At 41.8% G+C, this 41,467-nt stretch carries 39 protein-coding genes, 2 tRNA genes, 2 rRNA genes and 1 riboswitch (2 of these 44 running past the window's edge); of the genes, 5 read left to right on the top strand and 38 right to left on the bottom strand.

The features are described from left to right. From CPS94_RS10360 to CPS94_RS10305, 12 genes are all read right to left on the bottom strand, one after another. Positions 1–540, bottom strand: a 23S ribosomal RNA gene (locus CPS94_RS10360); it reaches 2,377 nt to the left of the window's first position. A gap of 155 nt (positions 541–695) precedes the next feature. Then, a tRNA-Ala gene (locus CPS94_RS10355) sits at positions 696–768 on the bottom strand. 15 nt (positions 769–783) lie between these two features. Continuing rightward, positions 784–857, bottom strand: a tRNA-Ile gene (locus CPS94_RS10350). Positions 858–941: 84 nt separating this feature from the next. Further along, positions 942–2,505: ribosomal RNA gene (locus CPS94_RS10345) — 16S ribosomal RNA — on the bottom strand. Together the 16S and 23S rRNA genes with 2 tRNA genes alongside form the textbook arrangement of a ribosomal RNA operon. A 428-nt stretch (positions 2,506–2,933) precedes the next feature. Continuing rightward, on the bottom strand, positions 2,934–3,554 hold the full coding sequence (locus CPS94_RS10340; protein ID WP_112194238.1) for a histidine phosphatase family protein: 621 nt from the start codon (positions 3,552–3,554) through the stop codon (positions 2,934–2,936). A gap of 172 nt (positions 3,555–3,726) precedes the next feature. After that, entirely contained in the window at positions 3,727–5,013 is a 1,287-nt protein-coding gene (gene serS, locus CPS94_RS10335) for a serine--tRNA ligase (RefSeq protein WP_112194236.1), read from the bottom strand. A 300-nt stretch (positions 5,014–5,313) separates the two neighbouring features. After that, positions 5,314–6,798 carry an amino acid permease gene (locus CPS94_RS10330; RefSeq protein WP_112194234.1) on the bottom strand — a complete coding sequence of 495 codons (1,485 nt, stop codon included), beginning with the start codon at positions 6,796–6,798 and terminating at the stop codon, positions 5,314–5,316. A 115-nt stretch (positions 6,799–6,913) separates the two neighbouring features. Further along, a riboswitch (Lysine riboswitch) is annotated at positions 6,914–7,092 on the bottom strand. A 51-nt stretch (positions 7,093–7,143) separates the two neighbouring features. After that, positions 7,144–7,866: an acetolactate decarboxylase gene (gene budA / locus CPS94_RS10325; protein ID WP_112194232.1), complete on the bottom strand. Its 723-nt coding sequence runs from the start codon at positions 7,864–7,866 to the stop codon at positions 7,144–7,146. Between the two features lie 16 nt (positions 7,867–7,882). Continuing rightward, positions 7,883–9,562 (bottom strand): acetolactate synthase AlsS, encoded by a 1,680-nt coding sequence (gene alsS, locus CPS94_RS10320; RefSeq protein ID WP_004050741.1) that lies wholly within the window; start codon positions 9,560–9,562, stop codon positions 7,883–7,885. Positions 9,563–9,719: 157 nt separating this feature from the next. Beyond that, on the bottom strand, positions 9,720–10,250 hold the full coding sequence (locus tag CPS94_RS10315; protein WP_112194228.1) for an Rrf2 family transcriptional regulator: 531 nt from the start codon (positions 10,248–10,250) through the stop codon (positions 9,720–9,722). Between the two features lie 11 nt (positions 10,251–10,261). Further along, entirely contained in the window at positions 10,262–10,765 is a 504-nt protein-coding gene (locus tag CPS94_RS10310) for a GNAT family N-acetyltransferase (protein ID WP_112194226.1), read from the bottom strand. 64 nt (positions 10,766–10,829) lie between these two features. Next, positions 10,830–11,636 (bottom strand): zinc ribbon domain-containing protein, encoded by an 807-nt coding sequence (locus tag CPS94_RS10305; RefSeq protein ID WP_112194224.1) that lies wholly within the window; start codon positions 11,634–11,636, stop codon positions 10,830–10,832. A gap of 219 nt (positions 11,637–11,855) precedes the next feature. Between CPS94_RS10305 and CPS94_RS10300 the strand changes: the two genes are divergently transcribed. From CPS94_RS10300 to CPS94_RS10290, 3 genes are read left to right on the top strand one after another with little or no spacing between them, the layout of a single operon-like run. Further along, positions 11,856–12,701, top strand: coding sequence for a sulfite exporter TauE/SafE family protein (locus tag CPS94_RS10300; protein ID WP_089135533.1), 846 nt, complete (start codon positions 11,856–11,858; stop codon positions 12,699–12,701). Position 12,702: 1 nt separating this feature from the next. Beyond that, positions 12,703–13,074, top strand: coding sequence for a DUF1634 domain-containing protein (locus tag CPS94_RS10295; RefSeq protein ID WP_112194222.1), 372 nt, complete (start codon positions 12,703–12,705; stop codon positions 13,072–13,074). Between the two features lie 22 nt (positions 13,075–13,096). After that, positions 13,097–14,206, top strand: coding sequence for an LCP family protein (locus tag CPS94_RS10290; protein WP_112194220.1), 1,110 nt, complete (start codon positions 13,097–13,099; stop codon positions 14,204–14,206). Between the two features lie 70 nt (positions 14,207–14,276). On the opposite strand, the gene CPS94_RS10285 is transcribed toward CPS94_RS10290, so the two are convergent. From CPS94_RS10285 to CPS94_RS10265, 5 genes are all read right to left on the bottom strand, one after another. Next, positions 14,277–15,458 carry an MDR family MFS transporter gene (locus tag CPS94_RS10285; RefSeq protein WP_112194218.1) on the bottom strand — a complete coding sequence of 394 codons (1,182 nt, stop codon included), beginning with the start codon at positions 15,456–15,458 and terminating at the stop codon, positions 14,277–14,279. Positions 15,459–15,546: 88 nt separating this feature from the next. Next, on the bottom strand, positions 15,547–15,747 hold the full coding sequence (locus CPS94_RS10280) for a cold-shock protein (protein ID WP_004050761.1): 201 nt from the start codon (positions 15,745–15,747) through the stop codon (positions 15,547–15,549). Between the two features lie 172 nt (positions 15,748–15,919). Continuing rightward, complete coding sequence (locus tag CPS94_RS10275; RefSeq protein WP_112194216.1) at positions 15,920–16,567, bottom strand: metal-dependent transcriptional regulator; 648 nt, start codon at positions 16,565–16,567, stop codon at positions 15,920–15,922. Positions 16,568–16,659: 92 nt separating this feature from the next. Continuing rightward, a complete protein-coding gene (locus CPS94_RS10270; protein WP_112194214.1) occupies positions 16,660–17,550 on the bottom strand; it encodes an RluA family pseudouridine synthase in 891 nt (296 codons plus the stop codon). Positions 17,551–17,563: 13 nt separating this feature from the next. Beyond that, positions 17,564–17,743, bottom strand: coding sequence for a hypothetical protein (locus CPS94_RS10265; protein WP_004050766.1), 180 nt, complete (start codon positions 17,741–17,743; stop codon positions 17,564–17,566). Positions 17,744–17,893: 150 nt separating this feature from the next. Here CPS94_RS10265 and CPS94_RS10260 point away from each other — a divergent pair, with 150 nt between their 5' ends. Continuing rightward, the gene (locus CPS94_RS10260; protein WP_112194212.1) at positions 17,894–18,535 is read left to right on the top strand and encodes a phosphatase PAP2 family protein; all 642 of its coding nucleotides are present in this window, start codon (positions 17,894–17,896) and stop codon (positions 18,533–18,535) included. A 30-nt stretch (positions 18,536–18,565) separates the two neighbouring features. Here CPS94_RS10260 and CPS94_RS10255 read toward each other — a convergent pair whose 3' ends face one another. The 15 genes from CPS94_RS10255 to CPS94_RS10185 form a co-directional block, all read right to left on the bottom strand. Beyond that, on the bottom strand, positions 18,566–20,152 hold the full coding sequence (locus CPS94_RS10255) for an APC family permease (protein WP_112194210.1): 1,587 nt from the start codon (positions 20,150–20,152) through the stop codon (positions 18,566–18,568). Between the two features lie 229 nt (positions 20,153–20,381). Then, positions 20,382–21,773 carry a glycoside hydrolase family 1 protein gene (locus CPS94_RS10250; protein WP_112194208.1) on the bottom strand — a complete coding sequence of 464 codons (1,392 nt, stop codon included), beginning with the start codon at positions 21,771–21,773 and terminating at the stop codon, positions 20,382–20,384. A 2-nt stretch (positions 21,774–21,775) separates the two neighbouring features. Further along, positions 21,776–22,648, bottom strand: a complete 873-nt coding sequence (locus CPS94_RS10245; RefSeq protein ID WP_112194206.1) for an ROK family protein — start codon at positions 22,646–22,648, stop codon at positions 21,776–21,778. A gap of 72 nt (positions 22,649–22,720) precedes the next feature. Then, positions 22,721–23,044: a PTS lactose/cellobiose transporter subunit IIA gene (locus CPS94_RS10240; RefSeq protein WP_112194204.1), complete on the bottom strand. Its 324-nt coding sequence runs from the start codon at positions 23,042–23,044 to the stop codon at positions 22,721–22,723. Between the two features lie 13 nt (positions 23,045–23,057). Beyond that, entirely contained in the window at positions 23,058–23,375 is a 318-nt protein-coding gene (locus CPS94_RS10235) for a PTS sugar transporter subunit IIB (protein ID WP_112194202.1), read from the bottom strand. Between the two features lie 25 nt (positions 23,376–23,400). Beyond that, a complete protein-coding gene (locus tag CPS94_RS10230) occupies positions 23,401–24,834 on the bottom strand; it encodes a PTS sugar transporter subunit IIC (RefSeq protein WP_112194200.1) in 1,434 nt (477 codons plus the stop codon). A 293-nt stretch (positions 24,835–25,127) separates the two neighbouring features. After that, the gene (locus tag CPS94_RS10225) at positions 25,128–25,916 is read right to left on the bottom strand and encodes a tetratricopeptide repeat protein (protein ID WP_112194198.1); all 789 of its coding nucleotides are present in this window, start codon (positions 25,914–25,916) and stop codon (positions 25,128–25,130) included. 210 nt (positions 25,917–26,126) lie between these two features. Continuing rightward, positions 26,127–26,468: an AzlD domain-containing protein gene (locus CPS94_RS10220; RefSeq protein WP_112194197.1), complete on the bottom strand. Its 342-nt coding sequence runs from the start codon at positions 26,466–26,468 to the stop codon at positions 26,127–26,129. Between the two features lie 2 nt (positions 26,469–26,470). Beyond that, positions 26,471–27,238: an AzlC family ABC transporter permease gene (locus CPS94_RS10215; RefSeq protein ID WP_076149548.1), complete on the bottom strand. Its 768-nt coding sequence runs from the start codon at positions 27,236–27,238 to the stop codon at positions 26,471–26,473. Between the two features lie 369 nt (positions 27,239–27,607). Next, on the bottom strand, positions 27,608–28,066 hold the full coding sequence (locus CPS94_RS10210; protein WP_238145354.1) for a hypothetical protein: 459 nt from the start codon (positions 28,064–28,066) through the stop codon (positions 27,608–27,610). Positions 28,067–28,156: 90 nt separating this feature from the next. After that, the gene (locus CPS94_RS10205) at positions 28,157–29,545 is read right to left on the bottom strand and encodes a TrkH family potassium uptake protein (RefSeq protein WP_112194195.1); all 1,389 of its coding nucleotides are present in this window, start codon (positions 29,543–29,545) and stop codon (positions 28,157–28,159) included. Between the two features lie 25 nt (positions 29,546–29,570). Further along, on the bottom strand, positions 29,571–29,819 hold the full coding sequence (locus CPS94_RS10200) for a hypothetical protein (protein ID WP_112194193.1): 249 nt from the start codon (positions 29,817–29,819) through the stop codon (positions 29,571–29,573). A gap of 76 nt (positions 29,820–29,895) precedes the next feature. Then, positions 29,896–31,152, bottom strand: a complete 1,257-nt coding sequence (locus tag CPS94_RS10195; protein ID WP_112194191.1) for an ABC transporter permease — start codon at positions 31,150–31,152, stop codon at positions 29,896–29,898. Continuing rightward, a complete protein-coding gene (locus CPS94_RS10190; RefSeq protein WP_112194189.1) occupies positions 31,142–32,041 on the bottom strand; it encodes an ABC transporter ATP-binding protein in 900 nt (299 codons plus the stop codon). The genes CPS94_RS10195 and CPS94_RS10190 overlap by 11 nt, the downstream gene beginning before the upstream one ends. Positions 32,042–32,051: 10 nt before the next feature. Continuing rightward, positions 32,052–32,555, bottom strand: coding sequence for a DUF1836 domain-containing protein (locus CPS94_RS10185; protein ID WP_112194187.1), 504 nt, complete (start codon positions 32,553–32,555; stop codon positions 32,052–32,054). A 158-nt stretch (positions 32,556–32,713) separates the two neighbouring features. On the opposite strand from CPS94_RS10185, the gene CPS94_RS10180 reads away from it, so the two are divergent. Beyond that, positions 32,714–33,544, top strand: coding sequence for a DegV family protein (locus CPS94_RS10180; RefSeq protein WP_112194185.1), 831 nt, complete (start codon positions 32,714–32,716; stop codon positions 33,542–33,544). Between the two features lie 324 nt (positions 33,545–33,868). On the opposite strand, the gene CPS94_RS10175 is transcribed toward CPS94_RS10180, so the two are convergent. The 6 genes from CPS94_RS10175 to CPS94_RS10150 form a co-directional block, all read right to left on the bottom strand. Continuing rightward, positions 33,869–36,802, bottom strand: coding sequence for a YhgE/Pip domain-containing protein (locus CPS94_RS10175; protein WP_112194183.1), 2,934 nt, complete (start codon positions 36,800–36,802; stop codon positions 33,869–33,871). A 248-nt stretch (positions 36,803–37,050) separates the two neighbouring features. Then, positions 37,051–38,388: a serine hydrolase gene (locus CPS94_RS10170; RefSeq protein ID WP_112194181.1), complete on the bottom strand. Its 1,338-nt coding sequence runs from the start codon at positions 38,386–38,388 to the stop codon at positions 37,051–37,053. Between the two features lie 150 nt (positions 38,389–38,538). Next, positions 38,539–39,687 carry a sensor histidine kinase gene (locus CPS94_RS10165; protein WP_112194179.1) on the bottom strand — a complete coding sequence of 383 codons (1,149 nt, stop codon included), beginning with the start codon at positions 39,685–39,687 and terminating at the stop codon, positions 38,539–38,541. A gap of 21 nt (positions 39,688–39,708) precedes the next feature. Continuing rightward, on the bottom strand, positions 39,709–40,398 hold the full coding sequence (locus CPS94_RS10160; RefSeq protein ID WP_112194177.1) for a response regulator transcription factor: 690 nt from the start codon (positions 40,396–40,398) through the stop codon (positions 39,709–39,711). A 92-nt stretch (positions 40,399–40,490) separates the two neighbouring features. Beyond that, entirely contained in the window at positions 40,491–41,204 is a 714-nt protein-coding gene (locus CPS94_RS10155) for a hypothetical protein (protein WP_112194175.1), read from the bottom strand. A 134-nt stretch (positions 41,205–41,338) separates the two neighbouring features. Beyond that, positions 41,339–41,467: the end of an NADPH-dependent oxidoreductase gene (locus CPS94_RS10150; RefSeq protein ID WP_112194174.1), read on the bottom strand. The gene runs 627 nt beyond the window's last position; the window shows 129 of its 756 coding nt (coding positions 628–756); its start codon lies beyond the right edge, outside the window; the stop codon is at positions 41,339–41,341.

The raw sequence follows: 41,467 nt of genomic DNA, 5'->3' as shown, positions 1-41,467 counted from the left end.
CCCCTCCCGGGGTGCTTTTCACCTTTCCCTCACGGTACTGGTTCACTATCGGTCACTAGGGAGTATTTAGCCTTGGGAGATGGTCCTCCCGGATTCCGACGGAGTTTCACGTGTTCCGCCGTACTCAGGATACTGGGCTGAGGAAACGAAGTTTCGCTTACAGGGCTATCACCTTCTCTGGCTGATCTTCCCAAATCATTCAACTACTTCGTTTCTTGGTAACTCAAATGTCCAGTCCTACAACCCCAGAGAGCAAGCTCTCTGGTTTGGGCTGTTCCCTTTTCGCTCGCCGCTACTCAGGGAATCGAATTTTCTTTCTCTTCCTATGGGTACTTAGATGTTTCAGTTCCCCACGTCTACCTTCAACTGAGCTATGTATTCACTCAGTGATAACAGGTCTTTACTCCTGCTGGGTTTCCCCATTCGGAAATCTCCGGATCACAGTTTACTTACAACTCCCCGAAGCTTATCGCAGTTAGTCACGTCCTTCATCGGCTCCTAGTGCCAAGGCATCCACCATGCGCCCTTAATAACTTAACCTGTATTATCTTACGATAATGGTTATGAGTTTAGCGATCAAACATTAAATGTTTTAAACTCTTTAAAACGCGGTGTTCTCGGTTATTTTAATTAACAAAGAAATAAAAGATATTATCTAGTTTTCAAAGAACAAGTTTGATAACTATCGTTATCAATGGAGCTTAACGGGATCGAACCGTTGACCTCCTGCGTGCAAAGCAGGCGCTCTCCCAGCTGAGCTAAAGCCCCAAAATATTTATTTAATGGGCCTAAGTGGACTCGAACCACCGACCTCACGCTTATCAGGCGTGCGCTCTAACCAGCTGAGCTATAGGCCCAAATAAGCAACCTTGAGAAAAGTAAATCTCTCAAAACTAAACAAAGTTTACGATAAAAGTGCAGGTTTCCGAAATTATCCTTAGAAAGGAGGTGATCCAGCCGCAGGTTCTCCTACGGCTACCTTGTTACGACTTCACCCTAATCATCTGTCCCACCTTAGACGGCTGGCTCCAAAAGGTTACCCCACCGGCTTTGGGTGTTACAAACTCTCATGGTGTGACGGGCGGTGTGTACAAGGCCCGGGAACGTATTCACCGCGGCATGCTGATCCGCGATTACTAGCGATTCCGACTTCATGTAGGCGAGTTGCAGCCTACAATCCGAACTGAGAACGGCTTTAAGAGATTTGCTAAACCTCGCGGTCTTGCGACTCGTTGTACCGTCCATTGTAGCACGTGTGTAGCCCAGGTCATAAGGGGCATGATGATTTGACGTCATCCCCACCTTCCTCCGGTTTGTCACCGGCAGTCTTGCTAGAGTGCCCAACTTAATGCTGGCAACTAACAATAAGGGTTGCGCTCGTTGCGGGACTTAACCCAACATCTCACGACACGAGCTGACGACAACCATGCACCACCTGTCATTTTGTCCCCGAAGGGAAAGTCCTATCTCTAGGATTGGCAAAAGATGTCAAGACCTGGTAAGGTTCTTCGCGTTGCTTCGAATTAAACCACATGCTCCACCGCTTGTGCGGGCCCCCGTCAATTCCTTTGAGTTTCAACCTTGCGGTCGTACTCCCCAGGCGGAATGCTTATTGCGTTAGCTGCAGCACTGAAGGGCGGAAACCCTCCAACACTTAGCATTCATCGTTTACGGCGTGGACTACCAGGGTATCTAATCCTGTTTGCTACCCACGCTTTCGAACCTCAGCGTCAGTTACAGACCAGAGAGCCGCTTTCGCCACTGGTGTTCTTCCATATATCTACGCATTTCACCGCTACACATGGAGTTCCACTCTCCTCTTCTGCACTCAAGTCTCCCAGTTTCCAATGCACTACTCCGGTTAAGCCGAAGGCTTTCACATCAGACTTAAAAGACCGCCTGCGTTCCCTTTACGCCCAATAAATCCGGATAACGCTTGCCACCTACGTATTACCGCGGCTGCTGGCACGTAGTTAGCCGTGGCTTTCTGGTTAGATACCGTCGAAACGTGAACAGTTACTCTCACGCACTTTCTTCTCTAACAACAGGGTTTTACGATCCGAAGACCTTCTTCACCCACGCGGCGTTGCTCCATCAGGCTTTCGCCCATTGTGGAAGATTCCCTACTGCTGCCTCCCGTAGGAGTTTGGGCCGTGTCTCAGTCCCAATGTGGCCGATCAACCTCTCAGTTCGGCTACGCATCATTGCCTTGGTAAGCCTTTACCCCACCAACTAGCTAATGCGCCGCGGGCCCATCCAAAAGCGGTAGCATAGCCACCTTTTACATAGTTACCATGCGGTAACTATGGTTATGCGGTATTAGCACCTGTTTCCAAGTGTTATCCCCCTCTTTTGGGCAGGTTGCCCACGTGTTACTCACCCGTTCGCCACTCAACTCTTTATCGGTGAGTGCAAGCACTCGGTGATAAAGAAGTTTCGTTCGACTTGCATGTATTAGGCACGCCGCCAGCGTTCATCCTGAGCCAGGATCAAACTCTCAATTTAAAGTTTGTGACTCTTTATTTTTTACTAGCGAATTGACTTCGCAAAATGTTTATTGCTCTTATTACTTAGATAAGAGACCCTGCACATTTGCTTATCGAAACTTTATTCAGTTTTCAAAGATCTACTTTTTATAAATCAGCTGTTTAGCAACAACTTCTTTATTTTATCATCTCGAAGAATTGATGTCAATAACTTTTTTAAATAATTATTTAATCATCATTTCTAGGCGACTTATTTATCTTACCAAATCATCAAGTGATTTGTCAATAAATATTTTATTTTTTGTTATCGTTGATCTCAACAACAACTTTTATATCCTATCATTATCAACAACTCAATGTCAATAACTTTTTTAAGTTATTGTCGTCATCTCAACGACAAATAATATATTACCAAGTCTTATTGCCCACGTCAACAATTTTTTAAATTTATTTTAAGTGTGTTGTATCACTCCATTTTAGAAGTTCAAATGTCGCTTTATCTTTGACTTCTAAAACCGTTACTGACGTATTAGCAACTAGTCCTTCACGGCGAATGGTATTAAGATCTTTTCCTAAAAGATATTTAACACCAAAAGTGATCACCAACGCATGTGCCGTCACTAAAACATTGCCTTTAGGATAACGTTTAGCGATCTGAGTCAAAGCCCTTTTTACCCGTGTGGCTAATTCAAAATAGTTTTCCGCCTCGATCTCACTACCATCAAAATTGTGCGGATCATTCAAAAATGTCTGCCAAATACGATCAGCTTGATGCTTAGTCGCTAGATCACCATCCCAGATCCCAAAATCAAATTCTTTTAGATCATCTAAAGTTTCAAACTGTAATGGCTGCTTAAATTGAGCTACGATATTTTTACCAGTGTCTAAAGCTCGCTTTTGCGGACTGGAAAAAGCCGCTACAAAATCGATATCAGCTAAAGCTTTACCAGTTTGCTTTGCATCGGCTATGCTTTGGGGCAATAATGGTGAATCATGTACAGCACCTTGCAAACGGCCATCACGATTATACTCAGTTCTACCGTGGCGTACTAAATAAAAAGTTGTCATCTCTTTACGATCCTTTCAAAAAATTACTTGTTACATTTTACGTTATCCCATTTATTCGTGCAACTTCCATCCCATATTAGCAATCCAAAAAGACCCAACACGATACAAAATCATGCTGGATCTCTCATCATTTATGCAACATTGACCACATTATTTCAAAACATCTTAATAATTATGCTTCGGGATCATCTTTTGTGATCTTCTCTAAACCACCCATATATGGACGCAAAGCTTCAGGGATCGTGACCGAACCGTCTTCATTTTGGTAATTTTCCAAAATAGCCGCTACTGTCCGACCAACAGCTAGACCTGAACCGTTTAGAGTATGCACGAATTGCAATTTGCCATTTTCATCACGATATTGGATATGTGCGCGCCGTGCTTGGAAATCTTCACAGTTAGAACAACTTGAGATCTCACGGTAAGTATCTTGCGCCGGCATCCAAACTTCAAGGTCGTGTGTCATGGCTGCACTAAAGCCCATATCACCAGTCGATAAAGTGATCACATGGTATGGCAAGCCTAATTTTTCCATGATATCACCGGCATTTTGAGTCATTTTTTCTAATTCGTTATATGACTCTTCTGGCTTAGCAAACTTGACCAATTCAACTTTATTGAATTGGTGCATCCGAATAAGGCCACGCGTATCACGCCCTGCACTACCAGCTTCAGAACGAAAACTTGGTGTCAATGCGGTAAAGTAAACTGGCAATTGGTCTGTTGGGATAACTTCATCACGATAATAGTTAGTCAATGGAACTTCTGCAGTTGGGATCAAAGTCATATCTTCACCATTGACTTGGTAAACATCTTCTTTGAACTTAGGAAATTGTCCCGTACCATACATTGTCTTAGCATTTACGATATATGGTGGTAAAACTTCGGTATATCCTTCCTTAGCATGTTCATCCAACATAAAGTTATAGACAGCACGTTCTAAGCGAGCACCCCAACCTTTATAGTAAACAAAACGTGCACCAGAAACTTTAGCTCCACGTTCAAAGTCTAAGATACCTAGATCTTCACCGATATCCCAGTGAGCTTTAGGTTCAAAATCAAATTTACGTGGTGTTCCCACTTTGCGCAATTCAACATTATAATCTTCATCAGGCCCAACTGGGATCGTTTCGTTAGGCAAGTTAGGTAAGCATGCAGCCATATCATGGACGATCGCTTCAACTTCAGCTAATTGTGCATCGAGTTGCTTGATCTGACCACCGACTTCACGCATTGCTGTGATCGCTTCAGTCGCATCTTCTTTGTTACGCTTAGCTTGCGCGATCGCTTCGGATACTTCATTACGCTTTTGCTTCAAAGATTCTGAGCGCACCAAAAGTTCACGGCGTTCTTTATCTTTTTCCAATAATGTATCGATCGTTTCAGCTTCCACACCACGTGTTGCTAAACGCGCTTTGATATCATCTGGATTTTGACGGATCATTTTAATATCTAACATCTTATTGCCCCCTAATTTAGCTAATTATTTTATCTAATCGAAAAAAAGAGCCTTTCCGCCCCCGATATTGGGACGAAAAGACTCTTTTCGCGGTACCACCCAAGTTCGACATAACATCGCACTCACATATAAATAACGGTTTTCCCGTGCGGCATTACCCGCCCATACAAGGTTACGCTGGAGTTTCGGCGTCATGGTTTGCAGCAACCACCATGTCTCTGTCATGCCTACTTATGGCGAACTCAGATGTTTCGATTATTTATACCAGTATCATAATATTTATTCTGTAAAATAGCAAGCCTATTCTAGACTTTCATCGATTTTTTCTTGCATTTCCATTTTTTCTTTGGAAATATCATGGGGGGTCAGATCCACTTTATCTAATGGAATAACTTTCGTCTTATATTTGATCTTATAGTAAGCATACAAGATGATAAACAATGGAACTGACATATAGGAGACCCCGATCGCTTGCCAGTTAAAGTCCTTAAATGATTGGATATCTTGACCAATGATGACTAAAATACACAAGACCAAAGCTAAGAGCGGACCAAATGGGAACCACTTAGCCTTGTATTTCAACTCACTTAGATCATGGCCTTGCGCTTTGAAAGCACGGCGGAAACGATAATGTGAGACTGCGATCCCGATCCACGCGATAAAACCCGTCAAACCACTAGCACTTACTAAGAAGGTATAAACTTGGTTACCAAAGATACTTGCTAAAAAGGTCAGCAATCCGATGATCGTCGTCCCGATCAAAGCAAAGATCGGGATCCCACGTGAGTTGACCCGCGCAAACATCTTCGGTGCATCGCCATCGATACCTAAAGCATACAACATCCGCGTTGAAGCATACATCCCTGAGTTAGCAGCCGATAAGACCGAAGTTAAGATAACAGCATTCATCACTGAAGCAGCTGAAGCAAGTCCCGCCCGCTTAAAGACCAGGGTAAATGGACTGATCGCAATATCACTTGCTTCAGAACCTAATAAGTTTGGACTAGTATAAGGAATGATGCAGGCGATCACAAAGATCGACAAGATATAAAAGAGCAAGATCCGCCAAAAGACTTGCTTGATCGCTTTTGGTAAACTCTTTTCAGGATCTTTAGTCTCACCTGCTGTAATACCGATCAATTCAGTCCCTTGAAAAGAGAATCCGGCCACAACAAAGACGCTCAAGATCGTTGGGATCCCCCCAACAAATGGGGCATCACCTTTAGTGAAGTTTTCTAAGTAAGTTGCATGACCACCTAAAATACCAAAGATCGTCAATAAACCAACTGCTAAAAAGACAATAACGGTCACAACTTTGATCAAAGCCATCCAGTATTCAGCTTCCCCAAAAGATTTAACTGATAAAGCATTGATCAAAAAGATGAGTAGTAACGCTGATAAACTAAAGACCCAGGCTGGAACATGGGGGAACCAAAATTTCAAAACTAAGGCGACCGTCGAGATATCGACCGCTAATGTGATCGCCCAGTTGAACCAATAATTCCACCCCATCGCAAAACCAAATGCTGGATCAACAAAGCGCCGCGCATAAGTCGCAAACGAACCTGTCACGGGGAGATAAGTTGCCATTTCCCCTAATGATGTCATCAAAAAGTAGACCATCAGACCAATACCTAGATACGCCACTAAAGCGCCCCCAGGTCCTGCGGTCGAGATCGCTGAGCCACTGGCCACAAATAAACCAGTCCCGATACTACCGCCAAGTGCGATCATCGACAAATGTCTTGTCTTCAATGATCGCTTCATTGTGTTCTTCTCTGCCATGAAAATTCCTCCTATTTTTTAGAGAAGTCGTGCAAGCATATAAAAAGCGCACCTCCGAGACATCGAAAGTGCGCTTTGATCATCTATCAATTCATTCTTGTAGCAAACTGCCACTCATCTCGATAGCGCTCCGTAGTTTATCACTACGACAGTTCCCGATCTCTTAAACCGGGCCCCAGCCTAGACAAAATAAAGTTTGTCTAGGCTTCGGCAAATCCCCCTTTCACTAGATTTTAGCGTTGCTTTATCAACTCCACCTAGCTACTGATGGTTTTTGCGACCTCTTCTTCGACGTTTTCAATTTCCAATTTTAACTTGGATGCGATCTAATTGCAAGCTATATCTTTAATTTTGTCCTTCAGCTTGCTTTATCTGAGCATGTAGATCCGCGATCGCTAAGTCTTTCTCTAAAAATTCTTGATCTGCCATTGGGAAATGTTGTTCGATCGTAGCAAACGGCTGCAATTGGACTGTAGCTTGGTCGAGCTCAAAATCAAGTAAGTGACCTCCCATTGACTTATCATCAGCTAAGAAATGCAAGTGATACCCAGCTGCTGCCATCCCTTGAAACATTTCGGGTGCAAAATAACCAATGACCGTACCGGTGATCGCTTCAGCATCAAACAAGGCCTGTTCATCAGCCACTTGCGTCAATGTCTTGTACGGACGTGTTTGCTTTTCAACGGCGCGCGTTTTGACTTTGCTAAAACGCCCCGTGATCTTAACTGCAAAGAACAGATTTTTGTACGGATAGTTAGCCAAGATCTGCTCGCCTAACTGTTTTTGGGTCAGAGCACTAGCCGTAAATGTATCTTTTGCTTGCTCAAAGTGGACCGTGGCAAAAGGAACTTTTTCCTCTGGCTTTAAGATCCGGACCTCACCTGTACTTTGGACCAAATAAGGTGTGTGGTCTAATAAGACCATTTCACCATCTAACCCACTAGCAGTTCCGATCCCAAGCTCACCATGCTCTAACAATTCGGCTACCGTCAATGTGCCTTCAAACAGACCCGGGACTAACATTCCTAGGGTCCCGTGTTGATAGACTTGACTTTCATATTTTTCCATATATCCTCTACCTCGATCAGTGTAATTGATCTTCTAAGATCGTCTTACCTAACTCTTGATTGAAACTGTAATCGACCGGTACGTCCACGATCGTTGGTCCCTTTTCTTTGAAGGCTTTATCTAAGACTTCTTCTAATTCCGAAGCTTTATTGACACGATAACCCTTAGCCCCAAAGCTTTCTGCATATTTCACAAAATCAACTGGTCCAAATTTAACAGCAGCCGACTTGCCATATTTCATCTCTTCTTGGAATTTGACCATATCGTAGTTACCATCATTCCAAATGATGTGCACGATATTTAAATTCAACCGGACTGCAGTTTCTAAGTCTTGTGATGAAAACAAGAAGCCACCATCACCTGAAACAGAGACCACTTTGGTATCAGGACGGACCAAAGCCGCTGAGATCGCCCACGGTAAAGCCACCCCTAAGGTTTGCATCCCATTACTAAAGAGTAAATGGCGTGGTTCATAACTTCTAAAGTGCCGTGCCATCCAAATATAGAAACTACCAACGTCAACTGTCACGGTCATCTCATCTGTGACCCGATCTTGCAAAGCTTGAATGATACTCAATGGATGACTTTGAACTTGATCTTTGGTAACTTCAGGTGGCACATCGCGTTTTTGCAAAGTCTTACGTAACGAATCCAAGTAAGCCTTTGATTCTTCTGGGACCGAGTAACCTTTCATATATGGCAACAAGAAATCTAATGTTTGTGAAATATCGCCCACTAATTCACGCTCTGGTTGATAATTCTTATCGATCTCAGCTCGCATCGAATCGATAACTACGATATTAGCACTACGATCAGAATTCCAGTTACGTGGTTCGTATTCGATAGGATCATATCCGATCGCGATCACAAGGTCACTTTTCTTTAGCAATTGGTCCCCAGGCTGATTTCTAAATAAACCGACCCGTCCAAAGAAATCATCTTCCAATTCACGTGGGATGATCCCTGCACCTTGGAAAGTTTCGACCACTGGTAAATGGGTCGCAGCGATCAAACGGCGGATCGCATCAGTCGTTTCAGGATCAGAAGCCCGCATCCCTAACAAAAGAACTGGTAGCTTGGCAGCTTTGATACGTTGGGAGAGTAAAGTCGATTCGATCGGACTGGCTGGTCCCAATTTCGGGGCTTCAAGAGGCTCGATCACACTTGTTTTCACCTTACCATCTGTCACGTCTTGTGGTACTGAAACAAAACTTGCACCTTGTTTAGCTGCTTCAGCTTCTTGGTAAGCATTAGCGATCACTTCTGAAACATTTTCTGGTTCTTGGACTTCCGCACTGTATTTTGTGATCGGTTCAAACAAAGCTGCATTTTTCATGCTTTGGTGCGTCAAGCGTAACAGATCTGTTCGTTGCACTTGACCAGCGATCGCTAAAACAGGATCACCTTCTGCTGTAGCAGTTACCAAGCCAGTAGCCAAGTTAGACGCTCCCGGACCTGACGTTGCGATCACGACCCCAGGTTTACCTGTGATCCGCCCTACACCTGCAGCCATGAAAGCTGCATTTTGCTCATGACGCGTCAAAACAAATTTTGGTGTGCGTGGATCTTTAGGATGTTCGAGCAATTCAAAAACCCGGTCGATCTTAGCTCCCGGGATCCCAAAAACAAATTTAACATCATGGTTGATCAAACTATCAACGATCGCATCCGCACCGTAATATTCTTTTTCCGACACACTTAATTCCCCCTACTCAATTTTAAACGTTTTCTTACTTCTAGTTATAACTATATACATAACACAATTTATTTTCAAGTAGAGTGTAAACCAAAGTGTAAGGCAGCATTTTCAGATAACCAAAAAAACGCGCCGGCCCCTCCCGTACGCGTTTAGCTTATAATTTCAAACTATTTTTTATCTTCTTGATCAAAGCTTCGATCTGATCGGGGTCGCCACCGCCCAAATGATTCCAATCGATCCGAGGAATTATCTTGGTATTAAAAGTCTCGCATAGTAATTGATAGATCGTGACTTTAGCTAATTGCTTTATCCACAGCGCATCCGCCGTGGCAAAAGCTCGTTGGATCGCACTATTACCTTCTTTAGCCAGAGGTTTAAAATCCGAAAAGACCGCATTGAATAAGTCAGTACTTGGATAAGATACCAACGGGCCTTCGACTACTTCAACGATCTGCGCTAAATTGATCTCAGCTGGATCATGAGCTAATCTAAAGCCACCATTATTGCCTGAAGCTGAGGTCACTAAACCACCAACGACCAATTTTCGCATCAATTTACGCAGATAAGTCTGCGAGCCTTTGAGTCGGGCGTGGATCACAGTTGAGGATAAGGGAATATCTTGTTCTTGTGTTGCTAGCAACGCTAAAATACAAACTGATTGTTCAAACCCTCGCTTTAACTGCATATTTTCACCCCCTATAGTTGTTTATAAAATAACAATTGTGAACGATTTTCTTTAACAACGAACCACTCGTTGACAACATATTTTTCGACGACTCTAAAGCCACAGCGCTCTAGCAATTTGATCGAGGCTTGATTTCGCTTAGCGACTCGTGCTTCTAGACCGACCGCACCTTTTTTTTGAGCGAGCTGGCTAAGTGCCCTGAGCGCTTCGGTCATATAACCTTTATGCCAATAATTTTGATTTAGCACATACCCCACTTCAAAGACAAGTCCAGCTTGGTGGGGAGAAACTTCATACAGGCCGATGTTTCCAATGACTTTTTGTTGTTCTTTTAACTCGATCACAAAATGCTTTTTACTTTGCAACATTTTCCCAAAAAATAACGCCTGCATCAGCGTCTCACACGGCATAAAGCCCGCATCTTTAGCTACTTGCTTTTGACTAGTGTATTCTAAAACATCGGCTGCATCTAATGGGTCAAAGTTTCGCAACAAAAGACGCTTTGTCTCTAACATCGCACCCACCTCGTTTGGCGATATTTATTATCTAAATTATACGCTTGCCTTGCTTTAATTACCATCATCTATCCGGTTTATTTTGATCATTTTGTTGCTTTTTATTTTGTGCTTCAAAGGTGTAATCCAAGTTCGTCACTTTTTGGGGGCGCGTTGCTAAAAATAAGCAAATGATCTCACCAACTACTGTTAAAGCTAAAACAACATAGAGCACAGGGATCTCAGCATCCCGAAAACGTCTGATCAAACCCGTAAACATTTCTAAAATATAAAAACACATCAAAAAATAAACCATGATCTCCATTGCCATCATCGCAGAATCCGGTGCCACCGCCTGCCAAATTTGGACAATAAGCGCAAGGGGGAACGTCAACAAGACTGTTAACATCGTGATCCCTAAATAGCCCCACCAAAAGTCGGCGCGCCCCATTCGTTTATCAGTTCTAAACGTATCACGTAACATCAATTTGGTAGATGCGATCAAGTTAGGCTCGGGATTTTCATTTTTCCCAAAAGTCCGTTTTTCTTGTGCTGCTTTGGCATCAGCTTGTCTTTTAGCCAGATATTTTTCATTTTCCGCTCTGATCTGGTCAATCAATTCGGCTAGATCCTGAGCATCTTTTTCAAGTTTAGGTCCAGGCGTGAACTTGGCCTTATCTTCCTCAGTTTCTCTTGGTGTCTCACGGTACTCAAAGATCGCTTGATCATGCCCACAATAAGGACAATAATTAGAGTTGACAGGGATCTTTTCTTCACACTTACGACAAGGTTTTTTCTCACCATCTAGCTCACGTTCTTGCAAGACACCGCAATAAGGACAATGCAGGTGCGCTTCATCGAGCTTGCGCCCACAGCGTTGACAATAAACCATAATTTTTTTGTATCCTTTCGTTACTTATTTTTACTATTATAACGTAAATTCTTTTTGCGGGTCTAATAGTCTTAAACCTTTAAATCGCTTTGAGTAGAGCTTGACCCTTGTTATAATGATTCACGAACATACTTTAATAAATTATTAAAATTTATACTGTGATAATTTGCTAAAATTAATATGTTTAGTATTTTAAATAGATAAAGGGGTAGTTTTAATATGCTACATACAGCACTACTTATGCTCGGTGTCGGTATTTTTGCTGGCATCATGGGATCTATTCTCGGGATCGGTGGTGGGATGATCGTTACCCCGATCGTCACTCTCGCGATGGGGCTTGATATCAAATATGCGATCGGAGCTAGTATCATCGCTGTCATCGCAACCAGTTCTGGTTCAACGATCGCTTTTTTAAAAGATGATGTGTTGAACTTACGGGTCGCGATGTTTCTTGAGATCGCAACTACGATCGGGGCGATCATCGGAGCCCTATTGACTGGAGCCTTTGAGCCGATGATCTTATATATTCTTTTTGGCAGTCTGTTGGTCTTTTCTAGCTGGAACATGTACCGCAAAATGCGAAGTGGGCAAGAAGTCTTACAACAAGTCCACGCCGATAAATGGGCGGAAAAATTCAATCTTAATAGCTCCTATTATGATAAAAACACTAAACAACAGGTCGATTATCAAGTGGAAAATGTTCCCGGCGGTTTCTTGATCATGCTTGGAGCAGGTCTAGCTTCTGGGATGCTTGGGATCGGCTCAGGCGCCTTTAAAGTCATGGCAATGGATGGAGCAATGAAGATGCCACTTAAGCCTTCAAGTGCTACCAGCAATCTAATGATGGGCGTTACAGCTGCAGCTAGTGCAACGGTCTATTTCTTTAATGGTTCGATCAGACCTGATCTAGCAGTTCCCTTAGCCTTAGGGATCTTAGGCGGTTCAACGATCGGGACTCGGATCATGCAGATCTTACCTTCAAAGATCATTCGCCTGATCTTTATCCCGATCCTACTTTACTTAGGGTTACAGATGATTCTTAAAGGATTTGGGGTGACGATCTAAAATGCCAAAAAATAACTCTACCCGAAAAGAAATGTTAGCCGTTGAGATCGTGATCGGTAAAATAATGCGTATCGGCGTCTTATTCTCAGCTGCCGTAATGATCTTAGGCTTTGCAATGTTTTTGATCACAGGTCACAGTGGTTATCCTAATACGAGCTTTCCAACTACTTTACCTGCGATCTGGCATGGACTCATAAGTTTTAAGGCGTATGCTTATATGATGGCTGGGATCTATCTTTTGATCTTGACCCCCGTCTTACGCGTTGTGATCTCGATCTATGCCTTTTACCAAGAAAAGGATATGCTTTACGTCAAAATAACCAGTTTGGTCTTATTGATCTTGATCATTAGCGTTATCGTAGGCCACCATTGATTCTAAAGAAAGGACTAATTTTATGCCAAGCAACAATCAAAATCACTCTGATGACCATTTCACTAAAACTAGCGCTACGATCCCCAGTCGCCGTGAAACTTATCGTAATCAAAAAGCACGTAAAGCGCAAAAACAGCGCCACGCAAAAGCTAGTTCTAAGCGCCGGGGATGTTTCTTTTGGACACTATTAGTCATTGTGGTCACCTTGATCTTTGGCGGGCACTATGCTTATAAAAAATATATCAGTGCCAAAAAAGCAGCTGATTCGATCTATAATTCTTCAAATATCACCAAAGCACGTGATGTCAATTCGACCTTAAAAGATGGCCACCCGATCTCGGTACTTTTGATGGGGACTGATACTGGGGCTTTGGGTCGGACTTTCAAAGGACGGACCGACACAATGATCGTAGCCGTGTTAAATCCTGAGAAAAAGAAAATGACCGTGGTCAGCTTGCCCCGTGATGCTGAAGTAGCTATTTCGGGTCATGAAGAATACTTCCCCAGCAAACTAAATTCCGCCTACGAATACGGTGGTTCAGCCACGGCTGTCAAAACTGTCCAAAAATATCTCAACGTCCCGATCGATTTTTATGCAACGATCAATATGGGCGGTTTGGAGAAACTGATCAATGCCGTTGGGGGCGTTGATGTTGATCCCTTATTAACATTTACTTATGACGGGCAAAGCTTTGAAAAGGGCAAAAAGACCCATATGAACGGTAAACGTGCCTTAGCTTACGTCCGCATGCGCTATGATGACCCTGACGGTGATTATGGTCGGCAAGCACGACAACGCCAAGTCTTGACGCAAGTTGCGTTTAAAGGCGCAGATCTAACTAACCTGATCAATGAGAAATTCCTTTCCACGATCTCCAAACAAATGGTGACCGATCTAAGTTTTGATGATCTCGTGATATTGGGTAGTAAATATCGCGTCGCCACTCACGACATGCAAACCGACAGCTTACGTGGCCAAGGGCAAATGATCAACGGTGAATCATTTGAAGTTCCCACAACCGAAGAAAAACAACGGATCACCGATCTCTTACGCTCAGCTCTAAACTTAAAACAAGCTTCGACTGGTAATACCCTTTCAGACTCCGCTCAAGTCGACGTTGAAGGTAATTAAAATAAGTCCTCGCCAAAAACTTGGTGAGGACTTATTATTTGGTCGCCAAGCTTTAGGCATACCTTTTGACCTATTTTTTAACTAAATTGAACTGGGCTACCACAATAACAAAGAGCGTTGTGATCCCCATCAAGGCGATCATCACGGTAAATAGCATATTATACGATGAATTATCCACGATCAAGCCACCAGCTAAGGGACCGATCGCCCGCCCTAAAGCAGCAAAAACACTGACTGCGCCTTGGTATTTACCCTTTTCACTTAAAGTACTCAAGTTATCAACAACGGCTGGGATCGTTGGAAAAGTCAAGATCTCACCCAAAGTCACGATCACCATCGTTAAGATAAAGTGGGGATAATCGGTAGCAAATAACAAGGTGAAAAAGCCGAGGACAAATAGGGCTGAACCTAAATAAAGCTTATAGATCAGCTTGATCTTTAAAATATCATCCAAGAGCTTATTTAGGATCGGCTGACCACAGACGATCACGAACCCATTGATCGTCCACAAGAAACCATAACTCTTAACGGAGATCCCTAATGATTCCATGTAGATCGACAAGTTGCTTTGCCATTGTGAATAGCCGGTCTCGATCGCAAAAAAGAGAATTAAGATTGCCCCTATGACCCAGACATAGCTCAGTGGTGTCTTATCCTGACCCTTTTTAGCCACCTGTTCTTTGACCAAAGCAGCTTTTGGCACATAATAATAGCGATAGACCACGAACCAATAGAAAGCAAATAAAATAAAGTTGCTGATAAAGATCCATTCGATACTTATCTCAACGAGCACCCCAACAAGTAACGTTCCGATCACGACACCGACATTTTGCATAAAATATAGCATGTTAAAGACTTGACGTGAGCTTTTTTCTTTGATCCCAGTAGCTAATGAGTTTCCGATCGTGATCGCGATCCCACCACCAAAGTTATCCAAAAGTAATAACACTGCAAATGTCGGCCAGTCATTGAAAAAGATCAATAAAAAGACCGCTGACGTCGATAAAAAGATCGCACCTAACAACCAGCGCCGAGCGTTTTTGCGATCTTTATCATACATCCGGCCACCTAAATAACTACCCGCGATCAGCGCTAATGAATTGATAAAAAGCACGATCCCAGCTGTCGTCAGACTTTGACCAAGATAGTTATGCATGTAGATCGTAGTCAGTGGCCACAACAAACTACTGCCGACTGAAACGATAAAACTTCCACATAATAACCAGCTTAATTTTAATTCCTTTTTAGCCATAAATTCCCCCTAGAATAGCAAAAAAGAGACCGTACAAGACAGTCTCTTTTCGATTCAAAAGTCTAAGCGTTATTACTTAGACCACTTATTAGTCTTTTACTACGTTAGCAGCTTGTGGTCCGCGTTCGCTTTCTTCAACATCGAAAGTTACGTGTTGGCCTTCATCTAAAGTCTTGAAGCCTTCACCTTGGATAGCTGAGAAGTGTACGAATACGTCGCTACCATCTTCGCGTGTGATAAAGCCAAAACCTTTATCAGCGTTAAACCATTTAACTGTTCCTTGTTCCATAATAATTGAACTCCTCCTTGCGCCGATCACGGCACATTAAAAATATATTGTAATTCCTCTAATCAGCGCATAATGGAGAAAGTTATCAAAGATAAATCCTAGCCACAATAGCCTATACAGAAATACGATTATAATTATAGCACACGATTTTTTTTAATGATACTAAAAAGCCTTATTTGACAAAAATATAATGTGCAGCTTTATAACCGATGCTTGTTTCTTGCCCATTTGGGGTAAAACGTAACCGGATCGGGCCTTCAAACGGGGCATGTTCTAATACCTCTAACGTATCCCCGATCTTAATGTCGATGTCATCTAAGTAGGTCAAAAGATCATGATTATCGGTAAAACGATCGACTATGATCGTACTTCCTACTTTAGCTTCAGATAACGTCAAGTGACTTTCTTCTTCATAGTGTCCGAGTTTATCAGGGATCACCCCACCATGCGGACAATACTTGGGATGGTCCAAAAAAGCTTCCAAATGATCCATCAAGTTATCACTTGTCACATGTTCTAAAACTTCAGCATCACTATGCACATCTTGTAATTTGTAATTTAGCTTTTCAACTAAAAAAGTTTCCCATAATCGGTGACGGCGGACTAATTTTTCGGCTACTTTCACACCTTCATCAGTCAAAGAGATCCCTGAGTAAGGCGTATGCGTTACCAGCCCTTCTTTGACTAGTTTATTGACCATTTCCGTCACTGAACCAGCCGCAATATTTAAACTCATCGCGATCTGTTTATTTGAGACTTTCTTCTCTCTTCCACCTAATTCAAATATTATTTTTAGATAGTCTTCTTTTTTCGGTGTCATTTCAAGTACCTCGAAACACTTTATTTATTCCAAATAGAACTTTACTTAATCTATTATAACAGAACTTTGGTAAATTACAGGCTTTCTGACTGCTAGTTCCCAAATTCTTTATCAATGATCAGTTGCATATCTGGTGGTATAGGACAAAAAAATTCCAGATATTTTTTAGTGAATGGATCGGTAAAACCAAGCTTACCCGCATGTAAAGCTTGGCGCGCGATCAAACTACGCTCACCGCCATAAAGCTTATCACCCAACAGCGGATGCCCATTTTCACTAAAATGAACGCGGATCTGATGCGTCCGCCCCGTATGGAGTTTGACCTGAACTAGTGATAGCTCAGCCTTGCTCTTCTCAAGCCAATATTCACTCTTAGCAAATCGGCCTTCAGGTGAGATCTGGTATTTGACATCGTCAGCGACACGTGCGATCGGACCTTCGATAAAGCCGTGCTCATGCGATATTTGCCCTTGGACCAATGCAAAATAACGCTTGTCCATTCGATGAGACCCAACTTGAGCTGCAATTTGAGCTTGTGCAAAGCTGTGTTTAGCAAATAAGACCAAGCCACTCGTATAGCGGTCCAAACGCGTAATGATCCGCGGTGCTTTTATGGCTGACCTTTGTTCGATAAAATAGCCTTTAACTCGGTTGACCAGCGTATCGGTGCTATTACTTGGCCCAGGTACGCTCGTTAAACCAGCGGGCTTATTGACAACAAGCCAAAATTCATCTTCATAGACCACTTCGATCGGCACCTGACTGATCGCCACATTTTCTTCTATAGCATCAGGTGGCAATTCCAAGGTGACCGCAACTGGTCGCTCCAATAAAATTGCAAGTTTTGTTTTTTGTCCATCGACTAAGACCTGACCATATCCTTTTTTTAGCTTGCCATACAGACGTTGACTGACTCCTTGTTTGCGCAAGAAACTCTTCAAAGTCTGTTGCTTTGTATCTTTTTTTTGCCAAGTAACCTTCATCTGAGCCTTCTTTCTAGCGCCAATAGATCATTATCAAAATATCAAAGATCATCACAAAGAGTAGTAGCAACAGCATTGCCTTGAGCCAAAAATCTTGTGCAACGATCAATGGTGCTAACAAGCTACCTAAACAGTACCAAGTAACTCCAAGTAAGATAATGATCATTTCAGCATAGTTGCGTTTAGGTAACATTATTATCCCCCTTGCTTTAAAAAGCGACAACGTTTCACATCTTTACTATACCAACTAGCCTTGGCTGGCGCAAATGACTATGTGAATTGTAAGTTGATCTGTAGTAAAATGTAAACTAGTTTACTGATATTACGAGAGAAGTGAATTTTTGTGACACACCTTACTTATAAAAAATACCGTCCCTTATATGCAACGATCTATCTAGTGATCTTTCTTACTTTAGCAACTTTGGTCAAACTAAAGTCGCCTCTTATCACTAGCTTTGATACTGCTATCCAAAAGCTACTCTTACCGATCACCACGCCAGATATGACTGCTTTAGTCGACAAAATAACTTTTTTAGGTGGACCAGAGATGTCCTTTATCTATTGTTTATTGCTTTGCTTGATCGTTTACTTGTTACATGATACATCTGACGCATTGTGGGCTTTAAGTACTGTCGTTTTCTGTAATTTGATCAATTGGATCGTTAAAAATATTGTAGCTCGAACACGCCCTAGTGATCGTTTAGTTGAGATCAGTGGCTATAGTTTTCCCAGTGGTCATACTTTTGGAACTGCCTTGTTTGTCTTGTTAGTCTTCTTTTTATTTTTACCACATATTCAAACAAAGGGACTAAAAACTTTACTACATATAGTTGGTATCCTTTGGATCATCATTATTGCTTTGACACGGATCTATCTTCACGTTCACTATCCGACTGATACGATCGCAAGTATTTTTTTAGTCGGTTTTTTATTTGAATGTTCTTTGATCATCACTGAGGCTTACCAGCGCCAAAAGAAAGCTTAAAAAGGTTTGGTCGATCTGACCAAACCTTTTTTACACTCTAGCATTTAATTTATCAGCATCGCTCAGATCAGGGCTATCAGCCATGCGACTCGCTAACCCCCAATAATAAAAGCCTAAGCTCACACCAATGATGATAAAGAAATCATAGGGATATTTGATCCAATCTTGTCCGTTAAAACCTTTGCTTCCAATATAAGACATCACCGACAAGAAGACCAAATACACCAAGAGCCAACCACCACTTTGGAGTTGACGTCTCCATGAGATCTGACCATTTTTGTGATCATAATACATATACAGTGGCAAGCCCAACAAGATCGCAAAAATAACTTGAACTGTCGTCGGCCACATTGCCCAATAGATCGCTAAGCTTGCGATCACAAAAGTCACTGGTGCGATCACAGGCATCCATTTAGACTGTACTGGTCGCGTATAATTTGGCCGTAGTTTGCGAAATGCCATCACAGTCACTGGTCCAGTAGCATAAGCGATCAAAGTCGCTGTCGCCATCACACTAGCTAGTAAGCTCCAATCACGAAAGACCATAACTAACAAAGTACCTACTGCAAAATTTGCTAAATAAGCAAACCGCGGATTACCATAAGTACTATCGACTTCACCTAACCACTTTGGGATCCGACGATTCAAGGTCATCGCCGCTAAAGTCCGCCCCGAAGTAGCTGCAAATGAGACCCCAGTGCCAAAAGGTGAAACAAACGCATCTAAATACAAGAGAACAGCTAGCCAATGAATCCCAAGCAAGATAGCGATATCAGCAAAAGGCGAATCAAAATCTAAGCCACTCCAGCCATGGTCGGCTAATTGTGTTGGCGTGATCGCACCAATATAAGCGATCTGTAATAAGATATAGATGATCGTTGCGACCGTTAATGAGATCGTGATCGCCCGAAAAATATTTTTTTGTGGATCTTTGATCTCTCCGCCGATATTGATCACCGTTTGAAAGGCATTATACGATAAAATGATACCCGAAACTGTTGTCGCTTCAAAAACAGGACTGGAGCCATTTGGCATAAATTCATGCCAGGTGCTCCCAAAGTTTTCTACATAAAAACCTGAACTCATCAGTAAAATGATCGTCAATAAAGGGATCGCGATCTTAAAGACTGAGATCAGGTTCGTAAACCGCGTCAAAACACTAACTGACCAAAAATTCAACAAGGTAAAGACGACCATAAATAAAAAGACAACGATCAAGCCTTTACCTGTGATCTGACCATTTTGCATAAAGTCATTAGTCCAATTAGCCCATTTCCAAGGCCAAGTACTCATATATTGGACAGCTGCGACTGCTTCGATCGGGATCAAGGCTACTAACGAGAGCCAATTAGCCCAAGAGGCGATAAACCCCACCAAAGGTCCATGGCTATACTGAGGATAGCGACTCATCCCTCCACTTTCAGGCAACATAACCCCTAGTTCGATGTAATTAAAAGCCACGATCCCGATCACGACTGCTCCGATAACCCAGGAAATAACTGCGGCTGGACCAGCAACACTAGCTGCTTCACTTGAGCCAAAAAGCCAGCCCGATCCGATCAAAGAACTAAGCGCTAACATAGTGGCTGAAAATAAACTTATACTTCTTTTTTGCACGATCTGCACCTCAAATAAAATTAAGTGCAAAGCTTTTAGACCTGACTTTGCACCTGTGAATATTTCTTATGTTATCATTTATTAGAATGTCGCGCAATTTATCTTTGAGCGTCATTAAAAACAACTGAGTTTTCCCCCTCACCAGTTCGCTCATTTTTTCTTACTATTTATTCCCGATACTTCGAACACAACCCCCTAAGCTAGACCAGATCTAACTTAGGGGCTTACTTTATTCAAAACTATTCTTGTTACTCAATTCATTGAACCAGTGGCCTGATTTTTTCAAGGTTTTGATCTGAGTATGGATATCATCGCGGATCAAACCATAGCGATTGCGGTAGGCATTCTTCCATGACCAACAATCGATCCCCGTCCAAACAAAGTAACCATGACAGTTAGAGCCTGCTTTGATCCCGCGATGCAAAGCTTTAAGATGCTTTTTCATAAATTCGATCCGGTAATCATCACAAACCACCCCATTTTTATCCATAAAGCGCTCTTCACCTGAGACACCCATCCCATTTTCAGAAACGAACCATTCGATATTGTTGTAATTGTCACGGATATTTACCGCAATATCATATAAAGCTTTAGGATAGATCTCCCAACCTTTATCAACATTCATCACTCTACCAGGCATCTCATACTCATCAAAGTAAATATCTGGCATCCAAGGCTGTAAGCTAGCTGGCGAAACGGCTGGGGCTTTGACTCTAAATGGATGATAGAAATTGACGCCTAAAACATCAACGGTCTGTTCTTTTAATAACTGTAACTCTGCTGGTGTTTGTTCCCATAAAACACCATCACGTTCTAAGATCTCAACTAATTTTTGCGGATAGTGTCCTAAAACAGCCGGTTCTAAAAACATCTTATTAGCCCAAAGCTCAGCAAACTCAGCAGCCTCTTTATCAGCCGAACTATCGCTGGCAGGATAGGCTGGCGTCAGATTCAGGATCGTTCCGATCTTTTTAGACTTATCTTGTCCATAAAGTTCACGGAAAGCCTTGATCGCTTTGGCTGAAGCTAAGTTCAAGTTATAAGCTACTTGAACAGCCAGCGGTCCATCGACTTTTAGCGGATAGTGGAATTGATAGAGATAACCACCATCTAAGATCACTTTGGGTTCATTAAAAGTAAACCAATGATCGACTCGATCGCCGTAAAGTTCAAAACACTTCTTGGCAAAGCCAGCAAAAAGATCCGTCACATGCTTAGACTCAAAGCCACCGTATTTATGCTGTAATTCAACTGGCATATCGAAATGACACAAATTGATATACGGTGTGATACCGTTAGCCAACATAGCATCGATCACACGACTATAAAAGTCAGCACCTTTTTGATCGACTTCGCAAGTTTCAAAGTCAGCGATCAAGCGACTCCACTGGATCGAAGTTCTTAAAGCTTTGATTCCTGCTTGATGCATCAACTTTAAATCATTTTCATAATCATTGTAAAAATTAGACGTCGTATCTGGTCCTACCCCAGCGTAAAATTCATTTGGTGCTTGCATATACCAATAGTCAAAAACATTTTGATGGCGTTTTTTAAAATTACCTTCTGATTGTGACCCTGAAGTAGCGGCGCCCCAAATAAAATCCTTTGGAAATGTATACATTGTTATCCCTCCATCATTTTTTTAAAATTGATCGCAGCCCCTAAAAGATTAGCCTGTTCATAATAGCGACAAACAGCTATTTTAGGCTCTAGTTTAGCGGCCTTGACTTTTTGTCTTAGCTTAGCAAGTTTTGGTTCTAGCATCGAGATCAGCGCTGGATTTTTAGAAATCGCGCCCCCGATGATAAAGAGTTCAGGATCAAAGCTATATTGTAAGTTATAGATCAAAAGTGCTAACGTTTGTAGTGCATTATCGACTTCAGCACAAGCGATCTTGTCACCAGTTTGGGCTTTGGCAAAGACTTCTTTACCACTAAGAGCTTGACTTGTTTTGGCATTGTAGCGCTCTGCTATACTGACTGGACTAACTATTTGACTGACTGTCATCTCTTGGCCCAAGAGTAAATAGCCAAATTCTCCCCCTAAAAGATGGGCTCCGTGGTGGAGCTTTTTATCTACAACTAACGCACCACCGACACCGGTCCCGATCACTAAAAAGATCGCATCTTTGACCTTTTTGCCAGCACCACTTGCCATTTCAGCTAAGGCAGCACAATTAGCGTCATTTTCGATGCTGACCGGTAAGCCAAAGCGCTTTTTGAGCTCACTTCTAATATCAAAGCCATGAATATAAGGTAAAGCACTGTCCCCCCCGATCACACCTGTTTTTTGATCGACTGCCCCCGGGCAACTGAGCGCTACACCTTTGATAGGTACTTGTTTTTTTAACTCATTTACTGTCTCTTCTAAGCACTGATAAAATTCAGGTAACGTCTTAGGTGTTTTCTTAGCTGGTAATAGCTCCAACTTCTCACCTGTGTTTAACCCAAATTTGATCGTTGTTCCTCCTATATCGATCAAGATCAGATTTTCCATAACACCCTCCTAATGTATATACTTTTACCTCTAGTAAAAAAGGTGCGCTGTGTACTAGGCGCACCTTTTAAATTATTTACCTTCTTCGTCTAATCGTTTGTAGACGGCAATGATCTCCTTGGCTAGATCAACAAATGTAATCCCTGTCATCAAATGATCTTGTGCGTGGACCATATAGAGATCGATCTCAGTGTGTTCACCTTGAGCTTCTTTAGTTAACATATCGGTCTGCACATTATGCGCATCCACGATCGCTTGGTTTGCGTCTTTGAGCTTTTCTTCAGCTAAAGCAAAATCACCGTTTTTAGCAGCCGTGATCGCTTCGACAGCACAGTTTTTCGCATTTCCACCCGCCATGATCAGTCCCATGATGATCTGCATTCTTTCATCTGTCATCTTGTGCTATCTCCTATCCCATAATTTTTTCAGCTTCATCAAGCACATTTTTACCGTTCATCATGCCATAATCTGTCATGTTGATAACTTCCATTGGCACTCCAGCATCATCACATTTCTTTTGAACATCAGCTTTCATATATGCCACTTGTGGTCCTAACATCAATACATCTGGCTTTTCAGTTTCAAATTGATGATCGATATCAGCCACTGATTTAGCAAAGATCTCATAGTCTTTTCCACGATCCTTTGCTTCTTCTTGCATTTTTGCAACTAACATTGAAGTTGACATACCTGCTGAACAGGCTAACATAATAATTTTTTCAGCCATTGTAATTCATCCTTTTCCTAAATAATTATTTTGCTTCATTTGCTGCTTCTTGTTGGCAGAGATATTTATCGTATTTCTTAGCAAATGGCCAGTACATCGCAACTGAGATCAATAAGACGATCGCTTGCCATAATGCCATCTTCCAGCCCCCGATCAAGAAACCTGAAATGATCGGTGGGGTCGTCCAAGGTGCAGCAACCCCAGTTGGTGGAACTAAGCCAAAGTAGATCACCAAGTAAGTCGAAAGTGCCACGACGACTGGTGTCATGAAGAACGGAATTGCTAACCATGGATTCATGACTAACGGGATCCCAAATAAGAATGGTTCGTTGATGTTAAAGATGCCAGGTACTGCTTCAACTTTACCTAATGACCTGAATTGGACTGACTTGGCTGCTGTCAAAGTAAAGACCAAAAGCCCGATCGTGATCCCAGAACCTGTCAAATTGATGAAGTTGTTGTAAAATTCGTTGGTTACGATGTGAGCACCATTTTGCAGGGTCAATTCGCCTTTAGCGAGTAAAGCAGCGTTATCAGCCGTATTTGGTAGTAAGAAGGCACCACCGATACCACCCATGATCAAGCCACCGTGGACCCCAAAGAACCAGAAGAACACGACCATGAAAGCTAAGATCAAGGCACCACCGAGCGAGTCAGAAAGCCCTTGCAAAGGTGCTTGTAAAACATCATAGATCCATTGCAACATATCAGTGTTGAATGCTTTAGCAAAGAAAGCGTAGATCAGCATCGAAACTGTGACGATCACACCCGATGGGATCATCGCTGAGAACTGGTTAGCTACGTTAGCTGGTACTTGTTCTGGTAAGGTGATCTTCCAACCAGCCTTAGCCATGGCTGTATAACTCCAACCAACTAATAGACCGACAATGATCGCTGCGATCATCCCTTGGCCACCTAACCAGGTCATGTTGATCGCACCTGTTACAGGTGAGGTCAAATAATTTTGGATGACTTGAGGTAACTTATCGATCTGTTCAGCAACTTGTGTCCCAGTATAAACGACCTTGCCAGCAGCATCTGTGATCCCGGCACCATCTTTACCCATTGCTGAAACTAAAGGACTATTGACAACTAAATTTTGTAACAACAAGAAAACTGATAGGGCTGTTAGGCCACAAGGTAAGGCTTCTTGTTTTTCATTTCTTGCATACACATAGGCGATCCCAATTACCGTCCAAATCGAAATAATGGCAAATGTAGTTTGATATGCTTGGTTAAAGAAGACTGACCAGCCAATATCTTTGAACCATTCTTGTACCGCTGTGATCGGGAAGGAATTCAAGATCAAAAAGATCGACCCGATAATGATAAATGGTAAGGCATAGACCATACCGTCTTTTAATGCTACGATCGCCTTCGTATTCACAAATTTCATGATCGGAGGTAATATCTTAGCATTGATGAACGCCCCAAATGAGCTTTGCTTTTGTTCCGCCATCTGTCTCATCTCCATATTCTTTTAGTTTATATTTAACCGTTCACAAAAGCATATACACACTATAGGCGCCTGAAGTGCAAAATACACTTTTTGTAACCGCTTAATATTTTTTACAAATTTAGTATATATTCTTTTTTAAAATTAGTCAAACCATATACACAAAAAGTATATACCAAATAAAAAATAGAGTTACAAAAAATATTTTAACTAATTTTGTTATATCACATGACCTGATCAATAACAATCAATATACTCATTTGGCGCACAAAAAAAGGCCCGTCCTGTGACGAACCTTACTTATATTCTTCGGCGAGTTCAGCGATCGATTTTTGTTCATCCCGCGCCTGCAAGATAACTTTGATGACTTGCTTATCATCTAGATCAGTAATATTGACGCCATTTTTTTTAAGCTCTACTTTTGCCTGCTTGAGCTGTTCTTTTGAAATGTTATTTTGTTGTGCTAGTTGGGCAGCACTCAACTCATCTTCCACGGGTGGTTGGACATTATAGCCTAATGCCCGTAGCTTCGCATCATTTGAGCGTTTTAATGCTTGCGCTTTTTGGAAAATATCGTCATAGTAGTTGTCCCTAATGCTACCATAACCTAAAATCACTGCCAGTTGGGTATTAGATGACGTATATTCATAGTTTTTAGCTAATGAATCAGCCCTAGCATAGATCTGTTCAAAACTCTTTAATTGGGCGATCACTTCCTTAAGCTCCATCTGCTTTTCAGAAGCTCGCTTGACCAAAATACCTAAGCCATAATTTTTTAAAGCTACTTGCTGAAAACTTGTCCGTGCTTTACTGTATTGTTTGTCTTCGATCTGATCAAGTCCTTTTTCATAGCATTTAGTTTGTTCAAGATAGACTTTAGCTGTTTTATCATTAGGTTTTTTCTTCAATGCATCTTGAAAGGAGACCTTAGCTGCAGCATAATTGCCATCATTAACATAGGCTTGACCCAATTCTAAAGCCGACTTATAACTTTTAGCGGTCTCAACTCTTTTAGTCACACCGTATCCTACAAAGATGAACGCTAAGAAAAGTCCGATCACGGTCCACCATAACCATCTTTTCATCATTTCGCCTCCTATCTTGTTCATTATAGCATTTATCGGCTAGTTTGGCTGGAAGTTGCCCTCTACTGTAAGCCCACAGACACTTTCAGCTAATTTATGCCAAGCCACTTTCTCAGCTTTCCGATCACTTGTCATCCGATAAACTTTCAGAACAGATAATCACCCCAAAAAAAGACCATCACCCTTTGGCAACAGTCTAAACTTTCATAATTATATTGGTAATACTAACGCTAATAACGCAACTGCGATCAAACCAAAAACGACTGAAAGTCCCATTGAACGTGAACGGTAAGCGACCCCGATCACGATAACAGCTGCAACGATCTTGGCTAGATAGCCTAAACCAATAAAAGAGTAATCCTTTGTATTGATAAAAATATCTTTAACGACTAAAGCCGTAAATAAAGATACCGGCACATATTTCATCCACTCATTGAACCATTGGGGAATCTCACGGGTAGAGAAGATACGCAACGGAATGAAACGGGGCAAAAATGCCACTACCATTGATAATAAAACTAAAATCAAATGATCCATACTCGACATATGCATAACTATTCTCCTGACTTGCTGATAACTTTGCGACTTGCTTTAGGCTTGATCTTTTTGAGTAAGAAGCCTTTTTCATGCCCGTGCTTGACTAAATAATCTTCGACCATAAAGCCGACCAATGAAGCAAGCAACGTTGCCACCACAAGTCCCATCGTACTCTTGATCAAGACCATCGCAATGATCGCCAAAACGGCTGACAAAAGACTGATAAAGATCGTTAAAACATTCTTGATCTGCATGACGATCATGTATAAGAAGAGCGCCGTCAATGCAAAATCAACGATATCCAAATTGATGTTGATCATATTACCGATCAAACTACCAATTAAGTTAGCACCTGTCCAGAAAAGTAATGAATAATGTTCGACCATAAGTGCATCTTTAGGTGTCCAACCCTTATCTGTCGCAAATTTCAAGTAGTTGACAGCATAGTTCTCATCATTTAGCGAAGCTGCAAAAAGATAGAGGAACTTTTTACTTGTCCCCCGCATATATTGCGATAAACTCGAACCAAGTAAGGCATAGCGTAATTCAAGAAAGAACAACATGATCAAGATCGTATGCATTGGGGCATTTGCCACCAACATTGAGGCGATCATAAACTGTGCCCCACCAGAAAAGACCAACAACGAGACCAACGTTGTTAAGATCCAGCTAAATCCAGCTGCATGTAGCAAGATACCACAAGCTAACCCGATCGGAATGTAACTCAAACATAATGGCATTGAGATATCCAGAACCTCACGCCAACGTGGCTTTACATTTTCCAATTCAATTGCCTCCAGTGAAATTTAGTGACCAAAGCCACTAAAAGAATATGAAGTGTCAAAAACACTCCATGTATATAGATAAAAAACTCCCTATATTTTTGATTATAACATATTATCGTTAATGTCAAAAACCATATTAGTGACGGTACTATTGATTGTCGCTCAATTTTCAACAATTATCAGAGACTGGATCACTAGAACTACAGAATTCCATTTGGAAAGATCAGATCATGATATTTCAGATTGCGGTGAAACAAAAAACTCCAGCCGTCATCATTTTAAATACATATCATAGAAGGATAAAACGCGCTTTGAAAATTTGGCGCCCAAGTGCTTCTCTAGATCGCTCATGTTTGATAGCAACAAAATTTAGGATTTTAAAAACATTTCTGCCAGATAAAATAGTGGTGCCGCAAGGATAAACAATAAACTCAGGCAGATTTTTTTGACCACGGTGTAGATCCAATCTAACGAACTATCATAAGACAAGGTATACGGAGTGGTGTACTCATAGGGATTTACTCTTACCCCTTTGGTTGACCAGCGCCCCCCCTTATATTGATTTGCAATATCAGCATGATGTTGTTGTAGTGCTTTACCTCTAGGAGAAACATATTCTTCAGAACTATTAAACCATTTTTCATGCGTAACTCGAAAAATAGGCAGTAGTAGCATTGTGATGCAAAAATATACATGATAAATTTTAAATGTATACTTAAGTGGATCAATAGTTATATCCCTTAAGTAAAGCAAGATACCTACCGTACATAATGCTCCTAATAAGAAACTACTCACTATCTTTAAACTAAGTATCAATTTCTTCATCATACTATCACTCCTTAAAATGCACGCTATTTTTAGACAAGATAGCACAATGTGTTTCTTAATAACTACTAGTTACCAAGAAACACATTGTTACTAACCGATAATAATTTTTTCAGTTGGCATCTTATAACTCAGATCACGATCGCGTTTCCTGATAAAGAACATCAGGGTATACAACATTCCGATCCGCCCGATAAACATCAAGACCATGATCACGATCTTACCAACGGTCGACAAACTATCTGTGATTCCAAGCGATAGCCCTGTCGTCCCAAAGGCTGAAGCCACTTCAAAGACTAATGATAATAACGGAGCATCCTCAGTGGCTGAGAGGATAAAGACAGCTGAAATACACAACAATGTCGATAAGCTCACGACCACGATCGCTTTTTGGATATCTTCACGACTGATCCGCCGATTGAAGATATTGATATTGTTGCGCCCACGAATAAATGAATACAGATACAAGATAAAGATCCCGATCGTCGTGGTCCGCACCCCACCACCGACAGAACTTGGACTAGCCCCGATGAACATCAACAGCGCCAGTAAAAGTAAGGTCGTGTGATTAAAATCATTCATACTGTTGATCTGAAGCCCCGCATTACGCGATGAAACACTGTAAAACATAGCTGACATAAAGTTATGCAAACTATCAGCTCGCAAGTGCAGCCCACCATTTTCCGATAGATACAATAAAATCGTCCCCACGATCGTAAAGATCGCTGCAAAAAAGACCGCTAATTTACAGAAAAGAGAAAATCTAAACTTGCGTAATCCACGGTAACGCAACTTGTAGAAGAACCAAGCCTCGATCTCAGTCAAGACTGGGTAACCGATACTTCCGATGATGACTAAGACCATAATGATCATCAAAAAAACATAATCCTGTCTAAACGGTGCGATCGAGTCCCCCGTGACATCAAAGCCAGCGTTGGTGACCGCACTGATCGAGATATACATTCCATGGAAAAGGGCAGCAGAAAAATTATCATAGACGTGACGCCACGTGAAATACAGGGAAAACAACAGTCCAAAGACTACTTGGACCATGATCATCAACCCAAAGACCGACGTCACTAATTTGACCATCCCACTTAAGCGCGGTTGATTCATATCAAATTGGATCAGCTGGCGTTGATGTAGACCGATGCGCCGACCAGTCAAGACCATCGCAACGGTGGCTAACATCGTGACCCCAAAGCCTCCAACTTGGAACAGTATTTCTAGCAAGATGACACCATATTCATTGTAGACTTGGTCGATCGGAAAAGTCGACAGACCCGTCACACTGATCGTCGAGATCGCCATGAACAAATTATCTAAAAGCGTCGTTTCTGGTGCATCAGGTAACTTGATCCATGGTAAACACAAGAGACCAAAAGTAATGATCGTGGCAATACCATAATATGCAACTAACAATTGGATCGGGGTCGCTTCACGATACTTGGCCCTGATCTTTTTCTTTAACCTATAAAACATTTTTGAACTATCCTAACTTGGCGATCTATTTGATCATCTGCATTTTTGAATAACTGATCACGATCTTTTGTTTCAACTCGATCGCCGTAACTGTATTCTCAAATTCAGGGTCAAAGATGATGATCGCCGAATTACTTAACTGCTTTTCGATGGTCCCCTTGTAGTGATGGCGCTGATAAACAAACTTGACATGCGTCCCTGGGACAAACGGCTTGCCCTTAGCTGAAATTTCGATCTTTTTTTCTTCATTTCGCCGTGGCTTTCTTCTTTCCATCTTTTTCGTCTCCCTTACTTAAATTCATCTTCATTATAACTCAGATCCAACTTAATTTAACGACTGAGATCACAGATCAGACATCTTTTCTGAGCATCGTCAATGATTGGCGTAAGGAAGCCCAGATCCCCTTTTGATTGTAGACTAATACATTTACTCGATACATTCTAGCAGAAAAGGCAGCTAAGACCAAGGTGCTAAAGACTAAAATAACCAGGGAAATACTTGCCCCCATGAGACCTGCTCCGTTGGCTAAAACGATCGGCATCAAGATCATCGAGAAAAATGGAATATAGCTACAGATCGTCACGATAAAGTTACTTGGATCATTTGTAGCAACGATCAAGCCTAGCATGTAACCCGCCATCATCAAATACGTTACTGGCATGATCGCTTTTGGTGCATCCTCGGCCCGACTGACCAACGAGCCACATAAAGCAGCTAAGACCGCATAAAAGAGTGAACCAGCTAGGATAAAGAGGAGCAACAAGATGATAAAACTCGGTTCGATCCCGGTGAAATTTAAATTAGCTAACATTTCATTTAGACTACCGTTATCGCGCATGATAAAGACTGAAACTCCAAGCAAGAAGCCCGTTGCTACCAATTGCGTCAAAGCGGCTAAGATCACCCCTAATAACTTCCCGTAGAAATGCGTCTTGGCATTCGTACTGGATAAGATGACTTCCATGATCCGCATTCCTTTTTCACCTGCGATCTCTTGAGCGATCAAACTCGCATAGGTCAAAACTAAAAAGAACGTGAAGATACAAGCCGCATAACTCAAGGCAAATTTGACCCCTGAGCTATCATTTGACGTCTTGACTTTACCATCATCAGTAAAGGAGAGCTCCTTACCTTCAAGTTTAGCTGGTTGCATCAGTTCAGCAACTTGGTCTGATGTCAACTTATATTCACCCGCTTTAAGCGAGGTCTGTAAGCTGTTTAGCGCCTGCTGGAGATTAGCCATCGTGGCATCATCGGGGACCTTTTCACCATAGACCGTGCTGAGCAACTCGCCATCTTTTTTAGTCACGACTAAATAATTATCTAGCTTTTCAGCTTGTAACTGTTTTTGAGCCTCCTTGACTGAATCCACTTGTTTTAACTTTAGAGCGGGTAATTTTTGTTGCGCTAAAGCTTTGGCTAAAACTGGTTGCTTAGAATAGATCCCGATCGTAGTCGTCTCTTGCCCTTTATCCATGATCGCACCGATCAAAAAGCCGACCAAAACCACGATAAATGGCATAAATACCCCGATCAAAAAACTCGGTGATTTGACCGTTTTACGGTATACATCACTTGCGATCACCCATAATTTCTCAAAGTTCATCTTTTTCACCCGCCTTTAGTTTGAAGATCTCCTCTAACGTCAACGTCTCTTGGCTAAAGGTCGGGATATATCCATCCTTTGTTGCCAATTCAAACAATTCACGCCCAGCTGCGGGGTCAGATAGAGTTACCTCTAGCCTTCGTCCGCGCTCTTTGACAGCCACTACCCCTGAAACAGCTTGAACCTCAGCTGTAGTCAATGGTGATTCTAAAAAGACTTTGATCTTACCAAACGAATCTTTGATGTCTTGGACTTTGCCCGCCAAAACTTGTCGTCCATCTTTGATCATCACCAAGCGATCACAGATCTGTTCCACATTGGCCATGTTATGACTTGAAAAGATCACACACGAGCCTTGTTTGCGCAAAGCGATGATCGCATCCTGCATGATCTGAGCATTGACAGGATCTAGTCCACTAAAAGGTTCGTCTAAAATGACTAATTTAGGCTCATGGATCAGAGTGGTGATCAACTGGACCTTTTGCTGATTGCCTTTGGATAAAGATTTGATCTTATCATTCTTTTTGCCCTTAACTTGTAAATGCTCCATCCAATAGTCGAGCTTTTCTTTGATCTCACGTGGTGCTTTCCCACGTAATTTACCAAAGTACATGACCTGTTGTTCGATCGTTTCTTTAGGATAAAGACCGCGTTCTTCGGGCAAATAACCGATCAGATCTTTTTGCTTTTCACCGATCTTTTCGCCATCCCAGAGAACTTTTCCCGCTGTTGGCTGCATCAGGCCCAACAACATCCGAAAAGTCGTCGTCTTACCCGAACCATTTTGACCCACCAGCCCCAAGATCTCACCGTCTTTTATCTCAAACGATAGATCTTGGACGGCTTTTAGGGTGCCAAAATTTTTGGCTAAGTGTTCCACCACTAACATTTATTCCACCTCAGTTTCTTTGTCGTACTAGCTGAAAATATTTTTCCAGATAGATCTTATGTGCCACTGCAATGATAATATTATACAACATGACCTTTTGCTCGGAACGCTCCCCTGCTTCAAAACTCAATGCTTGCTCTTCAAAGACTACGAGTAAGGTCTGTTCCAACTCTTCACGAAAATACGTGTATGCGGTTTGGATCGGATACGTCTCGCGTTGGACTTTGACAAGTAATTTCAGATCGTCTAAGGTCAAGACCGTCTTAGAAATAGTGATAAAAAAAAGATAGGCGATCTGCTCGCGCGAATATTGCTTCTTTTCTGGGCGTGCGATCATTTTTTTCTTAACATAATTGCTGATCATTGATGGGGTCAATTCACTACCTAAAAGTGGTTCTAAATACTTGTTGATAAACGTAGCTGTCTGTTCCAAATAAAGTCCCACATCAGGTATCTCTTCAAAAGTGGGGAGTTTAAAATAAGCAGCATTTTCCTGTTGTAAAATTTTTTTCATTGTTTACTTCCTTTCCTAAATTATAGCTTATCCTTTCCTGTTCACGCTATCAATATCTTTTGACAAATCGATAACACCTGTTTATACTCAAATATACCATAAGTTTTTCAAAAACCGCTAAAAAAGTATACAAAAACTTCTGTAAAGGAATAATAGAGATGAAATATAAGATCATTGCCGATTCCGGCTCAAATGTAACAACTTTAGCAGACACAGATTTTGCCAGTGTACCGATCACGATCATGGCTGGTGGCAAGGAATACATCGATGATGCCGCCCTTGATATCTTAGCGATGACCGATGAATTGCGTAAATTATCCACCAAGAGCAGTACTGCTTGCCCCAATATCGATCAGTGGCTAACTGCCTTTGGTAAAGCTGATATCATCGTTGCGATCACGATCACTGGCACGTTATCGGGGAGCTATTCGGCTGCTGTGCAAGCACGAAAACAATATTTAGAGAAACATCCTAACGCCCAGATCCTTGTTTTAGATTCACAGTCAGCGGGACCACGGATGCAGCTTTTGCTCGAATACGCCGCTAAATTATTTGCAGCTAATGCACCTTTTAATGAGATCGAAAGTAAATTAACAACTTATCAACAACACACAGAGCTTTTATTCTCCCTTGAATCTCTGACCAATTTAGTCAATAACGGCCGGATCAGTGCTACAGCCGCTAAGATATCAAATATGCTCAAGCTGCGCATCGTCGGAACTGACACTAACGGAAAACTCACTCCGGTCGGTAAAGCTCGGGGGCAAGCCAAAGCTATCAGTTTACTGTTAAAAGAAATGCAAGCACAAGGTTTTAACGGTAAAAAAGCCTGTATTGCCCATTGCTTCAATGAAACTGGGGCCAAGTTACTTTCCCAAAAGATCAAGGAAGCTTATCCTGCTTGCGAGATAACGCTCACTACAACGCGTGGTGTTTGTAGCTATTACGCTGAAGTCGGGGGCTTGATGGTCGGCTTTGAAAAACAATAATGTATACTGTATCACTTATGATGCAAAAATACGTCTCTGAGCTATATAGCCGAAACGTGTTCGACAGCACAACTCCTAGTAGATAACAAAAGAACCGCTATGATGCCAATACGCCTCTGAGCTATATAGCCGAAACGTGTTCGACAGCACAACTCCTAGTAGATAACAAAAGAACCGCTATGATGCCAATACGCCTCTGAGCTATATAGCCGAAACGTGTTCGACAGCACAACTCCTAGTAGATAACAAAAGAACCGCTATGATGCAAAATACGCATCATAGCAGTTCTTTTGTTATCTACTAGGAGTTGTGCTGTCGAACACTCTAGTCGTTTAAGTTTTGAGCTTCTACATCAACGTAAGTAACTTTACTACGTTCAGCATTCATTGCTACCCAAAGTAAAGCGATTGAAGCGATGATGTAGATCAATTGGACTCCAACAGAGATCCAAACTTGATTTGCGCCTAGACCTGATGTCAAGGATTCACGGAAACCGTAAACTGAGTAAGTCATTGGCAAGAATGGATTTACCATTTGGAAGAAGCCGCCCATTGCACGAGTAACTTGAATTGGGAAGGACCCGCCACAAGAACCAAGCTGGATGACCAAGAAGATGATCCCGAGGAAGCGTCCGATATTGCCAAACGCGACAGCCAAGAACATCACGATAAAGGTACTTGCAAGCGCAAAGAACCAAGCATTGATCAAAGTTGCCCCTAAATGATCTGGATGTAAGCCAGCTGCCATCATCAAGAGAACTTCGACTACTGAAGTCCCGGTAGCAACAAGCGCCCCAACTGAGAGCTTGCTCAACCACCATTCAGTTGCACTAGCATCTGGATCGGATAAACGACGGACTGGATAAACTAAGTTGAAGACCAAAGCACCAACATACAATGCAACTGATAGCATGTATGGAGCTAAAGCATAACCATAGTTTGGTACGTAACTGTAACTCTTATGCTTGAGTTCAGTTGGAGAAGCAAACATGTTTGAAGTCTTAGAAGATAAGTTCTTCGTATTATCGTTTACTTGTTCTGAACCTTGTGCCAAGGCTTTCGCTAACTTGCTATTACCTTGTTCTAATTGAGTAGCACCAGCAGCTAACTTAGGTGAGTTAGCATTCAATTGTTGGGTACCATTAGCTAATTGGTTCACACCTGATGTCAATGTAGGAACTTGGGCATTCATTTGGCCTAAACCACCGGCTAATTGATTTGCACCACTACGTAAAGCAGCCGAGTTAGCTGCAAGTTGACTCGTACCAAAAGCAAGTTGGTCGATCCCACCTGTCAATGTTGGTACTTGGGCGTTTAGTTGGCCTAAACCACCAGCCAATTGATTTGCACCTGAGGTTAAAGCACTAGAGTTAGCTACAAGTTGACCTGTACCAGAAGCAAGTTGGTTGATCCCACCTGTCAATGTTGGTACTTGACCATTCAATTGGCCTAAACCGCCAGCTAATTGGCTTGCACCTGAGGTCAAAGCTTGGTTATTAGCGACTAATTTGCTTGCACCAGCATAAGCTTGATCCACACCTAATGTGTATTCATTAACACCAGATTTTAAAGTTTCTGAACCAGTAGCTAGTTTAGCAGCCTGTGCCTTCAAATCTTCTAATTGTGAAGTTAATCCTTGAAGTTCATCTAACTTAGAAGCATCTACTGTATTCAACTTATCTAGCAAAGCATTTACCTGTGTGACATAACCTTGCATTTGTTGAGCATTTTGCAAGATCGGTGCCAAGCTATTTTGTGCTTGCGTCAATTGGTCTTTAAATGTTTGGGCCGCAGCACCAGCAGCTTGAATGTTTTGACCAGCTGCTTGATTCTTGGCGATCGCATCAGCTAATTTTTGTTGATCTTCAGTAGATAACTTATCTTTATTAGCTGCGAGCACTTCACCAACTTCTTTAGCTGATCCGGAAATATTGTCTCCTGCACTACCTAAATTCGTTGTTAGCTCTTTACTGAACTCATTAGCACTGGAATTGATCCCACCTAATAGCGTAGGTAAACCGTTCATTGTATTTTGCAATTCTTGCAATTGCTTTTGGATCGTAGGTGCATTTTGTTTCAATTGCTTCAAGTCAGCGAGCGCTTGTTTAGTATCGTTAGAATTTAACTGATCAATAATAGTATCAGCCTTAGCATTGATCGTATTTACCAACACTTGATTACCAGCTGCTAGATCGTTAGCACCTTTTCTAAGATTATCTGAGTTAGCATGTAATTTAGCTAAGCCACCATCTAATTGAGCTACCCCAGCAGTATAAGTGTTCAAACCACTATTCAATGTATTAGAACCAGTAGCTAATTGGCCTACACCATTAGCTAAAGCGCCAGTGCCGTTTTGTAATTGTAAGACACCATTATTGACTTGGCCCACACCGTTTGTATATGTGCCCAAACCATTTGCCAACGTATTAGAACCAGTGGCTAATTGGCCCACACCATTAGCTAAAGCGCCAGTACCATTTTGCAATTGGGAAACACCGTTGTTTACTTGGTCAACACCAGCTGTGTAAGTGTTGATCCCATTAGCTAAAGTATTTGAACCATCAGCTAACTTCAAAACACCTTGGCCCAAAGGCACCACACCAGTTTGTAACTTGATCACACCGTCATTTACTTGGGAGACCCCAGCAGTATAAGTGTTGATCCCGTTAGATAAGGTCTTAGAACCGTCACTAAGTTGTTTAGAACCCTTAGCAGCCGTGTCAAAGCCCTTACCGACTTGCTTGATCACCCCAAAGACTGTATCTGCATATGACGTTGAAACAGTTTCTTTGACTTGGGCATTAACTTGTTTAGCCCCTTCTTCACTGATAACTTTACCGATATAGTTGAGGGAGTCGTTGGTCGTATATTGTAATTCCATCTTCTTAGGATCTTTGTCCAAGACAGTTGTTGCATTCTTGGAGAAGTCCTTAGGGATCGTAATTACCATATAGTATTCTTTATGGCTAAGACCATATTCAGCATCTTTTTTAGAAACAAAATGCCAGTCTAAACCATCATTTTTCTTCAAATTCTTGACTAACTGATCACCCACATCAAGTTTCTTACCTCGGAAATTCACGGATCGATCTTCATTAACTACGGCTACGGGTAAATACTTAGCATCGCCGTATGGATTCCAGACCGATTTTAAGAAGAACACAGAGTATAAGAATGGGATAAACATAATTGCCAAAATTGCAGCTAAAAGCATCTTTTGGCTCTTGATATGTTCAAATTCAGCCTTGATCGTCTTCAAGATAATTTCACTCCTTAACTTAAAATATTTTATTGCTGTCTAATAATATACACTGAATGTCCACGAAAGACAAACTATAACAATTTAGCTATATTTTAAGATGCAAACGCAATCATCCGCATTATATAAGGTAAAGAACCCCAAAATACCTAAAAAATTTTTCCAAAAATGCGACACATATCTCAAAATGTACAAAAAAACGACTACTGCGATCACTTGATCCCAGTAGTCGTTAAATAGGCATTAGTTTAGAATAAGCTCGTGATCGCACGCCAGCCGATCACAAAGATATTAGCCTTCTTAACTTCAGTAGTTGTTTGAGCATCAGCACTCAAGTAGTCTGTTCCATCCAAGAAGTACATTGGTTGATCTTTAGCTTTGATCTGTAAAGTACCAACCTTTTGACCCTTCTTCAACGGAGCTTGTAAACCATCTTTTTTGTATAATTTCTTGTTACCAACAGCTTTAGCACTCAATTGGTCCTTAGAAACACCACTCTTCAACCAAACATCTGTCTTAGTTGCCAAAGAAACTTTAACATCTAGCTCTTTACCATGATAAACCGGTAAAGCATTGGTCTTTTTAAAAGTTGTCCCTTTAGCCAAAGAAGCATAAGTATAGTTGTTGTAGCAATATGACATTAATTTTTGCGTTTCTTCAAATCGTGAAAGGTCCTCTTGGCTATCATGTTTAGCTCCCAAGACGATCGTGATCAAACGATGACCATCTTTATTGACCGTTGCAGCAAAGCATGCCCCAGCTGAATCAGATGTACCTGTTTTCAAACCGTCAACTGGTAGTTCACTATAAGCCTTAGCCAAACCAGGTAACATCCAGTTCCAGTTTTCCATTTCAGTTTGATCAGTCCCGTTATTAAATTTCATCCGGGTGATCTTAGTTGTCTTTAGCACTTCAGGATAGTCCTTGATCAAACGTTGGCTCAAGAGCGCCATATCTTTAGCGGAGAATTTATTTTCCGCATCATCAGCAGCCCCAGGATACTTACCATCCTTAACTTCACCGTTAGCTAAACCATTAGCTGTATAAAGTTCGACATCTTTTAAGCCCATCTTTTTAGCTTCTTTCCGCGCTAGATCGATAAAGTTCTTTTGAGTTCCCCCCACAGCATCAGCTAAAGCCATCGCAGCCCCATTAGCTGAATAGATCAAAGTCGCTTGGTATAATTCCCGCACGGTATAGCTATGACCTTCCTTTAATGGGACATTGGAAAGCGTAGTATCTTGACTGACTTCTTGAGCAGCCTTACCTGGAGTCACTTTTTGATCCCACTTAAGTTTGCCGTTATCGATCGCTTGCAATACCATGTAGGCGGTCATCAATTTTGACATAGAAGCTACTGGTAAAGCTTGATCAGCGTTTTTGGCATATAAAATTTGGCCTGTATTAGCATCGACCGCGATCGCAGCTTTAGCGTCAAGCTGCAATGAACTGTCAGTATCAGCGGGCAAAGCCGTATCAGCTTTGGCAGTTGCTACTCCAGATCCACTAAAACTGACCACAGAAAATACGATCACAGCTGTGGCTAGAGCTGTGACTACTTTTTGTAAAGATTTTAAAAACGTCATCTTTCTAAGTTCCTCTCACTTAATCTCATCTATAAGAATACCCAAAATATCAAAACTAATCAATAAGAAACATGTCCTTTTTGCTTACAATACTAAACCAGTTTTGAAGCCCCAAACACCTCAAAACTGGTCTAACATATTATCTAGCTACTAGCGCACTAAACTGTCAGCGTGCTTGACCGGAAAATGCATGATAAATTCTGTCAATTCGGCATCTGAAGTTACATAAATATAACCATGGTGTCTTTCAACGATACCTTGGGCGATCGCCAAACCAAGACCTGAGCCCCCAGTTTCACGCGAGCGCGAACTTTCAGCCCGATAGAACCGATCAAAGACCTGTTCTAATGATTTTTGCGGGATCGGTTCACCATCATTAGCGATCGTTACTTTGAGTTCTTTTTCACTCACCAACATAGCTTTAAGATAGATATTCTTACCGCCGGCTCCATATTTCAAAGCATTAGACACTAAATTATTGAAGACCCGGGCTAATTTTTCACCATCAGCTTCGATCACCAACGATTCGGCTGGAACCTCTACATGGATCGCCATTCCTTTTTTATTAGCCTCCAGTTCATAACTAGCTGCGATTTGTTCTAACATCGCACCGATGTCCAACGGTACAATATTTAACGTTACTCCTGCTTGTCTGACCTTAGTATATTCAAACAGGTCATCGACTAAGGATTTCATCTGATTAGCTTTCAAGAAAGCTGTATGGGTATATTGCAATAATTCTTCATCATTATTGTATTGTTTATTTTCGATCAGGCCTAAATAGCCAATGATCGATGTCAGTGGTGTCCTGATGTCGTGACTAACATTTGTCACTAACTCATCTTTTGAACGTTCGATCCGGCGCTCTTCTTCCATGGCGTTGATCGTACTATCAACTAATGAATTGACACTTTCAACGACTCTTTGCATCTGACCACTTAACTTAAATGGTATCCGATGATCAAAATGACCTGAAGCGATATAGTGCAACTCGGAAATAACGTGACGCAACTGCATCTGGCGGTAACGGCGCATCAAACGCCAATAAACGATCCCACAATCGGCAATGATCATCATCAAGGTGAATAAACCACCCCAGCTCCAGATCTGGAGATCAGTCGGGCCTAAAAAGAGCGACATCTTGATCTGAAAGATCCCGTTTTGTAAACCCGGGTTATTTGAAATCTCCTGGTTAACGATCATAAAGATCGACATGTTGAGCAACAATAACAAGATGACCGTTACTACCCCTTCACCAAAGAGCTCACTTTTTTCCCGCGCCGTCAGTGAAAATTTCATCCGCTCACCTCATCAACTTACTTAACGTGATTCGATCTTATAACCTACGCCCCAAACCGTTTGGATAACTTTTTCGCCACCAGTGGCTTCTTCGATCTTATCGCGTAAGTGACTCACATGGACCATAACTGTTTTAGCTGAAACAACGGACTCTTGTTGCCAAACGCGTTCAAAGATCTCATCCGCTGAAAAAACACGGTTAGGATGACTAGCCAAGAGATATAAGATCCCAAATTCTAAGGCCGTCAATGAGATCTCCTTACCGTTGACCGTTTCGACTTCATGGGAATCCTTTTTGATGATCAACGAGCCTACCTCGATCTGATCAGGTTCGTTATTTTTCACTTCATGTTGTGAACGGCGCAATAATGATTTGACGCGTGCCATAACTTCCAAAGGATTAAACGGCTTTGTCACATAATCATCGGCCCCTTGAACTAGACCTTGGATCTTATCAAGATCGTCTGTTTTAGCCGATAACATCAAGATCGGGATCTGGCTGTCTTTTCGAACCGTACGCACAACTGCCATCCCATCTAATTGTGGCATCATCACATCTAAGATCATCAGATCGATATCTGGGTTAGTATTGATCTTTGTGATCGCTTCTTTACCATTGTAGGCTTTTTCGACATCATAGCCCTCATTTTTAACATATATACTCAATAATTCAACGATATCTTTATCGTCATCGACAATTAAAATCTTCATAATGTCTAGTCCCCCTAAAGAAAACTTAATTCTATTTTTATTTTACCAAATACTTTGCTAAATATACCTAAAGAAATTCGTAAAAATTACGACTATTTTACCCAAAATACTTGGTCATGGATAAAGTCAAACGGCCGATGTAAAGCATTCACCGCTGGTGGGCGACCCAACTTAGCAGTTTGCCAAAATTGTGGTGAATTTGTCGCCCCCTTAGCTTCACCAATCACGATAAGATCACCAGGCCACTTTTGCGCACGTAAAAAGTCCAAGATCGCACGATCGCAAGTTGTTTCTGGGGCCCACTCTAAAATAATGTTATCTACCTGCTGATAATATTTTTGGACCGCTACCAAGGCATCGGCTCGTTTGACATCACACCACGGGTGCGGACGCGTGTTATCTTGCGCTTGCCAATCAAAGTCATCGACTGCGATCACATTGGGGAGATTAGCGGCTAAAGCAGCATTGCCACACATTACCACTAAAGTTTTCCCAGGTTTTAATTGCTGTTTAAAACTCGCTAACCATGCCTGTGAAAAAATATGCCAGATCCCAAAATTTTCGATCAGTACTTGGCGTAAATCATTTAAGCAACTGACTAGTTCAAACAACTCGGGATGTTTAGTCATATGTAATTCAAGATAGTGAGCTGAAAAACTCAATTTTGGCACTTCTTGTGGTATCTCATGTCTACTATAGGCTTTGACTACAGCTTGAACTTGAGCGATCTTTTGGTGGACCGTAGGCAAATTACCACACATTCGATCATAATATCGTAACCTAGCTAAATACTTCTGCCATTCCATCGATCAACTTCCTTATCCAATAAGCTAAAAAAAGCCCAAATGACGCGCGGGTCATCGGGTCTTTACTTGGCTCACACTTCTTAAGCCTATTATAACAAAATTATTCTTAAATCAAATCCAAAACACTTATCTTTTTAGTCTAGACACAATCCTTGGTCCTGGATCGCAGCCATTATCTCATCACGCGAACTCTTGTGGGCTGCCAATTTTTTTGAGCCGATCTGAGTAGTAAATTCATCCACTCGCCGGTCAGTGTCACGAAG

Origin of the sequence: Ligilactobacillus murinus (assembly GCF_003288115.1) — a bacterium.
Lineage (GTDB): Bacteria > Bacillota > Bacilli > Lactobacillales > Lactobacillaceae > Ligilactobacillus > Ligilactobacillus murinus.
Note: the sequence above shows the minus strand (reverse complement) of the source record. Positions and strands in the feature narration are given on the sequence as shown.

Coding starts and splice junctions, on each gene's coding strand:
- CPS94_RS10205 (WP_112194195.1), bottom strand. CDS start 29,545: ATGTTTTATAGGTTAAAGAAAAAGATCAGGGCCAAGTATCGTGAAGCG.
- CPS94_RS10300 (WP_089135533.1), top strand. CDS start 11,856: ATGCTACATACAGCACTACTTATGCTCGGTGTCGGTATTTTTGCTGGC.
- CPS94_RS10310 (WP_112194226.1), bottom strand. CDS start 10,765: ATGTTAGAGACAAAGCGTCTTTTGTTGCGAAACTTTGACCCATTAGAT.
- budA (WP_112194232.1), bottom strand. CDS start 7,866: ATGGAAAAATATGAAAGTCAAGTCTATCAACACGGGACCCTAGGAATG.
- CPS94_RS10275 (WP_112194216.1), bottom strand. CDS start 16,567: ATGACACCGAAAAAAGAAGACTATCTAAAAATAATATTTGAATTAGGT.
- CPS94_RS10165 (WP_112194179.1), bottom strand. CDS start 39,687: ATGAAATTTTCACTGACGGCGCGGGAAAAAAGTGAGCTCTTTGGTGAA.
- CPS94_RS10220 (WP_112194197.1), bottom strand. CDS start 26,468: ATGCATATGTCGAGTATGGATCATTTGATTTTAGTTTTATTATCAATG.
- CPS94_RS10225 (WP_112194198.1), bottom strand. CDS start 25,916: ATGAAAAGATGGTTATGGTGGACCGTGATCGGACTTTTCTTAGCGTTC.
- CPS94_RS10180 (WP_112194185.1), top strand. CDS start 32,714: ATGAAATATAAGATCATTGCCGATTCCGGCTCAAATGTAACAACTTTA.
- CPS94_RS10210 (WP_238145354.1), bottom strand. CDS start 28,066: ATGATGAAGAAATTGATACTTAGTTTAAAGATAGTGAGTAGTTTCTTA.
- CPS94_RS10290 (WP_112194220.1), top strand. CDS start 13,097: ATGCCAAGCAACAATCAAAATCACTCTGATGACCATTTCACTAAAACT.
- CPS94_RS10190 (WP_112194189.1), bottom strand. CDS start 32,041: ATGTTAGTGGTGGAACACTTAGCCAAAAATTTTGGCACCCTAAAAGCC.
- CPS94_RS10160 (WP_112194177.1), bottom strand. CDS start 40,398: ATGAAGATTTTAATTGTCGATGACGATAAAGATATCGTTGAATTATTG.
- CPS94_RS10200 (WP_112194193.1), bottom strand. CDS start 29,819: ATGGAAAGAAGAAAGCCACGGCGAAATGAAGAAAAAAAGATCGAAATT.
- CPS94_RS10235 (WP_112194202.1), bottom strand. CDS start 23,375: ATGGCTGAAAAAATTATTATGTTAGCCTGTTCAGCAGGTATGTCAACT.
- CPS94_RS10240 (WP_112194204.1), bottom strand. CDS start 23,044: ATGACAGATGAAAGAATGCAGATCATCATGGGACTGATCATGGCGGGT.
- CPS94_RS10245 (WP_112194206.1), bottom strand. CDS start 22,648: ATGGAAAATCTGATCTTGATCGATATAGGAGGAACAACGATCAAATTT.
- CPS94_RS10185 (WP_112194187.1), bottom strand. CDS start 32,555: ATGAAAAAAATTTTACAACAGGAAAATGCTGCTTATTTTAAACTCCCC.
- CPS94_RS10330 (WP_112194234.1), bottom strand. CDS start 6,798: ATGGCAGAGAAGAACACAATGAAGCGATCATTGAAGACAAGACATTTG.
- CPS94_RS10250 (WP_112194208.1), bottom strand. CDS start 21,773: ATGTATACATTTCCAAAGGATTTTATTTGGGGCGCCGCTACTTCAGGG.
- CPS94_RS10285 (WP_112194218.1), bottom strand. CDS start 15,458: ATGGCTAAAAAGGAATTAAAATTAAGCTGGTTATTATGTGGAAGTTTT.
- CPS94_RS10195 (WP_112194191.1), bottom strand. CDS start 31,152: ATGAACTTTGAGAAATTATGGGTGATCGCAAGTGATGTATACCGTAAA.
- serS (WP_112194236.1), bottom strand. CDS start 5,013: ATGTTAGATATTAAAATGATCCGTCAAAATCCAGATGATATCAAAGCG.
- CPS94_RS10170 (WP_112194181.1), bottom strand. CDS start 38,388: ATGACGTTTTTAAAATCTTTACAAAAAGTAGTCACAGCTCTAGCCACA.
- CPS94_RS10305 (WP_112194224.1), bottom strand. CDS start 11,636: ATGGTTTATTGTCAACGCTGTGGGCGCAAGCTCGATGAAGCGCACCTG.
- CPS94_RS10295 (WP_112194222.1), top strand. CDS start 12,703: ATGCCAAAAAATAACTCTACCCGAAAAGAAATGTTAGCCGTTGAGATC.
- CPS94_RS10155 (WP_112194175.1), bottom strand. CDS start 41,204: ATGGAATGGCAGAAGTATTTAGCTAGGTTACGATATTATGATCGAATG.
- CPS94_RS10230 (WP_112194200.1), bottom strand. CDS start 24,834: ATGGCGGAACAAAAGCAAAGCTCATTTGGGGCGTTCATCAATGCTAAG.
- CPS94_RS10340 (WP_112194238.1), bottom strand. CDS start 3,554: ATGACAACTTTTTATTTAGTACGCCACGGTAGAACTGAGTATAATCGT.
- CPS94_RS10280 (WP_004050761.1), bottom strand. CDS start 15,747: ATGGAACAAGGAACAGTTAAATGGTTTAACGCTGATAAAGGTTTTGGC.
- CPS94_RS10315 (WP_112194228.1), bottom strand. CDS start 10,250: ATGCAGTTAAAGCGAGGGTTTGAACAATCAGTTTGTATTTTAGCGTTG.
- CPS94_RS10270 (WP_112194214.1), bottom strand. CDS start 17,550: ATGAAGGTTACTTGGCAAAAAAAAGATACAAAGCAACAGACTTTGAAG.
- CPS94_RS10265 (WP_004050766.1), bottom strand. CDS start 17,743: ATGTTACCTAAACGCAACTATGCTGAAATGATCATTATCTTACTTGGA.